Here is a 50,473-nt window from a genome sequence, read left to right on the forward strand (position 1 = left end):
CACGCCGTCAGCACCGGCGTACCGGGCACGGAGCCCGCCAGCCACGGCACCGCGAGCACCTCGACAAAGGTGTCCGCGAGTTCGTTGCGCCACACGAAGCCGCTCCACAGCGGGTGCTCCCCACTGCGGTGCCGCCCCACGAGCAGCCACTTCGCGACCACTGACACCAGCCCCGCCGCCGCACCGGCCACGAGCAGCACCACTCCCGCCAGCAGCCAGGCCCACGGCCCGAGCACACACAGCGCGGCCACCGTCAGCACGGCCAGCCACGCCGAGCAGAACACGGGCACGATCCGGCACAGCTCCACCAGACCGCGCGCCCACAGCAGCCCCGCCGAGGGCTCGTACGTCCGGCTCTGATCGCTGTCGGCCGCGCTGCGCGGCAGCTTCACCGGCGGCAGGCCCAGATACGACGTGCCCTTCTTCGCCTTCTTCGGCGTGGCCGAGAGCACGCCCACCAGCCCGCCGTCCGGCACGGTCCGCCCCGGCGCGGTCATCCCGGAGTTCCCGAGAAACGCCCGCCGCCCGATCTCCGCGCGCCCGACCCTGACCCAGCCGCCACCCAGCTCGTACGGAGCGGTCAGTGTGTCGTCGGCCAGGAACGCGCCCTCGCCGACCGTCGTCAGGCTCGGCAGCGCGAGCACCGTCGACACCTCCGCACCGCGCCCGATCCGCATCCCGAGCAGCCGCAGCCACACCGGCGTGACCAGCCCGGCGTACAGCGGGAACAGCGCCTCGCGCGAGCGGTCCATCAGCTGTGTGACGGTCCACGCCTGCCACCCGACCCGACTGTGCGTCGGATACGTCCCCTCGCGCAGCCCCAGGCTCAGCAGCCGCACGGCGACCAGGATCAGCAGGGCGTACGCCAGCCCGAAGGCGAGCGTGGCCGGGACGAGGGCCAGGGCGGCGCCCTTCAGAGGCGCGTAGGCGGCGAGGAACGGACGGGCGACCAGGAAGGCCGCGCCACCCGCCAGTACCGGGAGCAAGCTCATGCAGAAGCCGGCGAGGCCGTACATCACCCGCCAGTACGTCCCCCGCGCCGGCCGCTCCTTCGGCCAGTTGCGCTTGGCCTTGCCCAGCTTGACCGCGGGCGCGCCCGCCCAGCGCTGACCGGTCGGGATCTGCCCGGTGACCGCCGAACCCGGCGCCACCTCGGCCCGCTTTCCGACCCGGGCGCCGGGAAAGAGGATGCTGCGCGTGCCGACGACGGCATGCGCACCCACCTTGACCTGGCCGATCTCCAGCCGGTCGCCGTCCAGCCACCAGCCGGACAGGTCCACCTCGGACTCGACGGCCGCGCCCCGGCCCAGCTTGAGCATGCCGGTGACCGGCGGCAGCGAGTGCAGGTCCACGTCCGGGCCGACCCTGGCGCCCAGCGCCCGCGCGTACCGCTCCAGCCAGGAGCCGGTCAGCGAGGTCGCCCCGGTGAACTCGGCGAGCCGCTCGGCCGTCCACAGCCGCAGGTGGACGCCGCCACCGCGCGGGTAGCGGCCCGGCTGCACCTTGCGCAGCAGCACGCGCGCCCCGCCCGCCGCGATCGCCAGCCGTCCGGGCGGGCTGAACAGCAGCAGGGCACCGGCCCCGACCAGCCACCACGAGGTGCTCGGCAGCCAGGAGTACGGCAGGACGTTCCCGAGCGCGGCGAGCGGCACCAGCCAGCGCAGTCCGAGCAGCGTGAACAGGGGGAGCAGGACGAGGAGCTGGATCACCTGGGCCTTGAGCGGCACCGGCGCGATCACTCGCGCTGCCCCGTCGTCCTGCGCGGACTCCTCGAGGTGGCGGGCCAGCTTCCGCAGCGTGGGCTGCTGGTAGATGTCGAGGACGGCCGCGCTCGGGTAGCGGGTGCGCAGCCGGGTGGTCAACTGGGCGGCGGCCAGGCTGCTGCCGCCGATCGCGAAGAAGTCGTCGCGGGCACTGGAGACCGGGATGCCGAGGACTTCCGTCCACTGCTCGGCGAGCCAGGCCTCGGTACCGTAGAACTCCTCCGCGGGGCCGCCCGTTTCGAGCCCCTCGAGAGGCCAGGGCAGCGCGTTGCGGTCCACCTTGCCGGAGGTCCGCGTCGGCAGGTCGTCGACGGGAGCGATCAACGGCACGAGCGCGGCGGGCAGTTCGGCCCGCAGCTTCTCCACGGCCGTGGTGTGGTCCCAGCCGTCCTGCGTGACGACGTACCCGACGAGAAGCTGGTTGCCGCTGCGGGCGGTGCGGACGGCGGCGGCCGCTCCCGCGACCCCGGGCAGCGCCTGGAGAGCCGCGTCGACCTCACCCAGCTCGATCCGCCGGCCCCCGAGCTTGATCTGCTCGTCGGCACGGCCGAGGAAGACGAGCCCCTCGGGCTCCGCCTTCACGAGGTCACCGCTGCGGTACGCCCGCTCCCAGCCCAACGACTTCAGCGGCGCGTACTTCTCCGCGTCCTTCTCGGCGTCCAGGTACCGCGCCAGCCCGACCCCGCCGATCACCAGCTGCCCGCTCGCGCCCATCGGCACGGGCTCCCCGGTCTCGTCGACGACGGCCAGCTCCCAGCCGTCCAGCGGCAGCCCGATCCGGATCGGCTCCTGGCCGCTCATCAGAGAGGCACAGGCCACCACGGTCGCCTCGGTGGGCCCGTAGGTGTTCCACACCTCGCGCCCCTCCGTCACCAGCCGCTGCGCCAGCTCGGGCGGGCAGGCCTCACCGCCGAAGATCAGCAGCCGTACGTCGTTGAGGGTCTCGGGCTCCCACAGCGCGGCGAGCGTCGGCACCGTGGAGACGACGGTGATCTCCTGCTCGACCAGCCAGGGCCCGAGATCGGCCCCGCTCCTGACCTGTGCACGCGGCACCGGCACCAGACAGGCCCCGTATCGCCAGGCCAGCCACATCTCCTCGCAGGACGCGTCGAAGGCGACCGACAGCCCCGCCATGACCCTGTCAGCGGGTCCGATGGGATCGTCGGTGAGGAACAGGGCGGCCTCGGCGTCCACGAAGGCGGCCGCGCTGCGGTGCGAGACGGCGACGCCCTTGGGCCTGCCGGTGGAGCCGGAGGTGAAGATGATCCACGCGTCGTGCTCGATGCCGGGCCGGGCGGCGGGGAAGTCGCAGCGCCCGTTGACGGTCAGCTCGTGCCCGGCGCCGACGACGGCCCGGACCTCCGCCTCCCCGAACACCAGCTCGGCCCGCTCGTCGGGGTCCTCGGCGTCGACGGGGACGTACGCGGCGCCCGCCGCCAGCACGGCGAGGATCGCGACGTACAGGTCGTTCGTGCCGGACGGGACCCGGATGCCGACCCGGTCGCCGAGCCCTACCCCGGCCTCGGCGAGCCGCCGCCGCAACCGCTCCACCTCGACGGCCAGCGCACGGTAGGTGAGCCGGGTGGTCCCGTCGTCCAGGGCGAGCTCGTCGGGGTAGGACCGTACGGACGCGTCGAAGACGTCGACGAGCGTGCGCGGGGAGGCGGCCGGGCCCCCGGAAAAACGGGCGGTGTCGCCGAACTGTTCGCGGATCTCTGCGCTGAGCTCTTCGTTGAGCAGGCCGAGAGCACTGCTCTCGTGTATCGCTGCCATCGGTCCTCGCGTCTCGATCCCGGAGCCCTCCGGGGCGCTGGCGGGCCGCAGGTCTGCCTGGGGTTGTCCGGCACCAGCTCGTAACAAGCCGGAAATTTTAGTACGACGCTAGGTTCGAACCCCCAAAACGGCCACCGGGAAAGACTGCTCGGGGGGTGCGGCAGCTCCGCCGCGCGCCTGTGACCTGGTGATCTTCACGCCGAGCGAGAGATGTCCCACATACAGCGAACAGGCCGTATACGACGAATCCCCCGGCCGCTGAGCGACCGGGGGATTCGGCTGGTGTCCGAGGGGGGACTTGAACCCCCACGCCCGATAAAGGGCACTAGCACCTCAAGCTAGCGCGTCTGCCATTCCGCCACCCGGACAAGGTGTCTGTCGCGCGGGGTTCCCCTCGCGGCGACGAAGGAAACATTACCAGGCTTTCGAGGGGCCCCGATCACCCCCCGTCGCCTTCCCCGGCCCCGCGTGAACGGCGTGTGACGGGCCGGGTCCGGTCTTGGGGAGGACCGGCCCGCGGGGGGAGGATGAGGGGAACCACCAGCAGTGACAGCGGGAGGAACAGCGTGAGCGACACGGACACGGCCAGGGGCGTCACCGGCGAGGACGAGGTCGTGGACCTCTGCCGCGAGCTGATCCGGATCGACACCAGCAACTACGGCGACCACTCGGGCCCGGGTGAGCGCAAGGCGGCCGAGTACGTCGCGGAGAAGCTCGCCGAGGTGGGTCTCGAACCGCAGATCTTCGAGTCGCACCCCGGCCGGGCCTCCACGGTCGCCAGGATCGCGGGCGAGGATCCGTCCAGGCCCGCGCTGCTGATCCACGGACACACCGACGTGGTACCGGCCAACGCGCAGGACTGGACCCACGACCCCTTCTCCGGCGAGGTCGCCGACGGGTGCGTGTGGGGGCGGGGCGCCGTCGACATGAAGGACATGGACGCGATGACCCTGGCGGTCGTCCGTGACCGCCTGCGCAGTGGGCGCAGGCCGCCCCGGGACATCGTCCTCGCGTTCCTCGCCGACGAGGAGGCGGGCGGCAAGTTCGGCGCCCGGTACCTCGTCGACCACCACCCGGAGCTCTTCGAGGGCGTGACCGAGGCGATCAGCGAGGTCGGCGGCTTCTCCTTCACGGTGAGCGAGCAGCGGCGGCTCTACCTGATCCAGACGGCCGAGAAGGGCATGCACTGGATGAAGCTGACGGTGGCCGGCACCGCCGGGCACGGTTCGATGATCCACCGGGACAACGCCATCACCGAACTCTCGGAGGCGGTCGCGCGGCTCGGCCGGCACAGGTTCCCGGTCCGGGTCACCAAGACCACCCGTGCCTTCCTCGACGAGCTCGGCGACGCGCTCGGCACCGAGCTGGACCCGGAGGACATGGAGGGCACGCTCGCCAGGCTGGGCGGCATCGCCAAGCTCATCGGCGCGACCCTCAGCAACACCGCCAATCCCACCCAGCTCGGCGCCGGCTACAAGGTCAACGTCATCCCCGGCGAGGCCACCGCACACGTCGACGGGCGCTTCCTGCCCGGCTTCGAGGAGGAGTTCCTCACGGATCTCGACAAGATCCTCGGGCCCAAGGTCAAGCGGGAGGACGTGCACTCCGACAAGGCCGTCGAGACCACCTTCGACGGTGCGCTGGTGGACGCCATGCAGTCCGCGCTGGTCGCCGAGGACCCCGCCGCCAAGGCGATCCCCTACATGCTCTCCGGCGGCACCGACGCCAAGTCCTTTGACGAACTCGGCATCCGCGGCTTCGGCTTCGCGCCGCTGAAGCTGCCCCCGGAGCTGGACTTCGCCGGGATGTTCCACGGTGTCGACGAGCGGGTGCCCGTGGACGGGCTGAAGTTCGGCGTGCGGGTGCTCGACCGTTTCATCGACGCGAGTTGACGCGGCAATTCGCCCGCCCGTGCGAAGTCGGCCGGGAAGGGTGAATGTGCTCATACGCTCGTATCCCCATTACTCCCTCCTCGTTACAGGTGATGCGATCCGCTACTTGGGGTCGCTTTGCCAACAAGGAGGAATAATGATCAAGAAGGTCGTCGCCGCTGCGGCTGCCACTGGTGGCCTGATTCTCGCGGGCGCGGGCCTTGCCGTCGCCGATGCGGGTGCTCAGGGTGCCGCTGTGGGCTCCCCGGGTGTTCTGTCCGGCAACGTCGTCCAGGTTCCCGTGCACGTCCCGGTGAATGTCTGCGGCAACACGGTCTCCGTGATCGGCCTGCTGAACCCCGCCTTCGGCAACACCTGCATCAACAAGTGACGTTGTGCCTCGCCCTCGGTAAAGAGGGATGAGCCCGTCGGCCCCGGAGCGCACGCCATGCGTTCCGGGGCCGACCGGTCTATTCGAAAAGAAACAGAACCGCGATGCGGCGTTATTTCGAGGCAAGGTCGAAAGCAGGGATTCAGTAAATGCGACAAGTCACCCGCAAGGGTCTGATGACAGTGGCGGCCGCGACCGGCGTGATCGCCGCGGCCGGAGGCGCCGCCCACGCAGACTCGGGCGCGAGCGGATCCAGCGCGAACTCTCCCGGCGTGCTGTCGGGCAACACGGTGTCGGTGCCGGTGCACGTGCCGGTGAACGTGTGCGGCAACACCGTGGACGTCGTCGGGGTCCTCAACCCGGCCATGGGCAACAGCTGCGGCAACAAGGGCGGAGGCAGTCACGGGGGTCGCGGCCACGGCGGCCACGGCGGCCACGGCTCCGGGGGCTCCGGTGGTTCGCACGCCGGCGGACACACCGGTGGCTCACCCGGCGTGGGCTCGGGCAATCACGTGCAGGCGCCGATCGACGTCCCGGTGAACGTCTGCGGCAACAGCGTCGACCTCATCGGCATCGGCAACCCCGCCATGGGCAACGACTGCGAAAACGGCTCCGGAAACGGCTCCGGCGGTGGCCGGCACACCCCGCCCGGCGGCGGCCACCACACCCCGCCCGGATCGCCGGAACAGCCCGGCCACCCTGGCAGCCCCGGCCACCCGGGCAACCCCGGCAATCCGGTGGAGCCCGGCCACCCCGGCTCCCCCGCCACCCCGCCCGGCGGCGGCCACCAGACGCCGGGCGGCGGCAACCACCCCGGTACCCAGACGGTCAGCCAGCCCCTGGGCAGCGCGCAGCTCGCCCGGACCGGCAGCGACCTGCCGATCGGCCTGGCCCTCCCGGTGGGCGCCGGGGCGCTCCTGGCGGGCACGGTGCTCTACCGCAGGGCACGGGCCTCGGTCTAGGGCGCACCGCGGGAAACGGAGCGGGCCCCGCCGCGGCGGGGCCCGCTCCGTTCGGCCTGTCTCACCACGTGGCACGCACCTGGCGGATGATCCGCCGGCGCAACCGCACCCTGCGGCTGCCATCGCGCATCAGGCTCAGTCGGTCCAACTCCCAGTGTCCGTACTCTGCATGGTCCGTCAGCAGACGTGTGGCGTCCTTGCGGGAGACTCCCCGCGGTACGTACACGTCGACAAATTCGTATTCCGGCATCGCATCTATTGTGCGGGCCGGGGCCCGGTACGGATAGCGTCTGCACTATGTCTGATGCTGTGCAGCCCACCGCTGCCGAGGTACGTGCCGCCGCCGAGGCGGTCAAGACCGCGCTCGACCGCCACCTGGCCGCGGTCGAACGGAGGTCGGGGGAGGACGACCCCGGCGTCTACGAGGCCTTCAACGAACTGGCCGCGGCCGCCGAGGTGTACGACGAGCTGCTCTACGACCGTTACGACGAGGTCACCCCCTTCGAGATCCCCGGCGCGGACGACACCCCGCCGTACACCGGCCCGGAGGAGCCGAACGCGCTGAGCGTGCTGATCCGCCGTGACTACGCCGTGGCGGAGCCGCAGCGGTTGCTGGCGCAGGCCCAGCGGGTCGAGGCGGCCGACGACGCTGTCGCCACGGAGGCCTCCGGCACGGTGCACGGCGCGCTGGGGGTGCTGTTCGGCGAGTTCGAACCCGACGAGATCGCCTCCCGGCACAAGGAGTTCGGTCTCGAGGAGGGCGACTCCACGCTGTGGGTCACCGCGGCGGACGAACCGGCCGATCCGGGGGAGTGGCTGGAGGCGCCGTTCGAGCAGGTCGACGTGGAGCGGGTGGTGTGCCGGTTCGATGTCAGCGCGGTCTTCGACGACGACCTCGACGACGACCTTGAGGACGACGTCGATGACGAGGCAGACGGGGCCGACCTCGAGGACGAGGACCTGGAACCGCTGGACGTGGATCGTCGCTGAGACGCATGAGGCGCGGCCCCGGAGGAATGATCTCCGGGGCCGCGCCCTTTTGCGGACGGGATCAGCCGGACGCCGGTGTCTGTGTCCTGAGGAGGACGGGCAGCCGAGTCGTTCGCGGCTTGGCCGGGATCTCGGCCACCGCCCTCGGCAGGGCCTGTTCCGCGCCCTGGACCACGGACAGGTGGCGGTCCGCCCTGCCGAACGCCGTGTAGACCCAGGGACGGGACAGGGCCTGGGTGGCGTCACCCGGCAGTACCGCGACGACCGCGGGCCAGCGGCACCCCACCGCCTGGTGTGCGGTCAGGGCCCAGCCGTGGCGCACGGACTGCTCCACGCGCTCCTTCGGTACGACGACTGGCTCGCCGGCGCAGGTCAGGTGCAGGCCGTCCGCGTCCGCCCCGACCACGGCGCCCGGGAGCGTACGGCCCGGTGCGGGGGAGTAGGCGACGCGGTCACCGGGGTCGAATCCGCCGAAGCGGCCGGGGCCGGGGTTGAGGCGCTCCTTCAGGGCCGCGTTGAGGGCGCGGGTGCCGGCGGCGCCGCCGTGGCCCGGTGTGATCACCTGGGTCTCCTCGGCGGGCACCCCGAGCGCCCGTGGCACCGAGTCCGCGACCAGCTGCACGGTCCGGTGCACGGCCTCGCCCGCGTCCCGCACCGGCACGATCACGACCTCCTTGCCGGGGGCCTCGACCTGGTTCAGCTCACCGATGCCGATACCGGAGACCAGCTCGCCCAGGGGGCCGGGGTCCGGCCTTCGCGAGGCGACCTGCGGGCAGATCCGCGCGGCGAGCAGATCCGCGAACACCCGTCCCGGCCCCGCCGACCACAGCACGGCCGGATCTCCGCCCAGCACCAGCCGCGCCCCGTCGGGCATCGACTCCACGAGCAGCGCGGCCGTCTCGACGTCCAGCTGCGGCGCGTCGAGTACCACGAGCAGGTCGAGATCGAACGCCCCGTCTCCGTCCCGGCCGGGCCCTTCAGCACCGGAGAGCAGGCCGGCGACGGTGGCGACGGGCCGGGTGCGGGGTTGTTCGTGCGCGGTGCCGTCCGAGGGCACGGAGCCGGCCGTGCCGTCCTGCCGGTCGCCTTGGAGCAGGGCGCTGAAGCGGTCCCGGCCCAGTGGGCTGTGCGTGGCCGCCCATGCCCGCAGCCCCAGCCCTCGCGCCGCCGTCAGCAGCGCCGCGGGTTCCGTCAGGGACGCCTGGCCGCCGGTGTGCAGGACCAGGCCGCCCGCCGCGGCCGCGCGGATCAGCTCGGCGGCCGAACCCTTGGCCGACGCGGCGGCACGCTCCCAGTCCTCGGCCGAACCGTCCTCCTTGGGCACGGAGTTGATCAGCCGGGCCAGACCGTCGGCGAGGCTCTCCTCCGCGAGGGCGTAGCGCTCGAGCCCGACCAGGATCCGGACCGGCCGCTCCGCGCCCTCCTCGTCGTCCTCCGCGGGTTCCGGGGCCGCCGGGTCGAGGGCGTCCTGGAAGACCAGGGCCTCGGCCTCGGCGATCGTGCTCTGTACGGCCGCGGCGGCGTCCGGCACGCCTCGCTGGGCCAGGGCGGCGGTGAGCGCCGGCATCTCCAGCGCGGTGTGCCCGGCGAGCGCCGCCTGCTCCAGGAGCCAGACGGTGACCGCCCGCCCCCGCCGCTCGTCGTCCGGCGCGCACTCCGCGCCGAGCAGCTCCCGCGCGAACCCGTCGGCCTGCTCGGGCCGTACGCCCGTGACCCGCAGCAACTGCCAGGGATCCGTCCGCAGCTCCTCGTCGGCCCCTTCCCCGAGGGCCGCGGCGACCTGCGGCGCGAGGGCCGTGGGCGCCCCGCCCTCGGCCAGCACACGCTGCACGGCCTCCACGGTCTCCGGCGCCGGCCCGCCGACGGAACCGGCGACACCGACCGCACCGCCGGCGCCGGTCGCCGACACCGGCCGGGGCCGCACCGGTTCCTGGGCGGGCCGACGCGGCGGCTCGGGCTCGCTGAAGACGGCGGCCGCGGGCTTCGCCCCGCTCTCCACCGCCCGTACGGCCGCGAGGAGATCGGCCGCCTTCCCGCTGAGCTTGGCTCCGCTCTCGACGGGCTGCTGCTTCTCGGCCTTCCGCCGTGCGATCCGCTCCCGCTCGAGCCGCTGGGCCGCCAACTCGGCCTCGGCCTCGGACAGCTGAGCCTTGCCCGCGCCGTCCGCGTCCACGCCGGCCAAGTCGCCGCCCTCGCCCGCGTCGGTCTCCGGTTCCTCGCCGCCGACAGGCGCGTCACTCACGCCTTCACCGGCCGCCCCCGACTCACCGCCGCCCGCAGAAGCCCCGTCAGCGCCCTCACCGACCCCGCCGCTCGCCGCGCCGCCGTCCGTCGCCCGGCCCGGCGCTCCCTCCGGGCCCTCCGGCTCCGGCGCGGCACCCCGCGTCCCCGGCTCGGTCTTCTCCGTGGGCTCCGGCTCCGTGCTCACAGCGTGCTCCAGTCGTGATCGGGATAGCGGTGCACGGGCACCGACACATCGTCGAGCGCCCGGCAGATCTCGTCAGGAAGACTAAGGGCCTCCACTGACAATGCCGCCGTGAGCTGCTGCGAGTTGCGCGCGCCGACGATCGGCGCGGCCACTCCCGGCCGGTCCCGGACCCACGCGAGGGCCACCTGGAGCGGCGTCACCGCGAGCCCGTCGGCCGCCGTGGTCACCGCGTCCACGATGCGGCTCGCGGTGTCGTCGAGGTAGGGCGCGACGAACGGCGCGAGATGCTCCGAGGCACCCCGCGAGTCGGCCGGAGTGGAATTGCGGTACTTGCCGGTCAGGACACCACGGCCCAGCGGCGAGGAGGGCAACAGCCCGATGCCCAGATCGAGCGCGGCCGGCAGTACCTCCCGCTCGATCCCGCGCTGCAGCAGCGAGTACTCCAGCTGCGTGGCGGCCAGCCGGGTGCGCGTCCCGGGCGCCGCCAGCTGCCAGGTGCCCGCCTTGGCGAGCTGCCAGCCGCAGAAGTTGGAGACCCCGGCATAGCGGACGCGGCCGCTGCTGACGGCCAGGTCGAGGGCCTGGAGCGTCTCCTCCAGCGGGGTGCAGGGGTCCCAGGAATGGATCTGCCAGATGTCGACGTAGTCCGTGCCGAGCCGGGCCAGCGAGTCGTCCAGCGCGGAGAGCAGGTGCCCGCGCGAGCAGTCGACGCGGATGTCCGGGTCGGGCACGCTGCCCGCCTTGGTGGAGATGATCAGGTCCCGGCGCGGGACCAGGCCTTCTATGAGCCGTCCGAGCAGATACTCGGCCTCCCCGTCGCCGTACACGTCCGCCGTGTCGACCAGCGTCCCGCCCGCCTCCCAGAAGGTTTTCAGGAGGTCCGCCGCGTCGTGTTCGTCGGTGTCCCTGCCCCAGGTGAGGGTGCCGAGTCCGATGCGGGACACGCGCAGGCCGGTACGGCCGAGATGCCTCTGCTCCATGAACGCCGAGATTACTGGCCAGAACCTGTCGCGTGGGGGCCTGTGGACAACGGATTGCGACAGGTGCGCGAGGATCACCGTCCGCTCATCGGCACGGGCCGCGACCTGCCCCGGCGCGCCCTGCCGCGCTAAGGTCTGCCGACAAGGACGTTACTGATCGGTAAGGGGAATCGGCCATGCAGCTCGGGATCAACCTCGGCTACTGGGGCGCCGGAATGGACGCGGACAATCTCGCCGTCGCCCAGGAGGCCGACCGGCTCGGATACGCCGTCTGCTGGGCCGCCGAGGCCTACGGCTCGGACGCGGCCACCGTGCTCACCTGGGTCGCCGCCCGGACCGAGCGCATCGACGTCGGCTCGGCCATCTTCCAGATCCCGGCCCGCCAGCCGGCGATGACGGCCATGACCGCCGCCACCCTCGACTCCCTCTCCGGCGGCCGCTTCCGGCTCGGCCTCGGCGTCTCGGGACCGCAGGTCTCCGAGGGCTGGTACGGCGTCAAGTTCGACAAGCCGCTGGCACGCACGCGTGAGTACGTCGAGATCGTGCGCAAGGCCATGAGCCGCGAACGCCTCACTCACGAGGGCGAGCACTGGACGCTCCCGCTGCCCGGCGGCCCCGGCAAGCCGCTCAAGCTGACCGTGCACCCCGAGCGCGAGCACATCCCGCTGTACATCGCCGCGATCGGCCCGAAGAACCTGGAGCAGACCGGCGAGATCGCCGACGGGGCCCTGCTGATCTTCCCCTCCGCCGAGCACCTGGAGGACACCGCGATCCGGCATCTGCGCGCCGGGCGGGAGAAGGCGGGCAAGACCCTCGACGGGTTCGACATCGCCCCGACCCTCCCGCTCGCCCTCGGCGAGGACAAGGACGTGACCACGCTCGCCGACACCTTCCGCCCCTACACCGCGCTGTACGTGGGCGGCATGGGCAGCCGCAAGCAGAACTTCTACAACCAGCTCGCCCAGCGCATGGGCTTCGAGGCGGCGGCCGCCGAGATCCAGGACAAGTACCTGGGCGGCGACAAGGACGGCGCCGCGGCCGCCATCCCGCACGACCTGATCGACAAGACGACCCTGCTCGGCTCCGTGGACCGCATCGCCGACCGGATGAGGGAGTACGCGGCGGCCGGCGTCACCACGCTCACCCTGGCCCCCGCCGGCTTCACCCTCGACGAGCGGCTCGCCTCGCTCAGGGCCGGCACCGAGGCCCTGGAGCGGGCCGGGCTCGCATAACGGGGCCTACGCACGGACACACGGTTCGACCGCGTGAGGTTTCCGCGGCCGTGGTGGGGGCTCGGGGGTCTACCCCGCCACGGCCGTCATGTGCTTCAACGCGCGCGTGCCCTGTGCGGTTACGCCCCGTCGTGACCCCGGAGGTCATCCTTTCGGCGGAGTTGTCCGACACAGCTGTTGCAGCACCCCTCGCGCCGCATTTGACTCTTTCTTTGCGGCATGCCGCGAGTCCGGCAGAGAGGTGCCTCACGATGCTTTCGGCCAAGAGTCTGTTCCAGGAGATCCTCGACAACGACGAGTCCTTCCGGCTGTTCTGCTCCATCGCGGCCAGCGGGGAGTCGCAGGGCGGATGGGAGAACGCCCGCATCGCGGCGCTGGTACCGCCCAGCGAGCGCGCACTCGCCCCCAAGATCACCCGGCACGGCGCCGACGAGGACAAGCACGGGCGGATCTTCAACGCCCTGATGAGGAAGCGCGGTCTCGAAGCCGTGCCCGTCCCGCCCGAGACGGACTACACGATGCTCCTGGAGAAGCACGGCATCGGCCTCGCCCACGAGAAGCTCAAGAGCGACGAGCCGCTGACCGTGCAGGACATCGTCACCTACCTCGCCCACAGCAGGGTCACCGAACAGCGGGCCTCCGAACAGATGGAACTGCTGCGCAAGCACTTCGCCGACCACCCCGAGCTCGGCCGGGCGGTGAAGATGATCTCGGGCGACGAGGACAACCACCTCGCCTACTGCCACGAGGAACTGCTGCGCTTCGCCCACGCGGGCCACGGCCGCGCCATCCGGCACACGCTCAGGGAGTGCGCGCTGGCCGAGATCCGCGTCTACCGGGACGTCAGCCTCGCGGTGATGGCCCACATGGGACGCATCCTCGGCTGGTCCCGGGCGAAGTCCGCGGTCCTCGCCGCGGGCATCCACGGCGTGTACGCCTACGAACGCGCCGCGGGCTGGCGCCGCATGGTCTCCCTGAAGCCGCCGGAGCGCCGGGACGCGCTCGGCGGACCCGCCACCTCGGCCCCCGAGTTCGCCTGAGCACCCACTACAGCCAGCCCCGGCGCTTGAACAGCCGGTACAGCAGCACTTCCAGAACGCCCATCAGCGCGATCACCGCCGGATACGCCCACACCCAGTGCAGCTCCGGCATGTGGTCGAAGTTCATGCCGTAGATCCCCGCGATCATCGTGGGGACCGCCGCCATGGCCGCCCACGCGGAGATCTTCCGCATGTCGTCGTTCTGCCGGACGCTCATCTGCGCGAGATGCGCCGACAGGACGTCCGACACCAGCCGGTCCAGGCCCTCCACCGACTCGTTCACGCGCGCGAGATGGTCGTTCACGTCCCGGAAGAAGGGCCGCGCCCTGTCGTTCACGAACGGCACCGTCCCGCCGTACGCCCCCACGCCCGCGAGCCGGGTCAGCGGCATCGAGAGCGGGACGGTGGCGCGGCGGAACTCCAGGATCTGCCGCTTGAAGCCGTAGATCCGGGACGCGGTGTGCCGCGAGCCGCCGCCGTCCGGCGAGAACACCTCCGCCTCCAGCTCCTCCAGGTCGGTCGCCAGCTCCGTCGCCACCTCCAGGTAGTGGTCCACGACGGCGTCGGCGACCGCGTACAACACCGAGGTGGGCCCCTTGCCGAGCAGCTGCGGCTCCTGCTCGAGGCGCTCCCGCACGGCCTTCAGCGGTGAGCCCACGCCATGACGGACCGTCACCACGAAGGCGTCGCCGAGGAAGAGCATGACCTCGCCGGTGGAGACGGTGTCGCTCTCCGGCTCGTACACCACCGGCTTGAGGACCACGAACAGCGAGTCGTCGTACACCTCCAGCTTGGGCCGCTGATGTGCCTTGAGAGCGTCCTCCACCGCCAGTGGGTGCAGTCCGAACTCCCTGGTGACCAGGTCGAACTCCTTCTCCGTCGGCTCGTGCAGCCCGATCCAGACGAACCCGCCCGCCGAGCGCGCCTCGTCCAGCGCGTCGGACAGGTCCTCGGGCCCCTCCGAACGATGCCCCTCCCGATAGATGGCACAGTCAACGATCACGGAGTGTGTTCTCCCGTCGCTCGAAGGACGCCGGGGTCCGGCGTACGCCTACCCTGGGCCGCATGCCCACGTTGATCCTTGTCAGGCACGGACGATCCACCGCGAACACCGAGGGACTGCTCGCCGGGTGGACGCCCGGCGTGGCCCTCGACGAGCGCGGCACCGCACAGGCCGCCTCGCTGCCCGGACGGCTCGAAGGAGTGCCGATCTCCGAAGTCGTCGCCAGCCCCCTCCAGCGCTGTCAGGAAACGATTCAGCCGCTGCTCGACGCCCGGCCCGGCCTCCCGGCGCACAGCGAGGAACGCATCGGGGAGTGCCACTACGGCGACTGGTCCGGCCGCAAGCTCGCGGAGCTGGGGGACGAGCCGCTCATGGAGGTCGTCCAGGCGCATCCGTCGGCGGCCGCGTTTCCCGGCGGCGAGTCCATGCGCGCGATGCAGACGCGGGCGGCGGAGGCCGTACGCGAGTGGAACGCGCGCGTGGAGCGCGATCACGGAGCCGACGCCGTCTATCTGCTGTGCTCGCACGGCGACATCATCAAGTCGCTCGTCGCGGACGCACTGGGTCTTCATCTCGACCTCTTCCAGAGGATCTCTGTCGAACCGTGTTCCATCACTGTCATCCGATACACACGTCTGCGGCCATTTCTCCTCCGCCTCGGCGACACCGGTGACTTCGCGTCCCTGGTGCCGCGCGAGGAGGCCGCGGGCGGTGACGCCCCGGTCGGTGGTGGTGCGGGCGCACCGTGATCGTCGGGCGCAGTAGGGTGAAGCGGTTCACGCAAGCGCGTTCACGCATGGACGTTCCCGTACTCACGAATCCAATGGAGACAGGACGTGTCCCGTCAGGTGTTCCTCTATGACCCGCCGGACCGCTTCGTGGCCGGCACGGTCGGACTGCCCGGGCGCCGTACGTTCTTCCTCCAGGCCACGGCCGGCCCCCGAGTGACCAGCGTGGCCCTGGAGAAGACGCAGGTGGCCGCTCTCGCCGAGCGGATGGAAGAACTCCTCGACGAGGTCGTGCGCCGCAGCGGCGGCAGCGCCCCGGTGCCGGCGGTGTCGCCCACCGACGTCGCCGACACCGCCCCCCTCGACACCCCCGTCGAGGAGGAGTTCCGGGTCGGCACCATGGCCCTCGCCTGGGACGGCGAGGAGCAGCGCATGATCGTCGAGGCGCAGGCCCTCGTGGAGCTGGAGGCCGAATCCGAGGAGGACCTCGCCGAGGCCGAGGAGAAACTCCTCCAGGACGAGGAGAACGGGCCCCCGATGCTGCGGGTCCGCCTCACCGGCGCGCAGGCCAGGGCCTTCGCCAAGCGCGCCCTGGACGTCGTCAACGCCGGGCGGCCGCCGTGCCCGCTGTGCAGCCTCCCGCTCGACCCGGAAGGACACGTATGTCCGCGCCAGAACGGATACCGCCGCGGAGCGTGACCACGGCAGAGCTGCTCGCCAGGGGCGAGCTGACGGTTCGCGGACAGATCCGGGACGCGTCCAACGCGGTGCTGCACTGCTCCGTCTCCCACGACGGCCAGGAGGCGCTCTGCGTCTACAAGCCGGTCCGTGGCGAGAGGCCCCTCTGGGACTTCCCGGACGGCACCCTCGCCCAGCGCGAGGTCGCCGCCTACGAGGTGTCCGAGGCGACCGGCTGGGGCCTGGTGCCGCCCACCGTGCTGCGGGACGGGCCCTACGGCGAGGGCATGTGCCAGTTGTGGATCGAGGCCGTGCCGGGCAGTGAACTGCTCGCCCTGGTCGACGCCGAGGAACCCGAGCCCGGCTGGAAGGCCATCGGCCTCGCCGAGGTCGACCAAGGCAGAACCGCGCTTCTGGTGCACGCGGACGACGAGCGCCTGCGCAGGCTCGCGGTCCTCGACGCGGTGATCAACAACGCGGACCGCAAGGGCGGTCATCTGCTGCCCGCCGAGGGCGGCCGTCTCTACGGCATCGATCACGGAGTGACGTTCAACACCGAGAACAAGCTCCGCACGCTCCTGTGGGGCTGGGCCGGGGAACCCCTGACGGGAGAGGCGGTCGACGTCCTCAAGAGCCTCAAGGAGACGCTCGGCCCCTCGGGAGCGCTCGCCCGGCGTCTCGCCGTACTGATCACCGCCGCCGAACTCGACGCCACGCGCGCGCGTGTAGAGGCGCTGCTGGACTCCGGGAAGCACCCGGAACCGAGCGGTGAGTGGCCGGCCATTCCCTGGCCGCCCGTTTAGCAGCACACTGCACACAGGCCCGTACCGCGCAAGAAGGCCTTACCGGCCATCCGGCCCGGTCCGGTTCGTATACGGAACATCCGTCCGGTTAGGCTCATGACATGCATGCCTGGCCCGCTTCCGAGGTCCCCGCCCTGCCTGGTCAGGGCCGCGACCTGAGGATCCACGACACCGCGACCGGTGGCTTGGTCTCCCTCGACCCCGGTCCCGTCGCCCGTCTCTACGTCTGCGGCATCACGCCGTACGACGCCACCCACATGGGGCACGCGGCGACCTACAACGCGTTCGACCTCGTGCAGCGCGTGTGGCTCGACACCAAGCGCCAGGTTCACTACGTCCAGAACGTCACCGACATCGACGATCCGCTCCTCGAGCGCGCCGAGCGGGACAGCCTCGACTGGGCCGCCCTCGCCGAGAAGGAGACGGCCCTGTTCCGCGAGGACATGACCGCCCTGCGGATGCTGCCCCCGCAGCACTACATCGGCGCGGTCGAGGCGATACCCGGGATCGTGCCGCTCGTCGAGCGGCTGCGGGACGCCGGTGCCGCGTACGAGCTCGAAGGGGACGTGTACTTCTCCGTCGAGTCCGACCCGAACTTCGGCAAGGTCTCGAACCTCGACGCGGCCGCCATGCGGCTGCTGTCCGCCGAGCGCGGCGGCGACCCGGACCGTCCGGGCAAGAAGAACCCGCTGGACCCGATGCTGTGGATGGCCGCCCGCGAGGGCGAGCCCAGCTGGGACGGCGCCTCGCTCGGCCGGGGACGCCCCGGCTGGCACATCGAGTGCGTCGCGATCGCCCTCGACCACCTCGGCATGACCTTCGACGTCCAGGGCGGCGGCTCCGACCTCGCCTTCCCGCACCACGAGATGGGCGCCTCCCACGCCCAGGTGCTGACCGGCGAGTTCCCCATGGCCAAGGCGTACGTGCACGCCGGCATGGTCGCCCTCGACGGCGAGAAGATGTCCAAGTCCAAGGGCAACCTGGTCTTCGTGTCGCAGCTGCGGCGCGAGGGTGTCGACCCCGCGGCCATCCGGCTGGCGCTGCTCGCCCACCACTACCGGTCCGACTGGGAGTGGACCGACCAGGTCCTCCAGGACGCCGTGGACCGGCTGGGCCGCTGGCGTGCCGCCGTCTCCCGGCCCGACGGTCCGTCCGCCGAGACGCTCGTCGAGGAGGTCCGCGAGGCCCTCGCGAACGACCTGGACGCCCCCACCGCGCTGGCCGCCGTCGACCGTTGGGCCGCCGCGCAGGAGGAGTGGGGCGGAGCCGACATGGGCGCGCCCGGCGTGGTGACACGTGCGGTGGACGCGTTGCTCGGCGTCGCGCTGTAAGGCCGTAGGGCCGTCCGGAAGGGGCGCTCCCCGCGGAGGGAAGCGCCCCTTCGTCTGTCACGTGCCGGTCGTGCCGGTCAGATCCGCTGGATCCGCACGCTGCGCAGGACGTTCGGGGACTGGGTGTCCCAGATGCCGATCACCTGGTGACCGAACGCGAAGGCCTCCTGGATCTGCTGGTGGATCTGCGGGCTCGGGTTGTTCAGAACCCGGAACTGGTTGTTGATGCGCAGGAAGACCTGCTGGGGCTGGCCCTGGAGCGGGTGCACGATGTCGATGAACCCGTTCGCCACTCCGGCGGCGAGCGCCTGCGACTGGACCTGCTGGATCACCTGCTGGACCACGGACTGCGCGAGCTGCTGGAGCTGCTGCTGGTTCTGCTGCTCCATCTGCTGCGCCTGCTGGTCCTGCTGCTGTGTCTGCCCGAAGGGCTGCTGCTGTTGCTGCTGGCCGCCCAGCTGCTGCAACAGCTGCTGGAACGGTTGCTGCTGACCGAGCTGCTGGAGCTGCTCCATGGAGCCGGCACCCGTGCCGAAGCCCTGCTGGCCGCCCTGCGGTCCGAAGCCCTGCTGCTGGTAGGGCGAGGTCGTCGGGAACTGCTGACCCTGTTGCTGTCCCTGCTGGCCCATCTGCGGGGTGATGCTCATGCCGGTGTCACCTTCCGTGTGATGTGACGGGACGTGCCGTGCCGGACCGTCAGCCGGTGATCACCAGGCCGACGATCTCGTCGTCCGAGAACCACACCCGGACGTCGGGCCGTCCGCCCGCGAAGGCGGTATGGACCGCCTGTCGGATCTCGGGGGACGGGTGGTTGAGGTTGCGCCAGGCGCCGGCCACGAACAGGCGCAGGCGCGGCGGGAGTTCACGGGGATAGGGCAGAAGCTCGTCCCAGTACCGCTCGGCCTGGCCCGAGCCGACGGCCTCCGGCAGCAGCCGGGTGACCGCCGCCTTGATGTCGGGACGGTTGCCGATCCGCTGCGAGGCGGGACGGCCCGGTGCGTCCTGCTGCGGGGAGCCCGTGGCGCGCAGCACCGTACGGGCGCGTTCCGGGGACATCGGCGGCTGGCCGGCCGCCTTGAGCATGCCCTGCAGCGCGGCCAGCGCGCCGACCACCACCGGGGAGGCGGAGGACGTCCCGGAGAACGTGTCCGTGTACCAGGCGATCTCCTCGGGCCCGCCCTGAAGGTCGCCGGGCTTGTCCCAGAAGCCGCCGGTGGTCGTGACCTCGCGGCCCCAGCCCTGCGCGTCCACGCGCGCGCCGTAGTTGGAGAACGCCAGGCGAGAGCGGTCCGGGCCGTGGTCGCGGCCGTGCGTGCCGGGCGGCGGGGCACCCGCGCCGACCAGGACGGCACCGGAGGACTGGTTGGAGGGGTTGAACGGGTTGCGCCACCATGCGGGGAACTCGTCGGGGCGGCGTTCGTAGACGGCGTCGTCGAGGGACTCGCCGCCGTTGCCCGCGGCCGCCGCGACGAGAACGCCTTTGGCGGTCGCGTACCGGACGGCCGCGTAGTCGTCCGGCCACCACTCCAGCGCGATGTAGCCCTTCTGGTCGTCACGGATCTCGTGGTCGAACCGCGGCCCGGGACGGTGCAGTTCGACCAGGACGACGTCACCGGGGCCGAGCCGGTCGGCCGCCGCCTGGATCGCGGCGGCCGTGCCGATGCCCTGGAAGGACGCGGCCGCGGTCACCGCCTCCGGCACGATCCCGGTCACTCCGCGCTCGCCCGGGTCGCCACCGATGACGCCGATCACGGCGGTGCCGTGGTTGCGCCAGGCCAGGTCGGTCAGCGGGGTGCCGACGACCACACCGGCGAGTTTGGCCGCCAGGTCCTCGTGGCCCAGCTGCCAGGCGCCCTCGACGTCGATCACGGTCACCCCGTGACCCGTCCCACCGGGGCGCTGCCACGCCCAGTGGGCGTCGATCCCCTCGGGTGCGGGGCGCAGATAGCCCTGCCTGCCGGTGAAGTCGGGCGTGACGGGCGCGCCCTCCTTCAGCCGGCGGTCGTCGTCCACCGTCGCGGGCACGGCGGGCGGTTTGACGTACGCCGTGTCGATGCCCGGCAGCGCGGCGATCCGCGCCCGCAGTTCCACCGCCCGGTCCTCGCCGCCGCGTACCCGGTAGAACCGCGCGAGATCGGGCACGTCCTCGGCGCCCGGGACGGCGGACTGCTGGAGGCGCTCCTCGCTGCCGAACAGCGGCTCCAGGGCGAGCTGTTCGTCGCTGAGGAACATATTGAGGGCCGACACGTCCGCGCCCGCCGCGGAGCGGACGCCCTCGGCCCCGGCACGCAGCCGGGCCTCGGGGCGGGCGACGACGATCAGTTCCTGTTCGGCTCCCCGGTAGGTGAATCCCGCTCCGTCGGGGCCCGGCCCGGAGGCTCCCGGGCCCTGTGGCGGCTGTACCTGCTCGGTCATCGGGTACCGCTCCCTTCGTCCGTGCGGGTTCTGCGGGTGCCTTCAGTGCCTTCCGGGGGACAACCAAGCACCGCAACGGCGGCTCGTCCAGCCCTGGTTCGCCAACTCGGTTTAGAAACAAGTTGATTGGGTAACGTGTGCAATCCGTCCAGAAACCGATGTCACGTCGCAATCCGGCCAAAGGCTGTGGAGACAGCCGTCATGTGATGGGGTGGGAGCTTCGCTCGCCCGTTCGGCCGGCTGTGCGCCGGCCCCCCCTTGCGGAAGGACGCACCGTGGCACTCGCAGACCGTTCCTTCGCACGTCGCACACTCCTGACCACGACCGCCGCGCTGACCGGAGCAGCCCTGCTGGGTGGCACCGCGCAGGCGGCCGAGACCCGGCGCACCGGGTGGCCCGCGCAGTTCCCCCTCCCCGACGGCTTCCAGCCCGAGGGCATCACCATCGGCTCCCGGCCGTATGCCTACTTCGGCTCCCTCGCGAACGGAGACATCTACCGGGCGAGCCTCGCCACCGGTCGCGGCAAGATCGTCGCCAAGGGCGCCGGACGCCCGACGGTCGGCCTGAAGATCGACCGGCACGGCAGACTCTTCCTCGCCGGCGGCGACAGCGGCGAGATACGCACCGTGGACGCCCGCTCCGGCGAGACGGAACAGGTGTACGCAACCGGCGGCACCTTCGTGAACGACGTGATCCTCACCCCGGGCGCCGCCTGGTTCACCGACTCCTTCAAGCCGGTGCTCTACCAGCTGGCCAAGGGTGCGGTGACGACCGTACCGCTGACCGGGGACTGGCAGCAGGGGCCCGACTTCACGGCCAACGGCATCGAGCGCACCCCCGACGGCCGCGCCCTGCTCGTGGTGAACGCCTTCGCGAACGGCGGCGGCCTCATGCGGGTCGACCCGCGCACCGGCGCCGCCCGCGCCGTCGACCTGGGCACGGCGAAACTGCCCAACGGCGACGGCCTGCTCCTGCTCGGCCGGATCCTCTACGCCGTCCAGCAGCAACAGAACGCGATCGACGTGTTCCGGCTGAACGACGCCGGCACCCGGGGCACCGCGATCACCCGCATCACCGACCCGCGCTTCCGCATACCGACGACGGTGGCGGCCTGGGGCAGCCGCCTGTATCTGCCCAACGCGCGCTTCGACGTCGAGCCGACGCCCACCACCGAGTACGACGCGGTGGCGGTACGACAGGTCTGACACGGCTGAGGGCGGCGCGCATCCCGCGCACCGCCCTCACCGGCCCGACTCTCGACTCGGTCCTCGGCTCAGTCCTCCGACGACGAGTCCTCGTCGTCCGTCTCCGGTTCCGTCTCGGCCTCAGTCTCCGGCTTCGGCGGCTTGGGAGGCTTCGCACGACCGCCGGGGCTGTCCCGCAGATAGGCCGCGCTGTCACTGCCGTCCGCGGTCGCGTGACCGCCCGGCTGCCCCGGCTGGCCGCCGTCCCGGCGCCGCAGATACCGCTCGAACTCCCGGGCGATCGCCTCGCCCGAGGCCTCCGGCAGCTCCGCGGTGTCCCGGGCCTCCTCCAGCGTCTGTACGTACTCCGCGACCTCGGTGTCCTCGGCGGCCAGCTGGTCCACGCCCACCTGCCAGGCGCGCGCGTCCTCGGCCAGCTCGCCCAGCGGGATCCGTACGTCGATCAGGTCCTCCAGACGGTTCAGGAGGGCCAGCGTCGCCTTCGGGTTCGGCGGCTGCGACACGTAGTGCGGTACGGCCGCCCACAGCGACACCGCGGGCACGCCCGCGTGGGTGCAGGCCTCCTGGAGGATGCCGACGATGCCCGTGGGGCCCTCGTACTTGGTCTCCTCCAGGTCCATTCGCTGGGCCAGGTCCGCATCGGACGTGGTCCCGCTGATCGGGACCGGACGGGTGTGCGGGGTGTCGCCGAGCAGTGCGCCCAGGATCACCACCAGCTCCACGCCCAGTTCGTGGGCGAAGCCCAGCAGCTCGTTGCAGAACGAGCGCCATCGCATCGACGGTTCGATGCCTCGGACGAGTACGAGATCGCGCGGCTTGTCGCCGCCGACGCGGACCACCGACAACCTTGTCGTCGGCCATGTGATCTTGCGCACTCCGCCGTCCAGCCACACGGTGGGACGGTTCACCTGGAAGTCGTAGTAGTCCTCGGCGTCGAGCGCCGCGAACACCTCGCCCTTCCACTCCTTGTCCAGATGTGCGACCGCGGTGGAGGCGGCGTCGCCGGCGTCGTTCCAGCCCTCGAACGCGGCCACCATGACCGGGTCGATCAGCTCGGGAACCCCCTCGAGCTCGATCACCCAGCGCCTCCTTCCGACGTGCCCTCGCTTAACGCACCAACCTTACGGCGTCCGGCGGGGGCGCCCGCAGCCCCCTTGCACGGGGGAGTGAACGGATCACTGCCCCGTTCGCCACCCTGAAACACCCGGGTCGCACCCCGGGGGCCATCCCGGCCTCAGGGGCGCGGACCGTGTCGATATGCGGCTCCGCCGCGTGGGCGCGACCAGCCACAACGAGCAGGCACCCGCACGTCGACGCGCACCCCTGCGGTCTCCGCAGCGAAACTCACAGAGTGGATCGCAGCCACTGCTCCACGCTCGCGATGTGCACCGTCGCCCACGACCGGGCCGCCTCGCCGTCCCGGTCGCGCAGGGCGGCGAGGATCGCACGGTGCTCGTGCAGGGTGCGGCTGACCGCGTCCTCCTGGGTCAGTCCGCGCCAGATCCGGGCCCGGGTGGTGGGACCTGACAGCCCGTCAAGAAGCGAGCAGAGGACGGAGTTTCCTGAGCTCTGTACGATCCCGCGGTGGAAGTCCAGGTCGCAGGCCACCAGCTCCTCCACCGACGGGCTGTCGCCGAGTTTGTCCAACTGGGCGGAGAGCGCGTCGATCTGCTGCTCGCTGATCCGGGAGGCGGCCATCGCCGTGGCGGCCGGCTCCAGGATGCGCCGCACGGCCAGGAACTCCAGGACCGTGTCGTCGCGGTGGAAGTCGACGACGAAGCTCATCGCCTCCAACAGGAGTTGCGGATCCAGGCTGGTCACATACGTGCCGTCGCCCTGCCGTACGTCCAGGATGCGGATCAGCGACAGCGCCCGCACGGCCTCGCGCAGCGAGTTGCGGGACAGCCCCAGCTCGGAGGCGAGCTCGCTCTCCTTGGGGAGCCGGTCGCCGGGGCGCAGCGCGCCAGAGACGATCATGCCCTTGATTTTCTCGATCGCCTCGTCGGTGACAGCCATGTCCGGCCTCCTTCTCGCCCCGCATTGCGCTGAGACGTCGGATGTCTCAGCTCATTATGAGCTCTGCTCAGACGAGCGCCTCCAGATCGGCGATCACGGCCCTGTGAACGCGTACACATGGCAGCTCGTGGAGGGCGGTTCCCCCATGTCATGTACCGTGGCGAGACCACCGGAACATCAGGAGTATCCCGAAATGCCCCAGGAACTGCGCGCGGTCGAATGGACCGGGTCCGGCCTCGCGCTCATCGACCAGACGCTGCTTCCGCACCGCACGGAGACGAGGGATGTCCGCGATGTGGACACCTTGGTCGACGCGATCCAGCGCCTCGTGGTGCGGGGCGCGCCCGCGATCGGGGCGGCGGGGGCCTACGGCGTCGCGCTGGCACTCCTGCAGGGTGAGCGGGAGGGATGGTCGGACGCCGAGGTGCGGACGGCCGTCGCCCGCGTCCGGGAGGCCCGGCCCACCGCCGTCAACCTCATGGTGTGCGTGGACCGCGTCATGACCCGGTTCGACGAGGGGCTCGACGCGGTGCTCGACGAGGCCGCGGCGGTCCAGCGCGAGGACGTCTCGGCGAACCGCGCGATGGGCGCCTCCGGTGCGGACTGGCTGCTCGAAAGGGTCGGCGCGGACCGGCCGTTGAGGATCCTGACGCACTGCAACACGGGCGCGCTCGCCACGGCCGGATGGGGGACGGCGCTCGGCGTCATCCGTGAACTGCACGCGCGCGGACGCCTGGAGGTCGTCTACGCCGACGAGACGCGTCCCCTGCTGCAGGGATCCCGGCTGACCGCCTGGGAGCTGGTCCAGGAGGGCATCCCGCACTACGTCCAGGCGGACGGGGCCGCGGCAGGAACGATCCTGCGCGGGGAGGTCGACGCGGCGATCGTCGGCGCGGACCGCATCGCGGCGAACGGCGACACGGCGAACAAGGTGGGCACGGTGGGCATCGCCCTGGCCTGCGCCTACGTGGGCATCCCGTTCCTGGTGGCAGCACCGACGACCACGGTGGACCTCTCCACCGCGACCGGCGACGACATCCACATCGAACTCCGCGGCGAGGCGGAGGTGTTGGAGTGGGGCGGGATACGGACGGCTCCGGCGCAGTCCCGCGGCCACAACCCGGCCTTCGACGTGACCCCGGGGCGCCTGGTGACCGGGCTGGTGACCGAGCGGGGCGTGCTGGAGGTCGCGGCGGGCGAACTACCGGGCGACCGGCTGAAGTAGCCCCCACAACAGCGGAAGGGATCCCCGCAACCGGGGATCCCTTCTGGCGTGTCAGCGGCCCGTCAGCTCCAACTCCAGCAGCCACTCCACCACTTCGGTGTGATGCCGGGCCTGCCGGGGATCCGAACCCCACACATACAGCCCGTGCCCGGCCACGACCACCGCCGGCATCCGGGGGTCCCGCGCCGCCTCCAGACGGTCCCCGAGCACCTTCATGTCCTGGCTGTTGGCGATGACCGGCAGGGGCACCTCGGCGTCGTGGGCCGGCTGGCCGACGCCCTTCAGCATCTCCAGGTCCTTGAAGACGATCCCGCCCGGGTGCCGGTGCCCCATCGCGACGGAGGCGACCGTGTGGACGTGCACCACGGCGCCCGCCCCCGTCAACGCGGCGACCCGCGCGTGCAGTTCGGCCTCCGCCGATGGCTTGCCGCCGTTCACCGCGGCGCCCCGGCCGTCCACCAGCACCACGTCCGCGGGCGTCAGCTCACCCTTGTCGTGGCCGCTGGCCGTGACGGCGAGCCGCAGCGGATCACGGGAGAGCACCACGGACAGGTTCCCGGACGTCCCCCGCATCCAGCCGAACGAGGCGAAACGGGCGGACTCGGCGGCGAGGACCGCCCCCGCCTCCTCGAGGTCGAGTGCGCTGATGTCGGCGGTCACGAAGTGCTCCTTGAAACGGTGATCTCGTCGAACGTCCCCGCCGCGGCGTGGTCGCCGACGCCTTGCTCGAAGTACGGCTCCCCGGGCCGCCGTATCCCGACGGCATGCCAGCCCGCCGCACGGGCCGCCTCCAACTCGCCGGGGCGGTCGGAGAGGAAGAGGAGCTTCGCGGGCTCGATGCCGGTCGCCCCGGCGATACGGCGGTACGACTCCGCCTCCTGCTTGGGCCCGGCGTTCTCGGTGTCGTAGAGACCGGAGAGCAGCGAAGTGAGGTCGCCCTCGGGGCTGTGGGTGAACCAGGACCGCTGCGCCGCGACGGACCCGGACGAGTAGACGTAGAGCCGCACACCCGAGGAGTGCCAGGCGCGCAACTCCGGTATGACGTCGTCGTAGAAGTGCGAGACGAGGTCGCCGCGTGCGAAGCCCTCGGACCAGATGACGCCCTGCAGGATCTTGAGCGGGGTCGCCTTGCGGTCCTCGTCGAGCCAGGCGTTCAGCGCCTTCTCGACCCGCACGGCGTCGGCCTCGGGTTCGCCGATCGCCTCGCGGACCTGGGCGACGGCCCGCGCCACCTCGGGGTCGCCGGACCGCTCGGAGAGCAGTGCGGCGAACCGTGAGCGCGCATACGGGTAGAGCACGTCGACGACGAACCCCGTGGCGCTCGTGGTGCCCTCGATGTCGAGCACCACGGCGTCGACGGTGTGGCGCAACGTCATGCGGCGGCCCTGTCGGCCTCGTAGCCCGCCGCGATGGTGTCGTAGTCCGGGAAACGGGAGGCGATGGTCGAGCCGGTGAAGTTGCCGATCCAGCCGTCCTCCTCGTGGAAGAAGCGGATCGCGGTGAAGGACGGGTTGGTGCCCATGTCGAACCAGTGGGTGGTGCCGCGCGGCACGCCGAGGAGATCGCCCCTCTCGCAGAAGACCGCGTGCACCTCGCCGCCGACGTGCAGGTAGAAGATGCCGGAGCCGGAGACGAAGAAGCGGACCTCGTCATCGTCGTCGTGCGTGTGCTCCTGGAGGAACTTCTCGCGGGCCGCCTTGGCCTTCGCCGGGAACTCCGGGTCCTCGCTGGGGTGCAGACCGAGGACGTCGACGGTGGTGAAGCCCTCCTCGGCGTTCAGCTTGTCGATCTCGGGGCCGTAGGCGGCGAACACCGTCTCGCTGCCGGCGTCGAACGGAACGTCCTCACGGACCGGCCACTGCTCGTAGCGCACACCGATCGGCTTCAGCGCCTCCGCGATCTCGGCGGGGTCCGAGGTGCGGCGGACCAGGGTCTCGGGGCCGGACTCGGACCAGGTGGTCAGCAGCGTCATGGGAACAACTCCAGGATTCTGGAAGGAAAGTCCGGATACCGAGACAAGCACCGGACGGGCGGGGGAGGAAGAGGGGCGGCGGAGGACGGTCGGCGGCGGTCGGTCAGCCGCGACACGGCGCGCCGGAACAGCGGTGCATGCGGGGCATACACGTCGCTTTCGCGCCAGGTGTCGTCATCGGGGCCTCACGGTGCCGGGTCGGGTGCCGGTCCTGCGATGGTAACTCCAGGCGGGAAGGCGGTCCGGTGTGACGTAGTCGTTGTCTCACCTGCTGAGAAAGCGGTTCCATAACTTTGACGTGTGGCTGAAAACGTTCTCATGATCTGCGTATGAAGACGCTGCTGCTCGTGCGGCGGCTGTACGTGGACTTGCTCCGGTCGACCACAGCCAGCTGTCGCTGACCCCTCCCGGAGCCCTCGCGCGCCCACGCCATCCCTGACATCGGTGGCGCATTCCTTTCGCTCGCTCCGGGACACGCACTCCCTCTGTCTTCCCATCACGTACCTGGAGCCCCTCATGTCCCGTGCCCGCCTCCCGCTTGCCGCGCTCTCGCTGGCCTCCGTCTCCGCCCTCGTGCTCTCCGGCTGCTCGCAGTCCACGGACGCGTCGACGAACACCGGCGACACCGCCGCCTCCGCCTCGGCCGCCACCGGCAAGAAGCCCGCCCCCTTCAGCGCGGGCGCGGTCAAGGTGGCCCTGGTCCGGCAGAGCGGTGCCGGCGACTACTTCGAGCAGTGGGGCAACGGCGCCAAGGCCCAGGCCAAGGCCCTCGGTATCGACCTGACCGTGTACGACGCCCAGGCGGACAACGCCAAGCAGGCCACCGACCTCTCCTCGGCGATCAACTCCGGCGCCAAGGCGATCATCATCGACCACGGCTTCCCGGCGACGATCCAGCCGGAGATCGACAAGGCCGTGAAGAAGGGCATCAAGGTCGTCGTCTACGACGTGGAGACCCCCACCAAGGGCGTGGTGAGCACCGAGCAGGACGACGCGAGCATGGCCCAGGCGGTCCTCGACGTGATGGCGAAGGACCTCGGCAAGAACGCCAAGGTCGGGTACGTCAACGTCGCCGGCTACGCGGCCCTGGACAAGCGGAACACCGTCTGGGCGAAGGAACTCGCCGCGCAGGGCTGGAAGCAGCAGTTCAAGGTCGGCAAGGTCACCGACTCCACGGCCACCGACAACGTTCCCCTGGTCTCCGCCGCGCTCACCCAGCACGCGGACGTGACCGGCGTCTTCGCCCCCTACGACGAACTCGCCAAGGGCACGGTCCTCGCCGTCCAGAACAAGAAGCTCCAGGACAAGGTGAAGGTCTTCGGTGCGGACGTCTCCAACGCCGACATCCAGCAGATGACCGCCGCCGACAGTCCGTGGGTCGCCACGGCGGGCACCGACCCGTCCGCGGTCGGCGCCGCCGTCGTCCGTACGGCCGCCCTGGAGCTGGCCGGTCAACTGGGCAAGACCTCGGTGGAGTTCCCGGCCGTCGCCATCACCCAGGACTTCCTGCGCGAGAAGAAGATCGAGAACATGGACCAGCTGCGGCAGGCGCTGCCCGCGCTGAACCTGTCGCAGGTCTCGACCGCCGACTGGATCTCGAATGTCGCCCACTGAGACGCCTGCGGTCGGTCTCACCGACGTCAGCATGGCCTTCGGCGGCAAGACCGTGCTCGCCTCCGTCACCCTCGACATCGCCCCGGGCAGTGTGGTCGCACTGCTCGGAGCGAACGGCGCCGGCAAGTCCACGCTGATCAAGATCCTGTCGGGCGTGCACACCGGCCACGGGGGTCAGGTGCGGGTCGCGGGGGAGACCGCGGCTCTCCAGTCCCCGCTGGCCGCCCGGCAGTTGGGCATCCAGACCGTGCACCAGCGCATCGGCGAGGGCATCGTGCCGGGCCTCTCGGTCGCCGAGAACCTGGTGTTCGAGGAGCTGGCGCAGAAGCGCGGGAACCCGTTCCTGAACGGGCGCCGGGTCCTGGCGCGCGCCCGCGAGATCCAGGCAGGTCTCGATCTCGGCTGGAGCGACTCCGTGTTGCGCCGTGAGGTGAGCGAACTCGGCATCTCCGACCGCCAGTTGCTGATCCTCGCCCGCGCCCTCGCGACCCGCCCCCGGCTGCTGATCCTCGACGAACCGACCTCCGCCCTGTCCGCCGCCGAGGCCCAACGCCTCTTCGCACTCGTCGAGAGGATGCGGGACGACGGCATAGCGGTCCTCTACGTCTCCCACCGCCTCGGCGAGATCGACGCGCTCGCCGACCGCCTGGTCGTCCTGCGGGACGGCCGTCTCACCGAGGACCAGACCAAACCCTTCGACTGGGACAGCGCCCTGCGCGCGATGCTGCGTGGACGGCCGGCCCGGCAGGCGCAGGAGGTGACGACGGCACGGCCGGTGCGGGAAGCGGCTTCCGGTGACGTCGCCCTGTCCCTGCGCGGAGTCCGTCTCCTCGCGGGCCGGGCACCTCTCGACCTCGACCTCCGTACGGGCGAAGTCACCGGTGTGGTGGGCCTGTTGGGCGCGGGCAAGACCGAGCTGGCCCGCGGCCTGTTCGGCGCCGAGCCCTTCGCGACCGGTACCGCCGAACTGGACGGCGAGCCGTACGAGCCGAAAAGGCCCTCCGACGCGATCCGCGCGGGCATCCACCTGGTCCCCGAGGACCGGCACGCCGACGCGCTCGTCCCCGGCTGGTCGCTGTCCCAGAACATCTCGCTGCCGTTCCTGAAGTCGCTGTCCCGGGCCGGTCTGGTCCAGCGGTCGAGGGAGGACACCCTCGGCCGCGAGACCATCGAGGCACTCGGCGTCGTCGCCCGCGACGAGCACAGCACCGTGGAGGAACTCTCCGGCGGCAACCAGCAGAAGGTCGTCGTGGGCCGCTGGCTCGCCCGGACACCCCGTGTCCTGATCCTGGACGAGCCGTTCCGAGGCGTGGACATCGGTGCCCGCCGGGACATCGGCCGCCGTGCCAGGGCCCTCGCCGCCGAGGGCGCCGCCGTACTCGTGCTGTCCGCCGACGTCGACGAGGTCCTCGAGATCGCCGACCGGGTCGTCGTGCTCGCCGCCGGAGAGATCCACCTCGACGCGTACGGCGAGGACGCGGAACGCGACCGCGTCATCCAGACCATCTCCGCGTCCGTGTGACCCCGGCTCCCTGAGGAACTACGCCATGACCACCACCCAGAGCACCGAGGTCCCCACGAAGTCGGCGACCGCGCCGGCGACCTCGACCGCCGTACGTGTCCAGAACGCCGTCATCAAGTACGGCTTCATCTTCGTCACGGTCGCGCTGTTCCTGTACTTCGCGCTGAGCGAGGGCTCCTTCCGCGAGTCGGCGACCCTCCTCGACACCCTTCGCTACGTCTCCGTCGCCGCGATCCTCGGCCTCGGCGTCACCCTCACCATGGCCGTCGGCGGAATGGACATGTCCGTCGGCGCGGTCGCGGGCCTCGGCGTCTCGGTCGCCGCCCAGACGATGGTCGTCTTCAACCAGGTCGGCACGGTCGCCATCATCGCGGTGCTGGCGGCGGGTGCCCTCGCCGGGCTCCTCAACGCCCTGCTGATCGTCGTACTGAAGATCCCCGACATGCTCGCCACCCTCGGCACCATGTTCGTGATCCAGGGCAGCAAGCTCATCCTGGTCGACGGTCAGTCCATCACCCCCGGCATGACCCTCGACGACGGCACCACGGCCCCCGGCAGGTTCACCGCCGGCTTCCTGAAGATCGACCGCGGCACGGTCCTCGGCATCCCCATCTCGGTCCTCGTCTTCGGCGGCCTGACGGTCGCCGCGTGGATCTTCCTCGCCCGCACCCGCTGGGGCCGCGTGCTGTACGCCATCGGCGCCAACCCCGAGGCCTCCCGCCTGGCCGGCATCCGCGTCGGCGCGTACCGGGCCCTGGCCTACGTCCTCTCCGGCGTCCTCGCCTCGATCGGCGGCCTGATCCTGGCCGCCCGCATCGGCCAGGGCGACGTCTCGGCCGGAACCTCCCAGCTGCTCGAGGCGGTGGCCGTGGCGCTGGTCGGCACCTCCGTGCTGGGCCGGGGCCGCCCGAACGTCTGGGGCACGGCCCTGGGCGCGGTGCTCATCGGCATCATCACCACCGGCCTGACCATCAAGGGCCTGCCGTACTACACCCAGGACGTCGTCGAGGGCGCGGTCCTCATCCTCGCCCTGGTGTTCAGCTTCACCCTGTCCAAGCGCCGTACGTCCTAAGGAGACACATGGGCTACCGCATCCTGGAGACCGACGACATCCCGGCGTACCTGAGCGAGCGCGGCCACTGGGAGGACCTGGACGACATCGCCGTACGGGAGGTCTCCGACGGCAACATGAACCGGGTCTTCCTCGCCTCCTCGGCCGACGGCACCCGCAGCCTCGCCGTGAAGCAGGCCCTGCCCTGGGTACGGGTGGCGGGCCCGTCCTGGCCGATGAACCCCAACCGAGCCGACGCCGAGGCCCGCGCCTACGAGCAGATCGCCAAGGTCGCCCCCGACGAGATCCCGGCGGTCCACGGCTACGACTCCGAGAACTACACGCTCGTCATGGAGGACATGTCGGACCTGGAGGTCCTGCGCACCCTCCTGAACGAGGGAGCGTCGTACGGCCCCCACACCTCGGCCCGCATCGGCGAACTGGTCGCCCGGCTCTCCTTCGCCACGAGCGACTTCGGCATGCCGTCGGCAGAGCGCAAGGCGCTGATCGCGGCCTCGGTGAGCCCGGAGCTCTGCAAGATCACGGAAGACGTGGTGTTGTCGGAGCCGTACCTCGAGCACGAACACAACCACTGGCACGAGGGCGTGGCCGACCTGGCGGTGTCCTTCCGGGCGGACGCGGAGCTCCGAACGGAGGTGGCCGAACTCAGGCACCTGTTCATGACCGGCGCCCAGTCCCTCCTCCACGGTGACCTGCACACCGGCAGCGTCATGGTCGGCACCCGTGACGGCGCCCCCGTGGTGCGGGTCTTCGACCCCGAGTTCTCCTTCGTGGGGCCCATCGGCTTCGACCTGGGCCTGTACTGGGCCAACGCCCTGGTCTCCGAGGAACGGGCTCGCGCGCTGGGCGGCTTGACGGACCACGCCGACCAACTCCGGCTGTCCTGGGAGGCGTTCGAGACGGAGTTCCGCCGCCTGTGGCCGGCCCGGGTGGACACGTTCTTCGACGACGCCTACCTGGACCGCTTCCTGAGGAAGGTGTGGACCGAGTCCCTCGGCTACGCGGGCACGGAAGTCATCCGCAGGATCATCGGCTTCGCCCACCTGACGGATCTGACCACACTGGAGGACCCGGTGGGGGCGTCCCGCAGGGCACTGCTCATCGGCCGCGAACTGATAGTGAGGCGCCGCGAGTTGACCGACGTGGAATCCGTGCGGGCGGTCGTACGGGTCACGTAGGCGGAGCCGCACCGACCTGCGGCTTCCCAAAAAAGGGCGGCCCCTCGACGAGGAGCCGCCCTTCCCGTGTCACCGCTCACTTCTTGTCGAGCAGATCCTGAACCTTCGCCCGGACGTCGTCCGTGGCAAGCCCCCGGATCGTCAACGTGGTCCTGCGCCGCAGCACGTCGTCCGCGGTCTCGGCCCATTCGTTGTCCCGCGCGTAGACGACCTGCGCCCAGATCTCCGGCGCGTCCGGATGCACCCGCTGACCCAGTTCGGGGCTCTCGTTGGCCAGCCGGGCGATGTCGAAGGCCAACGAGCCGTAGTGCGTGGCCAGATGCTTCGCCGTGTCGGCGGCCATGCGCGGACCCGGTGCCGGGTTGTCCACCAACAGACGGTGCGCGACCGCGCGCGGGTTGGCGACACCGGGCAGCGGAAGCTTCTTCGGCAGGGACGCGATGGGCTCGAAGTCGTCGCCCAGCGGAGCGCCGGGCAGCGCCTCCAGCTTCTGCATGACCGTACGGCCGATGTGCCGGAAGGTCGTCCACTTGCCGCCCGCGACGGACAGCATGCCGCCACGGCCCTCCGTGACCACGGTCTCGCGCTTGGCCTTCGCCGTGTCACCGGGGCCGCCCGGCAGCACGCGCAGACCGGCGAAGGAGTACGTGATCAGGTCACGGGACAGCTGCTGGTCGCGGACGGAGAACGCGGCCTCGTCGAGTATCTGGGCCGTGTCCTTCTCGGTGACCGCGACATCGGCCGGGTCGCCCTCGAACTCCTCGTCGGTCGTACCGAGAAGGAGCATGTCCTCCCACGGGAGGGCGAAGGTGATCCGGTACTTGTCGATCGGGGTGGCCAGCGCGGCCTTCCACGGAGACGTCCGCTTCAGGACCAGGTGGGCGCCCTTGGACAGACGGATGGACGGAGCCGCGTTCGGGTCCTCCATCTTGCGCAGGTGGTCGACCCACGGCCCGGTCGCGTTCAGCACGAGCCGCGCGTTCACGCCGAACTCGTCGCCGGACTGCCGGTCGCGCAGATCCGCGCCCGTCACCCGGCCCTTGGTGAACCTGAGGCCGGTCACCTCGGCGTGGTTGAGCACGACCGCGCCCGCCTCGACGGCCGCGCGGACCGTCATCAGCGCCATGCGCGCGTCGTTCATCTGGTCGTCGCCGTACACGGCCACGGCCTTGAGGTTCTCGGTGCGCAGCTCGGGCACGTCCTGCGCCGCCTTGGCGGGGGACAGGAGGTGACCGACGCCGTCACCGAACGCCGAGAGCGCGGAGTAGGCGAAGACGCCCGCCCCGAGCTTCGCGGCGCCGTGCGGCCCGCCCTTGTACACGGGGAGGTAGAAGGTGAGCGGGTTCGCCAGGTGGGGAGCCACCTGGCGGGAGACCGCACGGCGCTCGAAGTGGTTCTCCGCCACCAGCCGCACCGCGCCGGTCTGCAGATAGCGCAGACCGCCGTGGAGCAGCTTGGAGGAGGCGGAGGAGGTGGCGCCGGCGAAGTCGCCGGCGTCGACCAGGGCCACCCTGAGGCCGGACTGCGCGGCGTGCCAGGCGGTGGAGATGCCCAGGATGCCGCCGCCGATCACGAGGAGGTCGTACGACGCCTTGGAGAGCTGCTCCCGGGTCTCGGCGCGGCTCGGCTGGGAGCCGGAGGCCGGGTGCGTACCGAGGGCAGGCACGGACTGCAGGGTGGACTGACTGGTCATGTCGGGTTCTTACTCCTCATCAGAACTATCGAGATGAGCTGTGGTGAGCGCTCTCGTCAGTTCTCGTCCTCGAGCCAGCCCATGGTCCGCTCGACGGCCTTGAGCCAGCTCTTGTACTCACGGTCGCGCTTCTCCGCGGCCATGTTGGGGGTCCACTCGGCGGCCCGGCGCCAGTTGGCGCGCAGGTCGTCGGTGCTGGTCCAGAAGCCGACGGCGAGACCGGCGGCGTAGGCGGCACCGAGGCAGGTGGTCTCGGCGACCATCGGGCGCACCACGGGGGCGTCCAGGAAGTCCGAGAGCGTCTGCATCAGCAGGTTGTTGGAGGTCATGCCGCCGTCGACCTTGAGTGCCGCGAGCTCGACACCGGAGTCCTTGGTCATGGCGTCGCTGATCTCACGGGTCTGCCAGGCGGTGGCCTCCAGGACGGCGCGCGCGATGTGCGCCTTGGTGACGTACCGGGTGAGGCCGGCGATCACACCGCGGGCGTCCGGGCGCCAGTACGGGGCGAAGAGCCCGGAGAACGCCGGCACGAAGTACGCGCCGCCGTTGTCCTCGACCGAGAGCGCGAGCGTCTCGATCTCGGCGGCGGTGGAGATCAGGCCCATCTGGTCGCGCATCCACTGCACCAGCGAACCGGTGACGGCGATCGAGCCCTCCAGGGCGTAGACCGGTGCCTCGTCGCCGATGCGGTAGCCGACCGTCGTCAGCAGTCCCGAGTACGAGTTGATGATCTTGTCACCGGTGTTCATCAGCATGAACGTGCCGGTGCCGTACGTCGACTTGGCCTCGCCCTCGGCGAAACAGGTCTGGCCGAACAGGGCCGCCTGCTGGTCACCGAGCGCCGAGGCGACCGGGATGCCGCCGAGCAGGTCGCCCAGCTTGCCGCCGGTGACCTCGCCGTAGACCTCGGCGGAGGAGCGGATCTCGGGGAGCATCGACAGCGGCACGCCGATGGACTCCGCGATCTTCTCGTCCCACTCCAGCGTGTGGAGGTTCATCAGCATGGTGCGGGAGGCGTTGGTGACGTCGGTGACGTGGTGACCGCCGTTCACACCGCCCGTCAGGTTCCAGATGACCCAGCTGTCCATGGTGCCGAAGAGGATCTCGCCGCGCTCGGCGCGCTCACGCAGCCCCTCGACGTTGTCGAGCAGCCAGCGGGCCTTCGGGCCGGCGAAGTACGAGGCGAGGGGAAGACCGGTCTCGCGGCGGAAGCGGTCCTGACCGACGTTGCGGCCGAGCTCCCGGCACAGGGCGTCGGTGCGGGTGTCCTGCCAGACGATGGCGTTGTGGACGGGCTCACCGGTGTTCTTGTCCCAGAGGAGAGTGGTCTCGCGCTGGTTGGTGATGCCGATGGCCTTGATGTCGTCGCGGGTGATTCCGGCCTTCTGGATGGCTCCGGCGACGACTTCCTCGACGTTGGTCCAGATCTCGGTGGCGTTGTGCTCGACCCAGCCCGGCTTCGGGAAGATCTGCTCGTGCTCCTTCTGGTCGACCGAGACGATACGGCCGTCCCTGTCGAAGACGATGCAGCGGCTGGAGGTGGTGCCCTGGTCGATGGCGGCGATGAACGGGCCGGCGGTGTGGGCGTCGGTCACTGTGTGCTCCCGGGGTTCCGTGAGTAAGGGGACGGGCTACGACTGATCTACTACGGCTTTGCTCTGAGGCTGTGTCAGAAGGTCTAAGCGAAAGCGATGTTGTAGATGCCTGCGGCGATCGCGCCGCCGATCAGCGGACCGGCGACCGGGACCCAGGCGTAGCTCCAGTCGGAGCCGCCCTTGTTGGGCAGGGGCAGGAGGGCGTGCACGACACGCGGACCGAGGTCACGGGCCGGGTTGATCGCGTACCCGGTCGGGCCGCCCAGGGAGAGACCGATGGAGACCACGACGAGCGCGGTGATCAGGGCGCCCAGGGTGCCCAGGCCCTTGCCGTCGCCGTTGAGACCCTGCGTGAGTACGGCGAGCACCAGCACGATCGTGCCGATGACCTCGGTGGCGACGTTCTGCCAGGCGACCCGGACCTCGGGGCCGGTGGAGAAGATGCCCAGCACCGGGCCGGCGCCCTTCTCCTGTGCCTCGACGGCCTTGGCGGTCGTGGCCTGCGCGCCCGGAGCGCCGACGATCTCCTTGTCGGTCAGGTGCGCGTGGAACTGGCCGTAGTAGGCGATCCAGACCAGCGCCGCACCGATCATGGCGCCGAGCAGCTGACCGCCCCAGTAGATCGGGACGTCACTCCACGGGATGCCGTCCTTCTTGAGCGCGAGCGCGAGCGTGACGGCCGGGTTGAGGTGGGCGCCGGAGAGGGGCGCCGAGGTGTACACGGCCGTCAGAACGGCGAAACCCCACCCGAAGGTGATGGCGAGCCAGCCGGCGTTGCGTGCCTTGGAGGCCTTCAGCGTGACGGCGGCGCACACGCCGCCACCGAGCAGGATGAGTATGGCGGTACCGATGGTCTCGCCGATGAAGATGTCGGAGCTGGACACCCGCGACTCCTTTGTCCTTCGTCCAGGGGACCGAACCCCGGGTCCCTCCGGAGGTTCGAGCTGCCCTCGGGGGTGAGAGCGATGCCGGCCCTGGCGTTGTCACACTCTAGCGCGTATTGCCGGTAGGTGTTCGACAATGCCGACCGATGGACGGGAGTCTTGCTCCGGCGTTACGCGCACGTCAAGGGTTCTGTTATCGAAAGTGCGATCGTTATTGATCGCTGTCGCTTGCCGATCTTGCGGGGCGATCGCGCAGGGCGCGACGCCGGACACGCTGTGTGCCGACCGGGCGGTATGCCCGTTGTGTCAGCGTACGGCGAGGACCGGGACGCCGCCCGACGCCCGGTCCTCGCCCGCTGACTCTCACGTACTTCTCAGAAGCGCCCGGCGCCCAGATCGCGCGAGACGGCGCGGGCGCAGTCCCGCACGGCCGCGATCAGCTCCGGACGCAGCGCGCCCTCCTCGTCGGGCCGGCACAGCCGCTCCACCGCGCCCGTGATGCCGACCGCGCCGACCGGCATGCGCCGCCGGTCGTGGATGGGCGCGGCGATGGACGCGACGCCCTCCCAGGTCTCCTCCACGTCCGCCGCGTACCCACGCGCGCGCGTGACGTCGAGGATCTGCTCGAACTCCGCCAGCTCGCACACGGTCCGGTCGGTGAACGCCTTGCGGTCGCTCTCCAGCGCCTCGCTGTGCGCGACCGGGTCGAAGGCCGAGAGCACCTTGCCCAGCGCCGTGCAGTGCAGGGGCTGCATGGCCCCGATCTCCAGCACCTGTCGGCTGTCGTCGGGCCGGAAGACGTGGTGCACGATGAGCACGCCGTGCTGGTGCAGCACGCCCAGGTGGACGCTCTCGCCGCTGGAGCGGGCCAGGTCGTCCGTCCAGACGAGCGCCCTCGCACGCAGTTCGTGCACGTCCAGATAGGTGGTGCCCAGGCGCAGCAGCTCGGCGCCCAGCTGGTACCGCCCGGAGGCCTCGTCCTGCTCCACGAACCCCTCCGCCTGGAGGGTGCGCAGGATGCCGTGCGCGGTGCCCTTGGCCAGGTCCAGGGACGAGGCGATGTCCGACAGGCCGAGTCTCCGCTCGCCGCCCGCGAGGAGCCGCAGCATCGCGGCCGCCCGTTCGAGCGACTGGATGTTCCGTGCCATCGCCGTCCTGCCTCCGTCCGCTTCGGCACCCGAGTGTTACGGCGCCGCTGCCGCTGTTCGGCAATGTCGAACACTACCGGTCCATGCCGACCTCCCGCTAATGGTCGGTCGGCAACTGTTGAGTCACTGGTATCCCGTTGGTGATCTGCCCGCCAACCTCGTCCGTCCCGTGGACGTGCCGAACATCCCGGCGGGGACCCGGCTACCCTGGCGTGGTGCGCCCGGCGTGGGACGTCTCGCGGGCGCCTGAAGCCGACAGCCGTCGCAACTGAGGGAGCCCTTTCATGGCCTCGTCGCCACTGACCCCTTCCGCCGACAGCCGGACCCGTGTGTCCGCGCTCCGTGAGGCACTCGCCACCAGGGTGGTGGTCGCCGACGGAGCGATGGGCACCATGCTGCAGGCGCAGGACCCCACGCTCGAGGACTTCGAGAATCTCGAAGGCTGCAACGAGATCCTCAACGTGACCCGCCCGGACATCGTCCGCTCCGTCCACGACGCGTACTTCGCGGTGGGCGTCGATTGCGTCGAGACCAACACCTTCGGGTCCAATCACACGGCCGCGTCGGAGTACGACATCGCCGACCGCGTGCACGAGCTGTCCGAGGCCGGCGCCCGGATCGCCCGTGAGGCGGCCGACGAGTACGCCGCCCGCGACGGCCGCCCGCGCTGGGTCCTGGGTTCGGTCGGGCCCGGCACCAAGCTGCCCACCCTCGGCCACATCGACTACGCCACGATCCGCGACGGCTACCAGGCCAACGTCGAGGGACTGCTCGCCGGCGGCGCCGACGCCCTGATCGTCGAGACCACGCAGGACCTGCTCCAGACGAAGGCCTCCGTACTGGGTGCCCATCGCGCGCTGGAGGCGACCGGCGCCGACGTGCCCCTGGTGGTCTCGATGGCGTTCGAGACCACCGGCACCATGCTGCTCGGCTCCGAGATCGGCGCCGCGCTGACCGCGCTGGAGCCGCTCGGCATCGACATGATCGGCCTGAACTGCTCGACCGGCCCGGCCGAGATGAGCGAGCACCTGCGGTACCTCGCCCGGCACTCCCGCATCCCGCTGCTGTGCATGCCGAACGCGGGTCTGCCGATCCTCACCAAGGACGGCGCGCACTTCCCGCTCGATCCCGAGGGCCTGGCCGACGCCCAGGAGAACTTCGTCCGCGACTACGGCCTCTCCCTGATCGGCGGCTGCTGCGGCACCACCCCCGAGCACCTGCGCCAGGTCGTCGAACGCGTCCGCGACCTCACGCCCGCCGAGCGCACCCCACAGCCGGAGCCCGGCGCCGCCTCCCTCTACCAGACGGTCCCGTTCCGCCAGGACACCTCCTACCTGGCCATCGGCGAGCGCACCAACGCCAACGGCTCGAAGAAGTTCCGCGAGGCCATGCTGGAGGCCCGCTGGGACGACTGCGTGGAGATGGCCCGCGAGCAGATCCGCGAGGGCGCCCACATGCTGGACCTCTGCGTGGACTACGTCGGCCGCGACGGTGTGGCGGACATGAAGGAGCTGGCCGGCCGCTTCGCCACCGCCTCCACCCTGCCGATCGTCCTGGACTCCACCGAGGTCCCCGTCATCCGGGCCGGTCTGGAGAAGCTCGGCGGCCGCGCGGTCATCAACTCCGTCAACTACGAGGACGGCGACGGCCCCGAATCCCGCTTCGCGAAGGTCACCAAGCTCGCCCAGGAGCACGGCGCCGCGCTGATCGCCCTCACCATCGACGAGGAGGGCCAGGCCCGCACCCCCGAGCACAAGGTCGCCATCGCCGAACGGCTCATCGACGACCTGACCGGCAACTGGGGCATCCACGAGTCGGACATCCTCATCGACACCCTGACCTTCACCATCTGCACCGGTCAGGAGGAGTCCCGCAAGGACGGCCTCGCCACCATCGAGGCGATCCGCGAACTCAAGCGCCGCCACCCGGACGTCCAGACCACGCTGGGCCTGTCCAACATCTCCTTCGGCCTCAACCCGGCCGCCCGCGTCCTGCTCAACTCGGTCTTCCTCGACGAGTGCGTCAAGGCGGGCCTGGACTCGGCGATCGTCCACGCGTCGAAGATCCTGCCCATCGCCCGCTTCAGCGAGGAAGAGGTCCAGACGGCCCTCGACCTCATCTACGACCGTCGGGCCGAGGGCTACGACCCCCTCCAGAAGCTGATGGCCCTGTTCGAGGGCGCCACCACCAAGTCCCTGAAGGCGGGCCGCGCCGAGGAACTGGCCGCCCTGCCCCTGGAGGAGCGCCTCAAGCGCCGCATCATCGACGGCGAGAAGAACGGCCTGGAGGCCGACCTCGACGAGGCCCTCCAGACCCGCCCCGCCCTCGACATCGTCAACGACACCCTCCTGGACGGCATGAAGGTCGTCGGCGAGCTGTTCGGCTCCGGCCAGATGCAGCTGCCGTTCGTCCTCCAGTCCGCCGAGGTGATGAAGACCGCGGTGGCCTACCTGGAACCGCACATGGAGAAGGTCGAGGGCGACGAGGCCGGCAAGGGCACCATCGTGCTCGCCACCGTCCGCGGCGACGTCCACGACATCGGCAAGAACCTCGTCGACATCATCCTGTCCAACAACGGCTACAACGTGATCAACCTCGGCATCAAGCAGCCGGTCTCCGCGATCCTGGACGCCGCCGCCGAGCACCGCGCCGACGTCATCGGCATGTCCGGCCTCCTGGTCAAGTCCACGGTGATCATGAAGGAGAACCTGGAGGAGCTCAACCAGCGCGGCATGGCGGCGGACTTCCCGGTCATCCTGGGCGGAGCCGCGCTGACCCGGGCGTACGTCGAACAGGACCTGCACGAGATCTACCAGGGCGAGGTCCGCTACGCCCGCGACGCGTTCGAGGGCCTGCGCCTCATGGACGCCCTCATCGGCGTCAAGCGGGGCGTGCCCGGCGCCAAGCTGCCCGAGCTCAAGCAGCGCCGGGTGCGCGCGAGCGCCGTGAGCGTGGAGGAGGAGCGGCCGGAAGAGGGGCATGTCCGCTCCGACGTGGCCACCGACAACCCGGTGCCCACCCCGCCGTTCTGGGACACCCGCGTCATCAAGGGCATCCAGCTCAAGGAGTACGCCTCCTGGCTCGACGAGGGTGCCCTGTTCAAGGGCCAGTGGGGGCTCAAGCAGGCCCGCACCGGCGAGGGACCGACGTACGAGGAGCTCGTCGAGACCGACGGGCGGCCCCGGCTGCGCGGTCTGCTGGACCAGCTGCAGACCGAGAACCTGCTGGAAGCCGCCGTCGTCTACGGCTACTTCCCGTGCGTGTCCAAGGACGACGACCTGATCATCCTGGACCAGGAGGGCAACGAGCGCACCCGCTTCACCTTCCCGCGCCAGCGCCGCGGCCGCCGGCTCTGCCTCGCCGACTTCTTCCGCCCGGAGGAGTCGGGGGAGACCGACGTGGTCGGCCTCCAGGTGGTCACCGTCGGCTCGCGGATCGGCGAGCAGACCGCCAAGCTCTTCGAGGCCAACGCCTACCGCGACTACCTCGAACTGCACGGCCTGTCCGTCCAGTTGGCCGAGGCGCTCGCCGAGTACTGGCACGCGCGCGTGCGCTCCGAGCTCGGCTTCGCGGGCGAGGACCCCAGCGACGTCGAGGACATGTTCGCCCTCAAGTACCGGGGCGCCCGCTTCTCCCTCGGCTACGGCGCCTGCCCCAACCTGGAGGACCGCGCCAAGATCGCCGACCTGCTCCAGCCGGAGCGCATCGGCGTCCACCTGAGCGAGGAGTTCCAGCTCCACCCCGAGCAGTCCACCGACGCGATCGTCATCCACCACCCGGAGGCGAAGTACTTCAACGCCCGCTGAGCCGCCGCGTCCCGGCTCGCCGAGCACACTGATCGGATAAGTCGTACACTGGTCGGTCCACAGCAGGCCGGTTCCCTTCGTGGGAACCGGCCTGCTCGTCCCTCAAGGAGGTACGTGGATGACCAGCACGGTCCCCGCGCCATTGACCCGTACGGCGGACGGCTCCGCCCTCCAGGCCGTACTCCTCGACATGGACGGCACCCTGGTGGACACCGAGGGCTTCTGGTGGGACGTCGAAGTCGAGATCTTCGCGCGCCTCGGCCACACCCTCGACGACTCCTGGCGCCATGTCGTGGTCGGCGGCCCCATGACCCGCAGCGCGGGCTTCCTGATCGAGGCCACCGGCGCCGACATCACGCTCGCCGAGCTCACCGTCCTGCTCAACCAGGGCTTCGAGGACCGTATCGAGCACGCCCTGCCCCTGATGCCCGGGGCCACCCGGCTGCTGACCGAGCTGTCCGCGCACCGGGTCCCCACCGCCCTGGTCTCTGCCTCGCACCGGCGCATCATCGACCGGGTCCTGGCCTCCCTGGGCCCCCAGCACTTCGCCCTCACGGTCGCCGGAGACGAGGTGCCGCGCACCAAGCCGCACCCGGACCCCTATCTGTTCGCCGCCGCCGGACTCGGCGCCGATCCGGCCAGATGCGCGGTGGTCGAGGACACCGCAACCGGTGTCGCCGCGGCCGAGGCCGCCGGCTGCCAGGTCGTGGTGGTGCCCTCGGTCGCCCCCATCCCGCGGGCCCCCGGACGCACCGTCGTCGGCTCCCTCGAAGAGGTCGACCTGACATTTCTGCGCGGCCTGATCACCCTTCGATGACGGAAATGCCTCGGGTGTTCACCCAGCGTGCAGCGCGGATAACGCGGTAATTCCCCAGGTCCCTGTCGCAGGAATTCGAAGCGTGCCGGATGACCGAATTCCGGTCCGGCACCCTCCCGTTGCGGGTGTGAGGTTCCCCACTCGGCGGGGTCTCGACAGGTGGCCGAGGCTGTGCAGGACGCCCCGTTTCGAGGGGTGCGGACGCGCCCATGTGTCCCGATTGATGAAACCCTGCACCAATCCTTCCCCTGACGGGTTTTCGGTGCGTCCACGCCCGGTTCCGCTGTGTGATGGAAGCCCAACTCCGGTGGCTGCGAACCCTCCTGCAGGTGCGGACTAATCTCCTGGTGAGAACATCGCCCTAACCCCGTGATCCGCCGCACCACCCATGCATGCCGGATACACGGACTGAACAGCTGTGGAGAAACCCGAGCATGAACCGCAAGACTTTGGTGCTGCCGGCCGTCATCGGTCTGCTCGCGCCGGTGCTCGCCGCCTGCGGCGGTTCCGACAGCGGCAGCAGCGGAGGCGACGCGATCGCTGTCGGCACCACGGACCGGTTCACCGCCACGAAGGAAGCTCCCGCGCCGCTCGACCCCGCCTACGCCTACGACGTCGGCACCTGGAACGTCCTGCGCCAGACCGTGCAGACCCTGATGATCCAGCCCAAGGGCGACGGCGACCCCGTGCCCGAGGCGGCCCAGTCCTGCGGCTTCAGCGACAGCGGCAACGAGCGCTACGTCTGCACCCTGCGCGACGGCCTGAAGTTCGCGAGCGGTCAGGCCATCACCGCGGCGGACGTGAAGTACTCCATCGACCGCGCCCGCGCCCTCAAGGCGGACTCCGGCGTCTTCGCCCTGCTGTCCACCATCGACACCGTGGAGACGAAGGGCGACCGCGAGGTCATCTTCCACCTCAAGACCGCCGACGCCACCTTCCCGTACAAGCTGTCGACCCCGGTCGCCGGCATCGTCAACCCGGACGACTACGCGAAGAACAAGCTCCGCGACGGCTTCGACGTCGACGGCTCCGGCCCCTACACCATGAAGGCCGACGTCAAGAACGACGAGCTCGTCGACGCGGTGTTCACCAAGAACCCCAACTACAAGGGGTCGTTGACGGTGAACAACGACAAGGTCGAACTGCGCTCCTACTCGGACTCCGACGACATGGGCACCGCCCTCGAAAAGGGCGACATCGACCTCATCACCCGCACCATGTCGCCGCAGCAGATCAAGAAGTTCTCGAACGAGTCCGGTGGCGACGTCGACCTCGTCGAAATGGCCGGCCTGGAGATCCGCTACCTCGCCTTCAACACAGACGCCCCGACCGTGAAGTCCCGTGCCGTGCGCCAGGCGATGGCTCAGCTCATCAACCGCAGCGAACTCGTCTCCAGGGTCTACGGCACCCAGGCCCAGCCGCTCTTCTCGCTGGTCCCGGCCACCATCACCGGCCACTCCAACGCGTTTTTCAACAAGTACGGCGACCCGAGCGTCACCAAGGCCAAGTCCCTGCTGACCCAGGCCGACATCACCACCCCGGTCAAGCTGACCCTCCATTACACGACCGACCACTACGGCTCGGGCACCAAGGAGGAGTTCGAGGACCTGCAGAAGCAGCTCAACGACAGCGGGCTCTTCGACGTCAGCATCCAGGGCGCGCCCTGGACCACCTTCCGCCCGGCCGAGCAGAAGGGCAAGTACGACGTCTACGGCATGGGCTGGTTCCCGGACTTCCCCGACGCCGACAACTACCTCGCCCCGTTCCTCGACAAGGACAACTTCCTCGGATCGCCGTACGACAACGCCGAGATCCGCAACACCCTGATCCCGGACTCCCGCCGCGAGGCCGACCGCATCGCCGCGTCCACAAGCCTGACCGAGATCCAGGACATCGTCGCCGACGACGTCCCCGTGCTGCCGCTGTGGCAGGGCAACCAGTACGTCGCCGCACGCGACGACGTCACGGGCACCGCCTACGCGCTCAACTCCTCGTCGACGCTGCAGCTGTGGGAACTCGGCCGAGGCGTGAGCGGCTGACCGGCCGCGACGCCTCCAGCGCCCCGGGCCCCGGCGGACGGGCCCGGGGATTCCACAAGAATCGACGACAAGGCACTCGCACGTGAACAAGCGCATCCAGTGGGGGGTCCTGCCCATCGTGGCGGGCCTGGGCGCCGGTCTGCTGACCGGCTGCGGCACGGAGTCGGGGGACTCCGGTTCCGGCGGCTCCTCCGTGGTCATGGGAATGTCCGACGACGTCCTCGCCACGGACCCGGCCTCCGGCTACGACCCCGGCTCCTGGCTGTTGTTCAACAACGTCTTCCAGTCGCTGCTCAGCTTCCCCAAGGGCGGCACGGAACCGGAGCCGGACGCCGCCCGGAGCTGCGAGTTCACCGACACCAAGGCCCAGGTCTACGAGTGCACGCTCAAGGACGGCCTCAGGTTCAGCAACGGCGACTCGCTGACCTCCGAGGACGTCAAGTTCTCCTTCGACCGCACGTTGAAGATCAACGACGACGCCGGTCCCGCGATCATGTTCCCGATGCTCGACAAGGTCGAGACACCGGACGAGAAGACGGTCGTCTTCAAGCTCAACACCCCTGACGCCACCTTCCCGAGCAAGATCGCCTCCGGCGCCGGCTCGATCGTCGACCACACGCAGTACGACGCCGACGGCCTCCGCAAGGACGGCAAGGCGGTCGGCTCCGGCCCCTACCAGCTTGACTCGTTCGACGACGACCAGGCCGTGTTCTCCGTCAACGAGAACTACAAGGGCACCGCCGACCCCCAGAACTCCGGCGTCACGCTGAAGTTCTTCCACGGCGACCAGAGCGCCCTGAAGACCGCCCTGACCGACAAGAAGGTCGACATCGCCTACCGCGGCCTGACCGCGGGGGACATCACCGACATCGAGAACGCCTCCCCCGACTCCGGTGTCGAGGTCGTCGAGGGGACCAGCGCCGAGGTCCAGCACCTCGTCTTCAACATGGACGACCCGGTCGCGGGCCGGCTCGGCGTCCGCAAGGCGATGGCCTACCTGATCGACCGCGAAGCCCTCATCCACGACGTCTACCAGGGCACCGCGACCCCGCTCTACTCGATCATCCCGGCCGGTATCGGGGGCCACAACACGGCCTTCTTCGACACCTACGGTGCCCAGCCCTCCAAGTCCAAGGCAGCCGCCGCCCTCGCCGCCGACAACATCACCGGCAAGGTGAAGCTGACCCTGTGGTCGACGCCGTCGCGCTACGGCCCGGCCACCGGCCAGGAACTCAAGACGATCGCCCAGCAGCTCAACGCCAGCGGCCTGTTCGACGCGGACGTGAAGTCCGTGGCCTTCGACCAGTACGAGAAGGACATCGCCGCCGGAAAGTACGGCGTCTACGTCAAGGGCTGGGTGCCCGACTACCCGGACGCCGACAACTTCACGGCCCCCTTCTTCGGCAAGGGCAACGTGCTGGACAACAACTACAGCAACAACGAGATCACCGGCTCGCTCATCCCGGAGACCGCCGCCCAGCCGGACCGCTCCGCGACCGACGACCCCTTCGGCGCGCTCCAGGACATCGTCGCCGAGGACGTCCCCGTCCTTCCGGTCTGGCAGGCCAAGCAGTACGCCGTCGTCCGTGACGACGTCTACGGCCTGGAGTACTGCCTCGACGCCTCCACCGTGTTCCGCTTCTGGGAGCTCAGCAAGGGCTGATCCCGCGACGGCCGCAGACACGAAGAGGGCGTCCCCGGTCAGGCGGGGGACGCCCTCTTCGCTTCGTACCGCTCCCGCTACTGCGCGCCGGGACGCACCAGCCCGCTCTCGTACGCGTACACCGCGGCCTGCACCCGGTCCCTGAGCCCCAACTTGGTCAGGACGTGACCGACATGCGTCTTCACGGTGGTCTCACTGACGAACAGATCCGCCGCGATCTCCGCGTTGGACAGCCCGCGCGCCACCAGCTTCAGCACCTCGACCTCGCGGTCGGTGAGCGTGTGCAGCGTGTCCGGCACCGGCTCGTCGCCGGACGGCAGATGCGTGGCGTACTTGTCGAGCAGCCGACGCGTGATGCTCGGCGCGAGCATCGCCTCACCCGCGGCCACCACCCGGATCGCCTGCACGAGTTCGTTGGCCGGGGCATCCTTGAGCAGGAAGCCGCTGGCCCCCGCCCGCAGCGCCTCCACCACGTACTCGTCGAGGTCGAAGGTGGTCAGCACGAGCACCTTGGCCGGGCCGTCGCGCCCCGGCCCGGTGATCTGCCGGGTCGCCTCGACACCGTCCATCCGAGGCATACGGATGTCCATGAGGACCACGTCGGGCTGGAGCGCCCGTACCTGGTCGAGAGCCTGAAGGCCGTCTCCGGCCTCGCCCACGACCGCGATGTCCTGCTCGGCCTCCAGGATCATCCGGAAGCCGGTACGCAGCAGCGGCTGGTCGTCGACCAGTAGGACGCGGATGGCCACGTAAGTCTCCTTCGCTAGTCCGGCCCCATTCTGCCCTGCTCACCGATCGCGGACGTCACCGGCAGTGGGTACGGCGGGGGAGTGCCTCCGAACTCCGGGCAGTGCTCCTGGTGGTCGCACCAGCCGCACAGCTTGGTCGGGCGCGGCCGCCAGTCGCCCGTCTCCGTGGCTTGCCGGATCGCCTCCCACAGCGCCAGCAGCTTGCGCTCGACGCGCTCCAGGTCGGCGAGGACCGGGTCGTACGTCAGGACGTCACCGCTGCCGAGGTAGACGAGCTGGAGCCGGCGCGGGATCACGTTCTTCAGCCGCCACACCACCAGGGCGTAGAACTTCATCTGGAACAGCGCGCCCTCGGCATACTCGGGACGGGGCGCCTTTCCGGTCTTGTAGTCGACGATCCGCACCTCGCCGGTCGGCGCCACGTCGACCCGGTCGATGATCCCGCGAAGCCTCAGCCCCGAGTCCAGCTCCGCCTCGACGAACAGCTCCCGCTCCGCGGGCTCCAGGCGCGTCGGATCCTCCAGCGTGAACCACCGTTCGACCAGCCGCTCGGCCTCACCGAGCCACAGCGCCAGCCGCTCGCCGTCCGGATCGTCGGCGAACAGCTCCACCACCTCGGGCCGGCTCTCCCTGAGCCGGTCCCACTGGCCGGGAACGAGCGACTTGGCCCGGGGCGCGGTCCGCTCCGTGGCCGGGGCGTCGAAGAGGCGCTCCAGCACCGAGTGGACCAGGGTCCCCCGGGTGGCCGCCTCGCTCGGCTTCTCCGGAAGCCGGTCGATCACCCGGAACCGGTACAGCAGCGGACACTGCATGAAGTCATTGGCACGAGAAGGGGAGAGGGAGGCCGGCGCCATGGCGGCCGGCCGCGACACCTCTGCAGCCCCTTCCGCCGTACCCTCTGCCGTCGGCTCGACCGTGCCCGGCTCCACCGCCGCCCCTGGGTCGCCGCTCGCGGCTTCCGCCGTGTCCTCGGTGCTCGTCTCCATGACCACAGACCATACGGCCCGCCACTGACAGTGACCCACTCGCGGCCGTGACCGCCGTAACGCCTGAGGAAACACAGGGGGTGCCGGGGCGGAAGGTGTCGCGACCGCCGCATACCATCAACCCGAGACCCTTCCGCACGGCAGGCGCGGGAGACGCTTCGAACGAGGGGACATCGTGGACGAGAGCGGCGGGAGCGGGCAGCCGCGGTCCGACAAGGACCGGCCGGCCAAGCCCGACGCAGGGCCCACGGCCCAGACCACCGACCCCACGACCCCCGACCCGAACGAGAACGGAACCAGCGCTTCCGTAGAGGGCGCCGACACACTCCGACCCGACGGCAGCGTCGACGGCACTGACGGCGCCCCGGAGCCCACCGCGGACGACAACCCCGCCCAGGAACCGTCAACGGCCGCCTCCGAGGTCAGCGCCGGACCCGAGGACAGTCGGCGCCCGTCGGAACCTTCAACGGCCGACGGCACCAGCCCCGCGCCACGAGCGGCCGACGACCCTTCCGAGGCCGACGGCGGCCCCGTTGAAGCCGACGCAGCCCCCGCGGCGGGCGGTCTCCCGGAGGCCGGCGCCGCCCCGGAGGGGAGCCCGCGCCCGTCCGACGCCCCCGCTCCCGCCCCGGAGGCCGACGGGCCGGCAGGCGAGGGCGTGAGTGCGGAACATGAGGCCGGCCGCCCCCACGGCGGTCACCGGCAGACCTCACCCCCCGCCGACCTGCACAAATCCGAAGAGCCGGACGCCGACCACGCCTCTCCGGCCTTCCACGACGACCACCGCACCCTCGCCCACTCCGGCGCCCCCAAGAGTCCCCCGCCCCAGTCCCCCCAGCCCCGGGGCGGCCTGCTGATGGGCCGCCCCTTCGGTGTGCCCGTCTACGTCGCCCCCAGCTGGTTCCTCGTCGCCGCGCTCATCACCTGGGTGTTCGGCGGCCAGCTGGACCGCGTGCTGCCGGAGCTCGGTGCCCTCCGCTACCTCGTCTCCCTCTTCTTCGCTGTCGCCTTCTACGCTTCCGTCCTCGTCCACGAACTGGCGCACACCGTCGCGGCCCTGCGCTTCAAGCTCCCCGTCCGCCGCATCCAGCTCCAGTTCTTCGGCGGCGTCTCCGAGATCGAGAAAGAGGCCGAGACCCCCGGCCGGGAGTTCGTGCTGGCCTTCGTCGGCCCGCTGCTCTCCCTGATCCTCGCCGGCCTCTTCTACCTCGCCATGCAGCCCGTCGAACCCGGCACGGTCCCCGGCGTCCTGCTCGCCGGCCTGATGGTCTCCAACCTCATCGTGGCCGCCTTCAACCTCCTGCCCGGCCTCCCCCTCGACGGCGGCCGCATGCTCCGCGCCGTCGTCTGGAAGATCACCGGCAAGCCCATGAGCGGCACCATCGCCGCCGCCTGGGTCGGCCGCGCCCTCGCCGTCTGCGTCCTCATCGGCCTCCCCCTGCTCACCCAGTCCGGAGCGCTCGGTTCCTCCGCCGAGGACAACGTCGGCATGGACACCGTCATGGACGCCCTGCTCGCCGCGATCCTCGCCGCGATCATCTGGACCGGCGCCGGCAACAGCCTGCGCATGGCACGCCTGCGCGAACACCTCCCCGAACTGCGCGCCCGCACCCTCACCCGCCGCGCGGTCCCCGTCGAGACCGACACCCCCCTCTCCGAGGCCCTGCGCCGCGCCAACGCCGCCGGCGCCCGCGCCCTGGTCGTCGTCGACGCCGAGGGCACCCCGCTCTCCCTCGTCCGCGAGGCCGCCATCGTCGGCGTACCCGAACACCGCCGCCCCTGGGTCGCCGTCAGCGGCCTCGCCCAGGACCTCACCGACGGCATGCGCGTCTCGGCCGAGCTCGCGGGCGAGGACCTGCTGGACGCCCTGCGTGCGACCCCCGCCACCGAATACCTCGTGGTCGAGCAGACCGGCGAGATCTACGGCGTCCTGTCCGCGGCCGACGTGGAACGCGCCTTCGTGAAGGCCATGGCCAGACCGTCCTAGTGGTCGGCGGCCCCTCCCGGGACCGGTAGGCTGTTCACATGTCCGAACCGACCGGTGCCGCCCGCAGGCGCGGGCCCTTCAAGGTCGGGGACCAGGTTCAGCTGACCGACCCCAAGGGCCGCCACTACACGTTCACGCTCGAAGAGGGAAAGAACTTCCACACCCACAAGGGTTCCTTCCCGCACGACGAGCTGATCGGCGCACCCGAGGGCAGCGTTGTCCGCACCACCGGTAACGTCGCCTACCTCGCGCTGCGCCCCCTGCTCCCCGACTACGTCCTGTCCATGCCCCGCGGGGCAGCCGTCGTCTACCCGAAGGACGCGGGGCAGATCCTCGCCTTCGCCGACATCTTCCCCGGCGCCCGCGTCGTGGAAGCCGGCGTCGGCTCCGGCTCGCTCAGCAGCTTCCTGCTGCGCGCCATCGGCGACCAGGGCATGCTGCACAGCTACGAGCGCCGCGAGGACTTCGCCGAGATCGCCCAGCAGAACGTGGAGCGCTACTTCGGCGGCCCGCACCCCGCCTGGCAGCTCACCGTCGGCGACCTCCAGGACAACCTGTCCGACACCGACGTCGACCGCGTCATCCTCGACATGCTCGCCCCCTGGGAGTGCCTGGAGGCCGTCTCCAAGGCGCTCGTCCCCGGTGGCATCCTGTGCTGCTACGTCGCCACCACCACCCAGCTCGCCCGGACCGTCGAGTCCATCCGCGAGATCGGCTCCTTCAACGAGCCGACCTCCTGGGAGTCGATGATCCGCAACTGGCACGTGGAAGGCCTGGCAGTCCGCCCGGACCACCGCATGATCGGCCACACCGGCTTCCTCCTCACCGCCCGCCGCCTCGCCGACGGCGTCGAGCCCCCCATGCGCCGACGCCGCCCCGCCAAGGGCGCCTACGGCGAGGACTACACCGGCCCC

General features: G+C 70.7%; 40 protein-coding genes and 1 tRNA gene (1 of these 41 only partly in view). 22 read left to right on the top strand and 19 right to left on the bottom strand.

What is annotated here, in order from left to right; genetic code table 11:
- Nucleotides 1-3,536, bottom strand: partial view of a Pls/PosA family non-ribosomal peptide synthetase gene (locus AQJ46_RS25315; protein ID WP_059207809.1) — the 5' portion only. 328 nt of this gene lie to the left of the window's left edge; only the first 3,536 of its 3,864 coding nucleotides appear in the window; the start codon lies at nt 3,534-3,536; its stop codon lies off the left edge, out of view.
- 280 nt (nt 3,537-3,816) lie between these two features.
- Nucleotides 3,817-3,904: transfer RNA gene (locus AQJ46_RS25320), tRNA-Leu, on the bottom strand.
- Nucleotides 3,905-4,102: 198 nt separating this feature from the next.
- Between AQJ46_RS25320 and AQJ46_RS25325 the strand changes: the two genes are divergently transcribed.
- From AQJ46_RS25325 to AQJ46_RS58815, 3 genes are all read left to right on the top strand, one after another.
- On the top strand, nt 4,103-5,428 hold the full coding sequence (locus tag AQJ46_RS25325) for a M20/M25/M40 family metallo-hydrolase (protein WP_057614365.1): 1,326 nt from the start codon (nt 4,103-4,105) through the stop codon (nt 5,426-5,428).
- A gap of 136 nt (nt 5,429-5,564) precedes the next feature.
- Nucleotides 5,565-5,798: a chaplin ChpH gene (chpH, locus tag AQJ46_RS25330; RefSeq protein ID WP_057614364.1), complete on the top strand. Its 234-nt coding sequence runs from the start codon at nt 5,565-5,567 to the stop codon at nt 5,796-5,798.
- Nucleotides 5,799-5,947: 149 nt separating this feature from the next.
- Nucleotides 5,948-6,760, top strand: coding sequence for a chaplin (locus AQJ46_RS58815; protein ID WP_059207810.1), 813 nt, complete (start codon nt 5,948-5,950; stop codon nt 6,758-6,760).
- Nucleotides 6,761-6,821: 61 nt separating this feature from the next.
- Here AQJ46_RS58815 and AQJ46_RS25340 read toward each other — a convergent pair whose 3' ends face one another.
- A complete protein-coding gene (locus AQJ46_RS25340) occupies nt 6,822-7,010 on the bottom strand; it encodes a DUF5703 family protein (protein ID WP_007380901.1) in 189 nt (62 codons plus the stop codon).
- A 47-nt stretch (nt 7,011-7,057) separates the two neighbouring features.
- Between AQJ46_RS25340 and AQJ46_RS25345 the strand changes: the two genes are divergently transcribed.
- Nucleotides 7,058-7,750: a hypothetical protein gene (locus tag AQJ46_RS25345; RefSeq protein WP_059207811.1), complete on the top strand. Its 693-nt coding sequence runs from the start codon at nt 7,058-7,060 to the stop codon at nt 7,748-7,750.
- A gap of 61 nt (nt 7,751-7,811) precedes the next feature.
- On the opposite strand, the gene AQJ46_RS25350 is transcribed toward AQJ46_RS25345, so the two are convergent.
- Together AQJ46_RS25350 and AQJ46_RS25355 are read right to left on the bottom strand one after the other, a co-directional pair.
- Nucleotides 7,812-10,178: a helix-hairpin-helix domain-containing protein gene (locus AQJ46_RS25350; RefSeq protein ID WP_059207812.1), complete on the bottom strand. Its 2,367-nt coding sequence runs from the start codon at nt 10,176-10,178 to the stop codon at nt 7,812-7,814.
- Nucleotides 10,175-11,158, bottom strand: a complete 984-nt coding sequence (locus AQJ46_RS25355; protein WP_057614360.1) for an aldo/keto reductase — start codon at nt 11,156-11,158, stop codon at nt 10,175-10,177. Before AQJ46_RS25355 ends, AQJ46_RS25350 begins: the two co-directional genes overlap by 4 nt.
- Nucleotides 11,159-11,334: 176 nt before the next feature.
- Between AQJ46_RS25355 and AQJ46_RS25360 the strand changes: the two genes are divergently transcribed.
- Nucleotides 11,335-12,390, top strand: a complete 1,056-nt coding sequence (locus AQJ46_RS25360) for an LLM class F420-dependent oxidoreductase (protein ID WP_059207813.1) — start codon at nt 11,335-11,337, stop codon at nt 12,388-12,390.
- A 251-nt stretch (nt 12,391-12,641) separates the two neighbouring features.
- The gene (locus tag AQJ46_RS25365) at nt 12,642-13,430 is read left to right on the top strand and encodes a hypothetical protein (protein ID WP_059207814.1); all 789 of its coding nucleotides are present in this window, start codon (nt 12,642-12,644) and stop codon (nt 13,428-13,430) included.
- A 7-nt stretch (nt 13,431-13,437) separates the two neighbouring features.
- Here the strand turns inward: AQJ46_RS25365 and corA are convergent, their stop codons facing one another.
- Nucleotides 13,438-14,433 (bottom strand): magnesium/cobalt transporter CorA, encoded by a 996-nt coding sequence (corA, locus tag AQJ46_RS25370; protein WP_059207815.1) that lies wholly within the window; start codon nt 14,431-14,433, stop codon nt 13,438-13,440.
- A 62-nt stretch (nt 14,434-14,495) separates the two neighbouring features.
- Between corA and AQJ46_RS25375 the strand changes: the two genes are divergently transcribed.
- The 4 genes from AQJ46_RS25375 to mshC all read left to right on the top strand — a co-directional run bounded on the left by AQJ46_RS25375 (nt 14,496) and on the right by mshC (nt 17,973).
- Nucleotides 14,496-15,182, top strand: coding sequence for a histidine phosphatase family protein (locus AQJ46_RS25375; RefSeq protein ID WP_059207816.1), 687 nt, complete (start codon nt 14,496-14,498; stop codon nt 15,180-15,182).
- An 87-nt stretch (nt 15,183-15,269) separates the two neighbouring features.
- Nucleotides 15,270-15,860, top strand: coding sequence for a DUF3090 domain-containing protein (locus tag AQJ46_RS25380; RefSeq protein WP_059207817.1), 591 nt, complete (start codon nt 15,270-15,272; stop codon nt 15,858-15,860).
- Nucleotides 15,824-16,642, top strand: a complete 819-nt coding sequence (locus AQJ46_RS25385) for an SCO1664 family protein (protein WP_208616984.1) — start codon at nt 15,824-15,826, stop codon at nt 16,640-16,642. The genes AQJ46_RS25380 and AQJ46_RS25385 overlap by 37 nt, the downstream gene beginning before the upstream one ends.
- 101 nt (nt 16,643-16,743) lie before the next feature.
- Nucleotides 16,744-17,973, top strand: a complete 1,230-nt coding sequence (gene mshC, locus AQJ46_RS25390) for a cysteine--1-D-myo-inosityl 2-amino-2-deoxy-alpha-D-glucopyranoside ligase (RefSeq protein ID WP_059207819.1) — start codon at nt 16,744-16,746, stop codon at nt 17,971-17,973.
- A gap of 77 nt (nt 17,974-18,050) precedes the next feature.
- On the opposite strand, the gene AQJ46_RS25395 is transcribed toward mshC, so the two are convergent.
- Both AQJ46_RS25395 and AQJ46_RS25400 read right to left on the bottom strand, forming a co-directional pair.
- Nucleotides 18,051-18,620 carry a hypothetical protein gene (locus AQJ46_RS25395; RefSeq protein WP_059207820.1) on the bottom strand — a complete coding sequence of 190 codons (570 nt, stop codon included), beginning with the start codon at nt 18,618-18,620 and terminating at the stop codon, nt 18,051-18,053.
- Nucleotides 18,621-18,669: 49 nt separating this feature from the next.
- Nucleotides 18,670-20,388 carry a S8 family peptidase gene (locus AQJ46_RS25400; protein ID WP_059207821.1) on the bottom strand — a complete coding sequence of 573 codons (1,719 nt, stop codon included), beginning with the start codon at nt 20,386-20,388 and terminating at the stop codon, nt 18,670-18,672.
- Nucleotides 20,389-20,663: 275 nt separating this feature from the next.
- On the opposite strand from AQJ46_RS25400, the gene AQJ46_RS25405 reads away from it, so the two are divergent.
- Nucleotides 20,664-21,593, top strand: coding sequence for an SMP-30/gluconolactonase/LRE family protein (locus AQJ46_RS25405; protein ID WP_059207822.1), 930 nt, complete (start codon nt 20,664-20,666; stop codon nt 21,591-21,593).
- Nucleotides 21,594-21,661: 68 nt separating this feature from the next.
- Here AQJ46_RS25405 and AQJ46_RS25410 read toward each other — a convergent pair whose 3' ends face one another.
- Both AQJ46_RS25410 and AQJ46_RS25415 read right to left on the bottom strand, forming a co-directional pair.
- Nucleotides 21,662-22,672 (bottom strand): PAC2 family protein, encoded by a 1,011-nt coding sequence (locus AQJ46_RS25410; protein WP_057614349.1) that lies wholly within the window; start codon nt 22,670-22,672, stop codon nt 21,662-21,664.
- Nucleotides 22,673-22,937: 265 nt separating this feature from the next.
- Complete coding sequence (locus tag AQJ46_RS25415; protein ID WP_057614348.1) at nt 22,938-23,609, bottom strand: FadR/GntR family transcriptional regulator; 672 nt, start codon at nt 23,607-23,609, stop codon at nt 22,938-22,940.
- A 193-nt stretch (nt 23,610-23,802) separates the two neighbouring features.
- On the opposite strand from AQJ46_RS25415, the gene mtnA reads away from it, so the two are divergent.
- A complete protein-coding gene (mtnA, locus tag AQJ46_RS25420; protein ID WP_059207823.1) occupies nt 23,803-24,834 on the top strand; it encodes an S-methyl-5-thioribose-1-phosphate isomerase in 1,032 nt (343 codons plus the stop codon).
- Nucleotides 24,835-24,885: 51 nt separating this feature from the next.
- On the opposite strand, the gene mtnB is transcribed toward mtnA, so the two are convergent.
- The 3 genes from mtnB to AQJ46_RS25435 are packed head-to-tail and all read right to left on the bottom strand — an operon-like array spanning nt 24,886 to nt 26,806.
- The gene (gene mtnB / locus AQJ46_RS25425) at nt 24,886-25,494 is read right to left on the bottom strand and encodes a methylthioribulose 1-phosphate dehydratase (protein ID WP_059207824.1); all 609 of its coding nucleotides are present in this window, start codon (nt 25,492-25,494) and stop codon (nt 24,886-24,888) included.
- A complete protein-coding gene (gene mtnC, locus AQJ46_RS25430; protein ID WP_059207825.1) occupies nt 25,491-26,210 on the bottom strand; it encodes an acireductone synthase in 720 nt (239 codons plus the stop codon). The genes mtnB and mtnC overlap by 4 nt, the downstream gene beginning before the upstream one ends.
- Nucleotides 26,207-26,806: a 1,2-dihydroxy-3-keto-5-methylthiopentene dioxygenase gene (locus AQJ46_RS25435; RefSeq protein WP_059207826.1), complete on the bottom strand. Its 600-nt coding sequence runs from the start codon at nt 26,804-26,806 to the stop codon at nt 26,207-26,209. Before AQJ46_RS25435 ends, mtnC begins: the two co-directional genes overlap by 4 nt.
- A 516-nt stretch (nt 26,807-27,322) precedes the next feature.
- On the opposite strand from AQJ46_RS25435, the gene AQJ46_RS25440 reads away from it, so the two are divergent.
- Genes AQJ46_RS25440 through mtnK form a run of 4 tightly spaced genes read left to right on the top strand, consistent with a single transcriptional unit; the run spans nt 27,323 to nt 32,192 of the window.
- Nucleotides 27,323-28,420, top strand: a complete 1,098-nt coding sequence (locus tag AQJ46_RS25440) for a substrate-binding domain-containing protein (protein WP_059207827.1) — start codon at nt 27,323-27,325, stop codon at nt 28,418-28,420.
- Nucleotides 28,407-29,942: a sugar ABC transporter ATP-binding protein gene (locus tag AQJ46_RS25445; protein ID WP_059207828.1), complete on the top strand. Its 1,536-nt coding sequence runs from the start codon at nt 28,407-28,409 to the stop codon at nt 29,940-29,942. The genes AQJ46_RS25440 and AQJ46_RS25445 overlap by 14 nt, the downstream gene beginning before the upstream one ends.
- A gap of 25 nt (nt 29,943-29,967) precedes the next feature.
- The gene (locus AQJ46_RS25450; RefSeq protein ID WP_057614341.1) at nt 29,968-31,014 is read left to right on the top strand and encodes an ABC transporter permease; all 1,047 of its coding nucleotides are present in this window, start codon (nt 29,968-29,970) and stop codon (nt 31,012-31,014) included.
- Between the two features lie 8 nt (nt 31,015-31,022).
- Complete coding sequence (gene mtnK / locus AQJ46_RS25455; RefSeq protein ID WP_059207829.1) at nt 31,023-32,192, top strand: S-methyl-5-thioribose kinase; 1,170 nt, start codon at nt 31,023-31,025, stop codon at nt 32,190-32,192.
- 76 nt (nt 32,193-32,268) lie between these two features.
- On the opposite strand, the gene AQJ46_RS25460 is transcribed toward mtnK, so the two are convergent.
- The 4 genes from AQJ46_RS25460 to AQJ46_RS25475 all read right to left on the bottom strand — a co-directional run bounded on the left by AQJ46_RS25460 (nt 32,269) and on the right by AQJ46_RS25475 (nt 37,512).
- Nucleotides 32,269-33,885, bottom strand: coding sequence for a glycerol-3-phosphate dehydrogenase/oxidase (locus AQJ46_RS25460; RefSeq protein WP_057614339.1), 1,617 nt, complete (start codon nt 33,883-33,885; stop codon nt 32,269-32,271).
- A 56-nt stretch (nt 33,886-33,941) separates the two neighbouring features.
- On the bottom strand, nt 33,942-35,480 hold the full coding sequence (gene glpK / locus AQJ46_RS25465; protein WP_059207830.1) for a glycerol kinase GlpK: 1,539 nt from the start codon (nt 35,478-35,480) through the stop codon (nt 33,942-33,944).
- A gap of 83 nt (nt 35,481-35,563) precedes the next feature.
- Nucleotides 35,564-36,364, bottom strand: coding sequence for an MIP/aquaporin family protein (locus AQJ46_RS25470; RefSeq protein WP_059207831.1), 801 nt, complete (start codon nt 36,362-36,364; stop codon nt 35,564-35,566).
- Nucleotides 36,365-36,738: 374 nt separating this feature from the next.
- A complete protein-coding gene (locus AQJ46_RS25475; protein WP_059207832.1) occupies nt 36,739-37,512 on the bottom strand; it encodes an IclR family transcriptional regulator in 774 nt (257 codons plus the stop codon).
- Nucleotides 37,513-37,796: 284 nt separating this feature from the next.
- Between AQJ46_RS25475 and metH the strand changes: the two genes are divergently transcribed.
- From metH to AQJ46_RS25495, 4 genes are all read left to right on the top strand, one after another.
- A complete protein-coding gene (gene metH / locus AQJ46_RS25480; RefSeq protein WP_059207833.1) occupies nt 37,797-41,318 on the top strand; it encodes a methionine synthase in 3,522 nt (1,173 codons plus the stop codon).
- A gap of 118 nt (nt 41,319-41,436) precedes the next feature.
- Nucleotides 41,437-42,135, top strand: a complete 699-nt coding sequence (locus AQJ46_RS25485) for an HAD family hydrolase (protein WP_059207834.1) — start codon at nt 41,437-41,439, stop codon at nt 42,133-42,135.
- Nucleotides 42,136-42,569: 434 nt separating this feature from the next.
- Nucleotides 42,570-44,174 carry an ABC transporter substrate-binding protein gene (locus AQJ46_RS25490; RefSeq protein ID WP_059207835.1) on the top strand — a complete coding sequence of 535 codons (1,605 nt, stop codon included), beginning with the start codon at nt 42,570-42,572 and terminating at the stop codon, nt 44,172-44,174.
- 82 nt (nt 44,175-44,256) lie between these two features.
- Nucleotides 44,257-45,837: an ABC transporter substrate-binding protein gene (locus tag AQJ46_RS25495; RefSeq protein ID WP_059207836.1), complete on the top strand. Its 1,581-nt coding sequence runs from the start codon at nt 44,257-44,259 to the stop codon at nt 45,835-45,837.
- Between the two features lie 77 nt (nt 45,838-45,914).
- Here AQJ46_RS25495 and AQJ46_RS25500 read toward each other — a convergent pair whose 3' ends face one another.
- Nucleotides 45,915-46,586, bottom strand: coding sequence for a response regulator (locus AQJ46_RS25500; RefSeq protein WP_020141342.1), 672 nt, complete (start codon nt 46,584-46,586; stop codon nt 45,915-45,917).
- Between the two features lie 14 nt (nt 46,587-46,600).
- A complete protein-coding gene (locus AQJ46_RS25505; RefSeq protein ID WP_059207837.1) occupies nt 46,601-47,572 on the bottom strand; it encodes a RecB family exonuclease in 972 nt (323 codons plus the stop codon).
- A gap of 175 nt (nt 47,573-47,747) precedes the next feature.
- Between AQJ46_RS25505 and AQJ46_RS25510 the strand changes: the two genes are divergently transcribed.
- Both AQJ46_RS25510 and AQJ46_RS25515 read left to right on the top strand, forming a co-directional pair.
- Nucleotides 47,748-49,559 (top strand): site-2 protease family protein, encoded by a 1,812-nt coding sequence (locus AQJ46_RS25510; RefSeq protein ID WP_059207838.1) that lies wholly within the window; start codon nt 47,748-47,750, stop codon nt 49,557-49,559.
- A 38-nt stretch (nt 49,560-49,597) separates the two neighbouring features.
- On the top strand, nt 49,598-50,473 hold an 876-nt coding region (locus AQJ46_RS25515), incomplete at its 3' end, for a tRNA (adenine-N1)-methyltransferase (RefSeq protein ID WP_059207839.1).

The organism is Streptomyces canus, from assembly GCF_001514145.1.
Lineage (GTDB): Bacteria > Actinomycetota > Actinomycetes > Streptomycetales > Streptomycetaceae > Streptomyces > Streptomyces canus.

Bases quoted from the DNA above. Each gene is read 5' to 3' on its own strand.
- chpH (WP_057614364.1), top strand. From the start codon at position 5,565: ATGATCAAGAAGGTCGTCGCCGCTGCGGCTGCCACTGGTGGCCTGATT.
- AQJ46_RS58815 (WP_059207810.1), top strand. From the start codon at position 5,948: ATGCGACAAGTCACCCGCAAGGGTCTGATGACAGTGGCGGCCGCGACC.
- AQJ46_RS25340 (WP_007380901.1), bottom strand. From the start codon at position 7,010: ATGCCGGAATACGAATTTGTCGACGTGTACGTACCGCGGGGAGTCTCC.
- AQJ46_RS25345 (WP_059207811.1), top strand. From the start codon at position 7,058: ATGTCTGATGCTGTGCAGCCCACCGCTGCCGAGGTACGTGCCGCCGCC.
- AQJ46_RS25355 (WP_057614360.1), bottom strand. From the start codon at position 11,158: ATGGAGCAGAGGCATCTCGGCCGTACCGGCCTGCGCGTGTCCCGCATC.
- AQJ46_RS25360 (WP_059207813.1), top strand. From the start codon at position 11,335: ATGCAGCTCGGGATCAACCTCGGCTACTGGGGCGCCGGAATGGACGCG.
- AQJ46_RS25365 (WP_059207814.1), top strand. From the start codon at position 12,642: ATGCTTTCGGCCAAGAGTCTGTTCCAGGAGATCCTCGACAACGACGAG.
- AQJ46_RS25375 (WP_059207816.1), top strand. From the start codon at position 14,496: ATGCCCACGTTGATCCTTGTCAGGCACGGACGATCCACCGCGAACACC.
- AQJ46_RS25385 (WP_208616984.1), top strand. From the start codon at position 15,824: ATGTCCGCGCCAGAACGGATACCGCCGCGGAGCGTGACCACGGCAGAG.
- mshC (WP_059207819.1), top strand. From the start codon at position 16,744: ATGCATGCCTGGCCCGCTTCCGAGGTCCCCGCCCTGCCTGGTCAGGGC.
- AQJ46_RS25395 (WP_059207820.1), bottom strand. From the start codon at position 18,620: ATGAGCATCACCCCGCAGATGGGCCAGCAGGGACAGCAACAGGGTCAG.
- AQJ46_RS25400 (WP_059207821.1), bottom strand. From the start codon at position 20,388: ATGACCGAGCAGGTACAGCCGCCACAGGGCCCGGGAGCCTCCGGGCCG.
- AQJ46_RS25415 (WP_057614348.1), bottom strand. From the start codon at position 23,609: ATGGCTGTCACCGACGAGGCGATCGAGAAAATCAAGGGCATGATCGTC.
- mtnA (WP_059207823.1), top strand. From the start codon at position 23,803: ATGCCCCAGGAACTGCGCGCGGTCGAATGGACCGGGTCCGGCCTCGCG.
- mtnC (WP_059207825.1), bottom strand. From the start codon at position 26,210: ATGACGTTGCGCCACACCGTCGACGCCGTGGTGCTCGACATCGAGGGC.
- AQJ46_RS25435 (WP_059207826.1), bottom strand. From the start codon at position 26,806: ATGACGCTGCTGACCACCTGGTCCGAGTCCGGCCCCGAGACCCTGGTC.
- AQJ46_RS25440 (WP_059207827.1), top strand. From the start codon at position 27,323: ATGTCCCGTGCCCGCCTCCCGCTTGCCGCGCTCTCGCTGGCCTCCGTC.
- AQJ46_RS25445 (WP_059207828.1), top strand. From the start codon at position 28,407: ATGTCGCCCACTGAGACGCCTGCGGTCGGTCTCACCGACGTCAGCATG.
- AQJ46_RS25450 (WP_057614341.1), top strand. From the start codon at position 29,968: ATGACCACCACCCAGAGCACCGAGGTCCCCACGAAGTCGGCGACCGCG.
- mtnK (WP_059207829.1), top strand. From the start codon at position 31,023: ATGGGCTACCGCATCCTGGAGACCGACGACATCCCGGCGTACCTGAGC.
- AQJ46_RS25460 (WP_057614339.1), bottom strand. From the start codon at position 33,885: ATGACCAGTCAGTCCACCCTGCAGTCCGTGCCTGCCCTCGGTACGCAC.
- AQJ46_RS25475 (WP_059207832.1), bottom strand. From the start codon at position 37,512: ATGGCACGGAACATCCAGTCGCTCGAACGGGCGGCCGCGATGCTGCGG.
- metH (WP_059207833.1), top strand. From the start codon at position 37,797: ATGGCCTCGTCGCCACTGACCCCTTCCGCCGACAGCCGGACCCGTGTG.
- AQJ46_RS25485 (WP_059207834.1), top strand. From the start codon at position 41,437: ATGACCAGCACGGTCCCCGCGCCATTGACCCGTACGGCGGACGGCTCC.
- AQJ46_RS25490 (WP_059207835.1), top strand. From the start codon at position 42,570: ATGAACCGCAAGACTTTGGTGCTGCCGGCCGTCATCGGTCTGCTCGCG.
- AQJ46_RS25505 (WP_059207837.1), bottom strand. From the start codon at position 47,572: ATGGAGACGAGCACCGAGGACACGGCGGAAGCCGCGAGCGGCGACCCA.